Below are 57,551 nucleotides of genomic sequence, written 5' to 3' on the forward strand. Positions count from 1 at the left end.
CCGGGGCTGCCATGGCCGGCGGCCGCGGCGCTGCTCGTGGTGGTCCAGCTGGCGGCGGGGCCGTTCCAGTCGGCGCGGCAGGCTGTGCTGCCGGACATCCTCGGGCCGGACCGGCTGCCCGTCGGCCAGGCCGCGCTGTCCTCGACGTACCAGGCGGCGCTCGTGATCGGCTTCGGCGCCGGGGCTGCGGTGGTCGCGTGGCTCGGGGTCGCGGGTGCGCTGTGGGTCGACGCGGTGACGTTCGCCGTGTCGGCGCTCGCGCTGCGCTGGGGGCTGCGGCCGCACCCGGTAGACGTCGTCGCCGAGCGGAAACCCCAGTGGGCGACGCTCGTCGCGGGCTGCCGCCTCGTCGCGCGGGACCGGCGGCTGCGGTCACTGCTGGCGATCGCGTGCTGCTGCGGGTTCTACGTGGTGCCCGAGGGCCTGGCCGTCCCGATCGCCGCGCAGCTCGGCGGCACGGGGGTGCTGCCGTGGCTGCTGATCGCCAACCCGATCGGCACGCTCGTCGGCGCCGTGCTGCTTAGCCGGCTGCCGCGCGTGCGCCAGGCACGGCTGCTGGGCCCGCTCGCGGTCGCGACCAGCCTCGTGCTGCTGCCCACGGGATGGACGCCCGGCGTAGCGGTCACCGTGGTGCTCTGGACCATCTCGGGCGCGCTGTCGGCGCACGACCTGATCACACAGGTCCAGTACAGCCTCGCCGCCCCGCCCGAGCAGCGCGGCCAGGTGATCGGCGTCGCGATCGCCGCACTGCGCGCTTCGCAGGGCTTGGCCATCGCGGCCGCCGGGGCGCTGGCCCAGGTGCTCGCGCCCACCACCGTGGTCGCCGTCGCGGCCGCCACCGGCGCGACGGTCGCCGCCCTCGCCGCCACGGCCTGGACCCGAGCGGCCTGGCCTCGCCGAAGCCCCCTCGACGAGGCCACACCACCGGCGGCGCCCTGACCGCCACGCCGCGGCTGGTGACCGGCGGGGCCCTGTCGCGGGCAGTCAGCTGATCCAGTTGTTGTCACGCATGCCTTTCACCCCCTCGAAGGGCTTTTCGCCGGGTTCGGTCAGCAAGTCCAGTTGTTGTCACGCACGGGGTCGCTCCTCTCGGGTCGTCGGGGCCAGACGGGCGGGGTGCGGGCTCAGCGAGTCCAGTTGTTGTCACACACCGGCTCACTCCTCTCAGGTCACGTGGCGAGTTGGTCGGGTTCAGCAGGTCCAGTTGTTGTCGCGCATCCGTTCGCTCCTCTCGGGTCACCTGACTGGTTGGCCGGGTTCACCAGTTGTTGTCACGTATCCGTTCACTCCTCTCGGGTCACGTAGGTAGCCGGTCGGGTCGAGCTCAGCGGGTCCAGTTGTTGTCGCGCATCCGTTCGCTCCTCTCGGGTCACGTAGGTGGCCGGTCGGGTCGAGCTCAGCGGGTCCAGTTGTTGTCACGCATGCGCTTGCACCTCCGGATTCATCGGGCCACAGGGGCGGGGTCGGGCTCAGCGAGGCCAGGTGTTGTCACACACCGGCTCACCTCTCCCAGGTCGTGGTGGTCTGCCGGTCAAGTCAGCGGGTCCAGTTGTTGTCGCGCACCGGTTCGCGCTCCTCTCGGTTCGGCAAGTCGTTGACGGCGCGGGTTCAGCGGGACCAGTTGTTGTCGCGCACAGCCGGGCCTCTCTCGCGCCGTGGGGCGTCTCGGTCGCTTTCACTCACCAGTTGTTGTCCTGCATGGCGGAAAACTCCTCTCAGTCACTGGGATTGGAACCACTGCGAGCTCCAGGGCCGGCTCACCAGTTGTTGTCGCGCATGCGCTCGCTCCTCTCGGCTCGTCGCGGTGTCCGGGTCGACCGGGTCAGCGGGTCCAGTTGTTGTCGCGCACGTCAGCCACCTCCTCTCGGGCCGGACCGGGGCCGGGCCGGTAAGAATGCACGGTCACGCCAGGGATTGCCGACCGTCCTCGGTCACCAGTTGTTGTCCTGCATCGCAGAAACCTCCTCTCACTTCCCGAAACCGCCGAAACCGCCGAAACCGCTGGAGATCGCGAACCCCTGCCGCATCCAACGACCGGGCTCACCAGTTGTTGTTTCGCACAGCGGAAGCTCCTCCCGAGAGCAGGGAAAACCCTCGACCTCAGGTCGAGCCGAAGGGTCCAGACCAATCCGGACCGATCACGCGACCTACCGCAAGAAACCCACCACCAGCCGTCGCAGACGGTCGCGGCCGGCGCGGCGACCGGGGGTTATGCAGCACTCGCACGTCACTGACCGTGGTTGCCGCACGTCAGTGGTGGTTACGCGGAGACCGCGGATTCCCAGGTCCACTGAGGAATCACGGCGGGCCACCGCTACACCCAGTGGTCACCTCCCCTCTGCACCGTCGGACGCTGGGCTGTCCGGGCGAAATTTCCCGGCCGACTCCCAGACTCCGGACGACGGGCGGCACGCGGCGCGCCTCGTCGTTTACGGTAGAAGCCAACCGGGTGAGGTGAAGAGTGCGCGGACGAGCAAACCGGTCTGCCGGATGGTTCACGGGCTGGCGCCTTTGGCGGTTGCCCCCCTACGTCCGCACGTATGTGGTCCTCGTCAACTTCGTGGCGATCGCCGCGTCGCTGAGCACCGCGTGGCTGGTGCCGGTGCACCAGGCGGACCTGATCCGCTTCGGCGTGCTGGCCGTGTGCGCGGCCGCGGCCATCGAGGCCACGCGGCACATCGAGCGCCAGCGCGAGTACAACCGCGCGCCGACCGTCGCGTACGTCGACACGAAGGCCGTGTGGAGCATCGCGGCCGTCGTGGCGCTGCCGGCGGTGCTGGCCACGGCGATGGTGGTGTTCACCTACGCCGTCGCGTGGTGGCGGGTCTGGCCGCGGGAACGGCCGGTGCTCCCCCACCGCTGGATCTTCTCCGCCGCGACCGTCCTGTGCGGCACGCAGGCCGCGGTCACCGTGCTCGCGCTGGGCATGCACCACTACCCCGGTGTGCCCGCCCCCGGCTTCCTGCCGGGCCTGACCGACCTCGTCGTGATCATCTTCGCGGCCGCCCTGCGCTGGGCCATCAACACGGCGCTGGTCATGGTCGCCATCGCGCTGTCGAGCCCACCGCGGTCGCTGTCGGACCTGTTCTCCGGCTTCGGCGACCAGCTGCTGGAAGCCGGCGCGATCGGCCTCGGGCTGGTCACCGCCGCCCTGCTGCTGCTGGCGAACCCGCTGGTGCTGGTCGGCGTCGTCGTGGCGCTCGTGGCCCTGCACCGCGGCCTGCTGCTCGCCCAGTTCCAGCGCGACGCCCGCACGGATGTGACCACGGGGCTGGCCACCAAACGCTGGTGGCGCACGCTGGCCGAGCAGTACCTCGAACGCGCCCGCACCGGCAACGGCACCGTCGGCGTGCTCCTGCTCGACCTCGACCACTTCAAAGCCATCAACGACACCTACGGCCACCCCACGGGCGACCTGGTGCTGCGTGAGATCGCGATCGCCCTGCGCAGCGAGGTGCGGGAGCAGGACATCTGCGGCCGCTGGGGCGGCGAGGAGTTCGCGATCATCCTCCCGAACGTGCCGACCATGGAGCACCTGAGCCACCTCGCCGACCGCATCCGCCGGCGCATCCCGCAGGTCGTCGTCGCCCTGCCCGAGCGCGACACCGTGATCAGCGACCTGACGGTGTCCATCGGCTGCGCGATGTACCCGGCCGAGCACCTGACCGGCGTTGACGACGTGCTGGTCGCCACCGACACCGCCCTGTACCGGGCGAAGCAGGCGGGCCGCAACCGAGTGGAGCCCGCCACACACTGACAGCCGTTCCGGACAAGCCCGCCTTCCGTCCCGACGCGCCTTCCCCCTCGTGCCACGATGGACGGTGAGGGCCCCGCCGAGGCCCGCGAGGAGGTCCGAGTGCCCGACTGGGATGGCCGTGGGCTGCCGCCGGTCGCGCGGGCGCGCGTCGACCGGGCCGGTTCCTCCGGCCTGCGCACCTCGCTGCTGAGCGTGCCCGCGGCGGTCGGCTCGGAAGTCGCCGGATTCACCCCCGTGGGGGAGGTCATGGGGTGCGTCGTCGAGCGGCTCGGCTGGGTTTCCGGCTTCGGCGTCACCCCCAACCAGCAGGCCGTGATCTACGCCGACGCGCTCCGCCAGGGCTACCGCGTCGCGCTCGACCGCCTGCGGCTCGAGGCGGAGGCGATCGGCGCCGACGGCGTCCTGGGCATCAGCACGTCCGTGACCAGGCTCGACGAGAGCATGCAGGAGTTCGTCGCCCTCGGCACCGCCGTGCGCGCGGAGACGCGGCAACGGCCGGGGCGCGTGTTCACCACGGAGCTGCCCGGCCAGGACGTCGGCAAGCTGATGCAGGCCGGCTGGGTGCCCGCGGGCGTCGCGATCGGCATTTCGGCCCACACGACGTTCGACTACAACATGCAGTACCAGACCACGATGTGGGCCGGAAACGTCGAGGTCGACGCCCACACCCGGCTGGTCACCCAGGTGCGGGCCGACGCGCGGGCCCAGTTCCACAAGTCTGTGCAGGCCATCGGTGCCGACGGCGCGATCGTGTCGCGGATGGCGCTCGACACCTGGCAGCTCGGCGAGGTGGCCGTGGCGGGGGTGTCGAGCGTGTTCGGCACGGCCATCGCGCGCTTCCACCGGGGGCGCGCCGCACCCACGTCCGCGCTCACCATCCTGCCGCTGAACCGGATGAAGGAGGCCCAGTGACCACCACGGACCCCGCCGCGCAGCACATCCCCGAGGATGCGATGCGCCGGCTCGCCGAGATGCGGCCGGGACAGACGACGAGCCTGTTCACCTCGGACCTCAGCGTGAACGAGTTTCTGCTCGTGCGCGAAGCCGGGTTCCGCCCGCTGGGGCTGGTGCTCGGGTCGAGCATCTACCACGTCGGTTTCCAAATGGGCCGTTGGAGCAAGAACCAGGAGATGGACCGGCTCTCGGCCGCGATGTACCACGCGCGCGAGCTCGCGATGACGCGCATGGAGGCCGAGGCGGACCTGCTCGGCGCCGACGGGATCGTCGCCGTACGGCTGGAGATCGAGTTCAAGGAGTTCGGCAGCGACCTGGCGGAGTTCATCGCCGTCGGCACCGCCGTGAAGGCCGACGAACCCGGCGAGTGGCGCAACAACACCGGCAAACCGTTCACGTCCGACCTGTCCGGCCAGGACTTCTGGACGCTCGTGCAGGCCGGGTACGCGCCGCTGGGCATGGTGATGGGCACGTGCGTCTACCACATCGCGCACCAGCGGTTTCGCCAGGCGATGAGCAACATCGGCCAGAACGTGGAGATCCCGCAGTACACCGAGGCGCTCTACGACGCGCGGGAGCTGGCGATGTCGCGCATGCAGGCCGAAGCCGAGCAGTTGCACGCCGAGGGCATCGTCGGGGTGCAGCTGCTGTCACTGCCGCACCGCTGGGGCGGGCACACGACGGAGTTCTTCGCGATCGGCACCGCCGTGAAGCCACTGCGCCCCGACCACCGCATCACCAAGCCGCAGCTCGTGCTGCCGCTCACCGACTGATGGCCGGGTCAGAGCTGGGCCCGGCCGGCGAGTTCCACCTGCTGGTGGCCGCGCTGCGCGCCGACCGCGCCGACGTCGAGTCCTACTCCCGCGTGCTGTCGGAGACGCTGGGTGACGCGCTGCCGCCGGGCATGGTCGAAATCGACCGGCGGCGCAGCTTCGCCGACCGCGTCGCCGGCCGGACGGGTCAGCCGATCGAGGTGCGCGTGTCGACGCCGCACCAGCTGCTGGTGCTCACGGCCGCCCGCTCCGGCGGCGTGACGGCCGAGATCCGCCAGGTCGTCCGCGGCGTTGTCATCAGCCGCCGGGAAGCCGGCGTCGAGGAGTGGGTCACCGTGCTCGCCGAGGAGCTGCAAGCTCTGGCCTCGCGCGACGCGAAGGCTCGCGAAGCTCTTTCGCGGCTGCTGGGTGGTTGAACCGCGCGTCCTTGACCTGCCCGGTTTGCCCGGTTAGAACTCGGGAATGGACTGGACACTCGAGGTCGTCATCGTTCCCGTGTCCGATGTGGACCGCGCCAAGGCGTTCTACGCCGACGGCTGCGGCTTCCACGTCGACCACGACACCGTCGTCGGACCCGGCAACCGCGTCGTGCAGCTCACCCCACCCGGCTCCGGTTGCTCGATCGTCATCGGCGAAGGCGTGGTGCCGCCCATGCCGCCCGGCTCGTTGAAGGGCTTGCAGCTCGTCGTCGCCGATCTGCCGCAGGCGCGCGAAACGCTCGTGGCCGCCGGGATCGACGTCAGCGAGATCCAGCTCCTCGGGCCCGACCCCGGCACGGGCCGGCCCGAGGACCTGGACAACATCGGCTTCATCCACTTCACCGACCCCGACGGCAACGCGTGGGCGGTGCAGCAGATCTCCGCCCGGGGAAAGGCCTAATCGACCAGTGCGCCGCAGCTGATGTTGGCCGTGGCGGCGGTCATGGTGCGGGCGCGGTCGGACGCGACGAACGCCGCGACGGCGCCCACGTCGGCCAAGGTGGCGGTGCGGCCCAGCATCGTGGATTTCGCCAGTTCGGCGCTGAGTTGTTCAGCGGCGGGGAAGTCGGACGGCAGGGTTTCGGGGACACCGCCCGTCCGCAGCGTCACGGTGCGGACGCCGTAGCGGCCCAGCTCCGCGGCGAGCTGACGGCGCATGGCCTCCAGCGCGTGGAATGCCACCTGCAGGCCGCCGACGGAGTGCTCGCGCACCGGATCGCCGTCGCCGCCGAACACGAGGATCACGCCGGAACCCTGGCGCTTCATGTGGCGGCCGGCGGCGCGCGCGGTGAGGAACGTGGTGCGCACTGCCGTGACGACGGGCTGTTCGTAATCGGCCAAGGACATCTCCAGCAGCGGGGTGCCCTGAACGTCGCCGTGGGAGATGACGTTCACCGAGACGTCGAGGCTGCCGCCCGCGGCGACCACGGCGTCGGCGTGCGCGTCGACGGCCTGCTCGTCGAGCGCGTCCAGCTCGGCGACCTCGGCACGGCCACCCGCCGCCCGGATGTCGTCGGCGACCTTCTCCAGCCTGGCGCGGGTGCGGCCGGCGAGGAAGACGCGCGCGCCCTCCTCCGCGAACGCGCGCGCGATGGCGCCGCCGATCGCTCCGCCACCGCCGTAGACGACTGCGTTCTTGCCTTCGAGCAGCATGGGCTCTCCGTTCGTCGGGTCTTTGCCTTCGCCCGTGCGTCGAACGTGGGAGCCGCCGATCGACAGCCGGCTCAGGCGAATGTGCCGGCGGGCAGGATCGCGTGGCCGTGGCGCTCTTTGGCCTGCAGGTAGCGCACGGTGTGCTCACCGGGGTGGTCGACGACCAGCTCCTCGCGCTTCACGACGATGCCCTCGGCCTCCAGCGCGGCGACCTTGGCCGGGTTGTTCGTCAGCAGCCGCACCCTTTCCAGCTGCAGCACGGACAACAGGCGTGCGGCGTGCTCGTACGTCCGCGAATCGGCTGCCACGTTCAGGTGCGCGTAGCTCTCGTAGGTGTCGAGCCCGAGCAGCTGGCTGACCTCGTACCCGCGTGCCTTGACGCCCAGCCCCGCACCCCGGCCCTCCTGGTCGAGGTAGATCAGCACGCCGGCCCCCTCCTCGCGGATGAGCTCCAGCGACTTGTGCAGCTGCTCGCGGCAGTCGCAGTCGTTCGACGCGAAGATCTCGCCGTACAGGCACCGGGAGTGCACGCGCACGAGGCAGTCGTCCGAGACGTCACCGAACACGGCGGCGGCGGGCGGGTTCGGCCCGGGGACGTCATCGAGCACGTAGACGGTGAACGCACCGTCCGTACCGTGCAGCTCGTGCGTCCGCACGCCTTCAGAGGTCACGACGCTTACTCCAGGCTCTGTCGCTCCCGAACCCGGTCGACCTCGAAGATGGCGGGCGCCGAGTCGGTGAACTCTTCGATCGAAGGATTGGTGGTCATTGCGGCAACGGCGTAATCCAGCGCATTTTCAGTGAAGTCGCGACCTACGTCCAAGAGTTTGCGTATCAGCGCTGCCGAAAATCGTTCACGCGAAGCCGGGGTGTCGTTGAGCGGAACGTCGGGGGCTTCGATGTCCCGGCTCAAGGTGACTGTGCGGAGCCTACACCGGAAGTCTTCGACGACACAGACCGCGTGCACGCCGAGGTTCAACAGCTGCTGAGCGACCGCGTCGACGTCCGAGGGACCGTCCGGATCGGACAGCAGCCGCCGCAGCTCCCACTCGCGCCCGACGACGTAGTCGACGCCGCCGAGGTAGCGGTAGACGCCCTGCGGGGCCGAGATCGGGGGCGAAGGTTGCAGCAGTACCAACGGTTTGTGGCGCTGAGCGCCCGCGGTCGCCAGTGACCACTTCACGACCTCGACGGCGGGCTCGAAGGTCACCAGCAGCGCGTCGGCGCCGGCGAGCGCGTCGCGGATCGGGCGGCTGTGGAGATCCGCTATGGACAGTCCGACCTGCGTGTCGTTCATCCAGCCCACGTAGCTGGCATCACCACTCTGGGTGACGAGCACGGCCGTGGTGGGGGTCTTCGCGCCGGGCGTCTCCTGCACGAGATCGGTCGGCAGGCCCTCTTCGTCGAGATAGGAAACGATCGCGCGCGCGAGGTCGTCGCCGCCGACGGCCGCGATCAGCCGCGAATCGAGTTCCTGCCGGTGCAACGCCACGGCGAGGTTGAGGCCCTTGCCGCCGGGGTGGCGGCGGAACGAGGTCGCCTGCGTCGACCGGCCGGGACCGGGCACGGAGTCGACGACCCACACGTGGTCCATCACCGCGCCGCCCACGACGACGACGGACTTCGCGCCCTCGGGCCGGGGCCGGCTCAGCCGCGCGGGCGCGGCCTGCGGCGCGCCCGCGCACAGTTCGGCCAGCCGTGCGAGCGTTTGCGCCTCCTGCGAACCGCGGAGGCTGCGCACGGACATCACCGGCGGCGCGGGCACGGCGTCGAGCAGCGCGTGGAGGCGCACCCAGTTGCGGGACAGGGCGGACCGGCGCTCGCCGAGATCGTCGGCGTAGAGGCCCGCCAGCTCCGGCGCGTCGCCCGCGTGTTCGCCCAGCACGCCGAGTGCGAGCACGGCGTCGGCGACGATCCGGTCCGTGGGCGGCAGGCGGCGCACGGCGTCGGCGACCACGCGCACGATCGCCTCTTCCACGGGGGTGCCGCCGGAGACGACGGCCTGCACGGCCGGGAGCGCGACCAGCCTGCTGACGTCGACCTCGGTCGAGCCGAGGCGTTCGACTGTGAGGCCGCTCCGCTTGCGCAACCCGAGGAAGGCACCGAGGATCCCGTCGACCGTCGCCATCACGTCAGCGTATCCCCTCGGACGGCAATTGCCTCCCCCGCCTCTGGCATTTGCATTCGGGCCGCGAAAGTCACCCTGATGCCGCATCGCTCACCGCGCGGAGCGGCATTTACCCGTCGAGCACCCGCACGAAACTGGACCATTCGGGGCCCGCCCTCTCCTCGTCCGGCGGCCGTCGGTGACCCTGCGTCACAACGCGCCGGAAAATCAGTCCAACCCCAACTGGCGAACCTCTTCTGGCAATTGACGCTTAGCTCGGGCAAGTGTCATCCTGGCGCTGCTCATCGACGTTCGGGAGGTCGTCATGAAGCCCAGGTCCGATCCGCCGGCACAACCGGCCCGGCTGGTCCAAGTCCCCGCCTTTCCCATCATGCGGCGTTTCTCCCCGAGAAGCACGCGAGCACGCCGGAGAGGTTACCTCCGGACGGCAATTGCCGTCGGAGGTCTGTCACTTCTCCTTGCCGGGTGCGCGATCCCCGCCCGCAGCTTCACCCCGACCGGTGGCGACCGCGTGGTCGTGGTCGTCAGCGGCACGGCGAACGAGCCCAAGCCGTTCGCCACCGCCGCCACCCTCAAGATCCTCCGCGATGCCGCGAACAGCACCGACGTGTCGGCGCAGGGCTCAGGGAAGAGCAGCGTCGCGCTCGTGTCGGCGGCGGACGGTGGCGACGTGCCGTCGGTGGTCCTCACGCCGCGGCGCGCGGACGGGGCCCTCGAGCACGGCCTGAACCGGCCGGCGCTGATCGACAAGAACGTGCAGCTGGCCGCCGACGTCATCGGCGCGACGGCCGCGCACCGCGCCGGGCTCGACCTGCTCGGCGGCATCGACCAGGCCGTGCGCGGGATCGACCCGGGCACGCTGGTCGTCGACAGCAGCGGGCTGTCCACGGCCGGTGCGTTCGACCTGCGCCAGGTTGGCTGGACCGCCGACCCGGCGGCGATCGCGAAGCAGCTGAAGACGGCGGGGCAGCTGCCGCACCTGGGCGGCTGGCACGTGCTGTTCACCGGGCTCGGCGCCGTGGCGGGCGCGCAGCCGCCGCTGCCGACGCCCGCGCGCGACAAGCTGGGCGCGTACTGGCGGGCCATCTGCCAGGCGGCGGGCGCGGCTTCGTGCGACGTCGACCAGTCGCGGGTGCCGGCGCGCCGGCCCGAGGCGACGATCGCGACACCCGCGGTGCCGGTGCCGGGCGTGCAGTCGGTGGTCGGCCCGAGCGGGCGGATCAGCACCACCGTCGCCGACAGCGCGCTCGGATTCGCCGGCGATTCCGCGGACCTGTCCCCGGCGGCCCGTGACCTGCTGCGGTCATTGGCCGAAGGCATCAGCGCACGGCTGGCCGACCGGCCCGACGCGCCGGTGACGGTCCGCGGCTACGCGGCCGACCCGCCGGGCTCCACCGCGGCGGGCCGTCAGGAGCTCGCCACGCTGCGGGCCCAGGCCGTGGCGGGGGCGCTCAAGGCGTCCGGTGTCACCAACCCCCTCGACGCCGCCGGGATCGGCACCCAGCCCGGCGCGACGGCCGTCGTCGGCGGCCGGTTCGACGAACAGACGGCGACCCGGATGCGCCGGGTCGAGATCACGTACTGAGGAGGCAAGGCTCATGACCAGCACCGATCAAACGCGCAACCTGCCCACGCCGCGGCCTCCCGCGGAACGGCGCATCGGCAGCACCACCGCCGCGCAGGACCGGCTCCTGGCCCGGATCCACGAACTGGGGTACCACACCGCGCGAGTCCTCGACGAGCACGTGGTCGGGCCGCACGGGCAGAACCTCACCGTGGCCGAGGCCCAGGCCAAGGCCGACCTGATCGACGACCTCATCGAGCTGGAGCAGGTGCGCGGCAGCCTGCGCCACCGCCGCGTCAACCGGCTGACGAGGGTGCTGACCCTGCTCGCGGTGACGATCGTCGACCTGCCGATCATGTTGTGGCTGGCCAGCTCCGTGTTCAACGTGGACTGGAGTGATCCGTGGGGCCTGCCGCTCGCGATCAGCGTGGTGATCTCTATCCTCGCCACGGGCGGCGCGGCGACCGCGCTGCACCACCTCGGGCACAACATGCGCCAGCACAAGAACCACCGCCGCCAGCTGATCTGGCGGGACCTGTCGACGGGCGCGAAGCTGAGCCTGGTCACGGTGGGGCTGCTGGTCGCGCTCATGGGTGTGGTGATGTTCGTCCGCGTGTACACCGAGGGTGTCCTCAGTGGACTGTCGGACCTGGCCGTGCTGCTGGCGGTGCTCGTGGCACTCGTCATGGTGGTCTCGGCGACGCTCGTCTTCTGGACGGCCTTCCGCGACGGTTCCCTGGAGCAGGACGACCTGCGCCACTACAGCGAAACCGTCCGGCCGTACCTGCAGGCGAAGCGCCGCTACGAAGACGAGGCCCACGAGCTGCGCTGCCAGTACGACTTGCTGCGCGGCCGAAACGCCCCGACCCCGGCCGACTGAGGACGGCGGTGTCCGCCACCCCGGCGGACACCGCACGGCCCGCGGACTCGAGAACCGAGCCGCGGGTTTTTCCACGTCCGGCGGAGTTTCAGGGACGCGTGACGCCCATCGGGTTGGGGATCGGCAGGCCGCCCGCGTCGACGACCGCGCGGCTGAGCGGTTCGGCGAGGGCGAGCACTCGTTCGACGGCGTCCGGGCCGAGGGCGTCGAGCTGCTCGGCGGCCAAGTGGTCGGTCTGTTCCTCCACTTCGCGGCGGACTTCGGCCCCACTGGGAGTCAGGCTGCCGTCGGGGGTGATGAGACCACGCGAGCGCAGGCTTTCGGAAGCGGCGGCCCATTCGTCGTCGGTCCAGCCGCGGGCCCGCTGCACGACTTCGCGGGTCGTGGCACCGGCCGCGATGTGGGTGAGCGCGGCGTCCAGTCCGGTGAGGCCGGCGGAAACGGCGGCGAGCACGTGGCCGTCGCCGCGGTGTTCACGCAGCGTGCAGGTCGCGAGCCACAGGCGGGCGAGCGGGCGCTCCGGCGGTGCCACGGTGGCCCAGGCCGCCGCGAGCGGGCGGCCGTCGAAATGGCAGCCGGTGGCCGCGCGTTCCAGCAACTCCACCAGCTCGAGGACGCCCTCGTCGCTCTGCCCGGGCGAGGGCAGCACCCGGGTCAGTGCGGCCTCCACGGCGGCGATCCGCGTCCGCAGCACGGCTTCGGGACCGGCGAACGCCCACGCGTCCGGCAGGGCCCGCGCGACCATCGGCGGCGCGAAACCGTAGAACATCGCGGTGACCGGGCCCGGGCCGATCGGGCCCAGCGGCGCCGCGCGGCCCGCGAAGTAACCCATCCACCAGCCGCGCAGGCCCACGGCCTTGGCGGCCTCCGCCGGCTCGGGCGCGAAGTAGACCACGGCGTGCAGCGGCTCCAGCGCCGCCCAGAACCGCCTGGCCAGGCTCGGGTTCGGCTCCATGACCCCAGCATGGCGCAGGCTCCTCCACTCGGCGAGTGGAGGAGCCTGCGGCGAAGCGGACGATCAGGCGAGCTCGAGCCCGTAGGACTGAAGCTCGAGAGTCAGCGGGTAGAAGTAGCTGGTCCGGGTGTCACCACCGGAGAGGGTGCCGAGGCCCTTCGAGCCGTCGTAGGCCGGGCCGCCCGAGTCGCCGTGGTCGGTGTGAGCGGTGGTGCCGAACTCGTGGTTGAGCACCCCCACGTCGAAGTTCACGGATTCGTCGACCGAGGTGACCTCGCCGCTGCCGCCACCGGTGGTCTGGCCCTGCTTCTGCATCTGCTCGCCGACGGTCGGCGTGCCGGCGCTGGTGATCTGCTGGCCGGTGTTGATCGCACCCTCACCGGAGCCGTTCGGCCGGGTCAGCAGACCGGAGTCCGCGCCGGGGCAGTCGCTCTCGACGATCTGGGCGCCGGAGACGTCGCCGCCCGACCACGTGCCGCCCTCGTTGGTGCAGTGGCCGGCGGTGAGCATCATCGGCTCGCCGCCCTTGGTCACGTTGAAGCCCAGCGAGCAGATGACCTGGTCGTTGGTGATCGAGTCGCCGTCGGCGATGTAGGTCGACAGCTTGCCGGCGCGGTGCTCGACGCGCGCCGCGTCGCCCAGCTTCGCGGCGGCCGCGGTGACCTTGTCGGCGGTGGCCTTCGATGCGGCGTCGTAGATCTTCACGACGACCTGGTTGTTCTTGGTGTCGATCCCCCACGCGGTCTGGGGCACGTTCTTCACCGCGTCCATGGTGTTCTTGGCGCCGGTCAGCGCGGCGAAGCTGTGCTTGACCAGCTTGGTGGCGTACCCGGCGGCCTCGGCCTTCTGCTGCGCGGCCGCGTCGGTGACGTTGACGACGGCCTTGCCGCGGTCGAGGTAGATGCCGCCGTTCGACAGGCCGAGGCTGTCGGCCACCTGCGTGGCCTGGGTGATCGCCTGCGCCTGCATCTGGGCGAAAGCCAGCGGGCTGGCCGAAGCGGCGTTGATGCAGAGGCCGGCGGTGAGCGCTGCCGCGGAGAACACGGTGAAGCCCGCGGTGAACGTTTTCCGGGAAGTCATCGAACTTTCCTCCAGGGGTGCTGGACGGATCCTGCGCGAGCGGCTCGCGCAAAGCCGGTGGGACTTCCTCACTTTTGTTGCCGGGCAACCAACGCACTACCGACTAAGGTTGGTTAATAACCAAGTCGAATCGGCAAACGGTCAGCACGCCGCCGTCAGCAGACGCCCGTTACGCCGAATGGAGGCACCCGTGCCCCGGTCGTCGGGATGACTTACCCGCCCGCCACCGCGAGGCAATCGCGGAACCGGCTTCCGGTTAAGGTCCGCGGGTGCCCGGCACCGAACTGACCACCGTGTTCACCGTGGCGGCACCGCCGGCGGACGTCGCCGCGCACCTCGCGGAGCCCGAGAACTACGTCGGGTTGTCCCCGCTCGTCGTCCAGGTGCGCGACATCGTGCGCGAAGCGGGGCTCACGCGGTACACCGCCGTGGAGCGGTTCCGCTTCCTCGGGTTCCTGCGCCACGACAACCCGATCGCCGTGACGATCCGCACCACCGGCTCGTCGGCGGTGCACGGCGAGGTCGTCTCCCCCGGCGGCGTGCGCATGGGCTACCGGTTCGACCTCGAGCCCGACGGCGCGGGCACGCGGGTCACCGACACGCTGCGGCTGCACACGCCGCCGGGCCTGTTGCGCTTCGCGGCGTCACGGGCCCGCGCGGTGCAACTCGCCCGCGCGGGCGTGCTCGCCGACCGGCTCGGCTGAGTCCGCAAAGGACTCCCCGGGGTGGAGCATCACTGCGCGGCGGAAGTGCCCTCCGGCCAGCGCACGTGGTCCTCGTACCCGGTGTGCTTGCGCAAGTACGCCGCGATGAACGGGCACACCGGCACGATCTCGCCACCACGCGCCACGACGTCGTCGAGCGCGTGCTGCGCCAGCGTCGTGCCGAGCCCGCGGCCGCCGAACGCCTTGTCGATCTCGGTGTGCGTGAACACCGTCTGGTCGCCGCGCAGCAGGTACTGCGTGAAGCCGGCCAGCTGCCCGTCCGCGTAGACCTCGTAGCGGTGCTTCTCGTCGTTGCGGACCACGCGGGTCTCGTCGCTCATTCGTCTCTCCTCGAAGTCGGGGCATGCGGGTCAACGCCGCCAACACTGCCGTACTTCCCGGCGCACGGCTCACGTCGGTTCACGGATGTCGGCTTGATCTTCACCGAAGACTGACGGTCCGGCGCCCGGAATCGACCCTGGGGTGACCCGGGCTGGGCCGCCCGGGCGACCCGCCGGCGCGTTCGAGTGGAAGGGCGTGGCGAGCCTTTCGGGCTCGCCGCGGTCTTTGGTTGCCTCACGGGGTCGGTGACCACGACTGGGAAGGCCAGGACCGCGCTGTGCAGCCGTTCGCTCTGCCCGAGTTCTACATGCCCTACCCGGCCCGCCTGAACCCGCACCTGGAGGGCGCGCGAGACCACAGCAAGGCGTGGGCGCACACCATGGACATGATCGACGTCCCCCAGCACGGCACGGTGATCTGGGACGAACACGACTTCGACTCCCACGACTACGCGCTCCTGTGCGCCTACACCCACCCGGACGCCGGCGCGCCGGAGCTCGACCTCATCACCGACTGGTACGTCTGGGTCTTCTACTTCGACGACCACTTCCTCGAGCTGTTCAAGCGCACCGGCGACATCGACAGCGCCCGAGGCTACCTCGACCGGCTCGCGCTGTTCATGCCCGTGACCGGCGAGATCACCGAAGAGCCGGAGAACCCCGTGGAACGCGGGCTCGAAGACCTCTGGAACCGCACCGTGCCGCACCGCTCCGAGGGCTGGCGGCGCCGCTTCGTCGAGAGCACCCGCAACCTGCTCGACGAGTCGCTGTGGGAGCTCGCGAACATCAACGAGGGCCGCGTCGCCAACCCCATCGAGTACATCGAGATGCGCCGCAAGGTCGGTGGGGCACCGTGGTCGGCGAACCTCATCGAGCACTCCGTGCACGCGGAGGTGCCGGACGCCATCGCCTCGTCGCGCCCGATGGAAGTGCTGCGCGACTGCTTCGCCGACGCCGTGCACCTGCGCAACGACCTGTTCTCCTACCAGCGCGAAGTCGAGGACGAGGGCGAGCTGTCCAACGGGGTGCTCGTGTTCGAGAAGTTCCTCGGCTGCACCACGCAGGAAGCGGCCGACGCCGTCAACGACCTGCTCACCTCGCGCCTGCACCAGTTCGAGCACACGGCGCTCACCGAGGTGCCGGCGCTGTTCGACCAGCACGGCGTCGACCCGGCAGGCCGCGCCGAGACGTTCGCGTATGTGAAGGGCTTGCAGGACTGGCAGTCCGGTGGCCACGAGTGGCACCTGCGGTCGAGCCGGTACATGAACGAAGGCGCGTTGAGCCGGCGCGGCGGACCGGAGCTGCTCGGCGCCCCGACGGGACTGGGGACGTCGGCGGCGCGGATCTTCTCGTCGCTGGTGTCGACGGCGCCGCAGCGGTTGCGCAGCTTCTCGCACCGGCCCCACGAGGTGGTCGGGCCGATCGAGCGGCCCGAGATCTACCTGCCGTTCGAGGTGCGGCTGAGTCCCCACCTCGCCGGTGCCCGCGAGCGGGTCGTCGGCTGGTGCCAGGCCATGGGCATCCTCGACGGCGTCGTGTGGGACGAGCGCAAGCTGCACGCCATCGACCTGCCGCTGTGCTCCGCCGGCATCCACCCGGACGCTTCGGCCGACGAGCTCGACCTCACCAGCGCGTGGCTGGCCTGGGGCACCTACGGCGACGACTACTACCCCGTGGTCTTCGGCGCGACGCGCAACCTGGCGGCCGCCAAGCTCACCACGGAGCGCTTCAAGCTGTTCCTGCCGCTGGACGGCGAGCCGATGCCGCCGCCGGAGAGCCCGCTGGAGGCCGGCCTGGCCGATCTCTGGTCGCGCACCGCCGGGCCGATGGGCCGGGAAGCGCGGGCGGCGTTCCGCAAGGCCGTGGTGGACATGTGCGAGAGCTGGCTGTGGGAGCTGGCGAACCAGGCGGAGAACCGGATCCCCGACCCCATCGACTACGTCGAGATGCGCCGGAAGACATTCGGTTCGGACCTGACGATGAGCCTCTCCCGGCTCTCCCACGGCCGGCAGGTGGCGCCGGAGCTCTACCGGACGCGCACGATCCAGGCGATCGAGCACTCGGCCATGGATTACGCGTGCCTGCTCAACGACGTCTACTCCTACCGCAAGGAGATCCAGTACGAGGGCGAGCTGCACAACGCCGTGCTCGTGGTGCGCAATTTCCTCGACGTGGACGAGCAGACCGCGCACGAGATCGTCAACGACCTCATGACCGCGCGGATGAAGGAGTTCGAGCACGCCGTCGACGTCGGCCTGCCCGGGCTCTTCGAGGACTACTCGCTGGAGCAGGACGCGCGGGCCGCGCTCACGGCGTACGCGGACGAGCTGAAGGACTGGCTGGCCGGGATCGGCAACTGGCACGAGAACTGCGCCCGCTACACCGAGGAGGAGATCCGGCGGCCCGGCGCGCCGGAGCCGGCACGGCCGTTGGACTTCGGCCCGACGGGGATCGGGACGGAGGCGCTGCGGATCTCCTCGATCCTGCCCGCCGCGCGGTAGCGCGCGAGTCCGGGAACGTTGTGCCACCACCCTGCCCAGGCCGGGGCTCGACGGGGTGCATCCGGCCACGCTTACGGGCGTTTCGGACGACAGCGGGTGATACTCGGTGACGTGAAAGGCTTGAACCTGCACTTCCTCGGCCACGCGACGACGCGGGTGGAACTCGGCGGCCGGGTGGTGCTGACCGACCCGGTGCTGACCAGGCGGGTGGGCCCGCTGACGCGGGTGGCGCCGGTGCCGGACCCGGCGGCGTGGCGGGGAGCCGACGTCGTCCTGGTGTCCCACCTGCACGGGGATCACCTGCACCTGCCGTCGCTGCGGCTGCTGGGTGACGCCGAGCTGGTGGTACCGAAGGGCTCGGCGAGCTGGCTGCGGAAACGCGGGTTCACCAACCTCACCGAAATCGCGCCGGGTGAGACGATCGTCGACGGCGACCTGCACGTCACCGCGACCGAAGCCGTCCACTCCGGGCACCGCTGGGGACCGCGGCTCACGCACGGGCCGCAGAGCCCGGCGCTCGGCCACCTGCTCGAGGCGGGCGACGCGCGGGTGTACTCCGCTGGCGACACCGATCTGTTCGACGGCATGATCGATCTCGGGCCGGTCGACGTCGCCCTGCTGCCGGTCTGGGGCTGGGGACCGAACCTGGGGCCCGGGCACCTCACACCGGAACGCGCCGCCGACGCCGCCGGGCTCCTGAAGGCCGCGGCCGTGGTGCCGGTGCACTGGGGGACGCTCGCCGTCCCGGGCCTCCACTTGACCTCCCGGATGCGCAAGCTGCTGGTCGAACCACCGGAGATCTTCGCCGGGCGGGTCCGCGCGCTGGGCCTGGCGACGGACGTGCTGCTGACCCGGCCGGGCGCGGCGGTCACGCTGCCCGCGGCCGAGGAACGGGCGTGAACTGGGCGGACCCGTCGGCGATCGGCTACCCGGCGCTGTTCGGCGGGGTCCTGCTGGGCTCGGTCATCCCGATCGTGCCGACAGGAGCGCTGGTGGGCGCGGCCGCGGCGGTCGCCACCACGACGGACCACCTCTCGCTCCCGGTCGTCATCCTGCTGGCGGTCGCCGGCGCGTACCTCGGCGACGTGCTGACGTTCGCCGTGCCGCGGATGGGCAGTGAAGCTCTGTTGAGGTGGGTCGAGCGGCGTCAGCAAGCCGAGCGACTCGCGAAGGGCCGGGAGCAGTTCGCGCGGCGCGGGTGGCAGCTCGTGGTGATCGGGCGGCTTGTGCCGGCCGGGCGCATCCCCGTGCTGCTCGCGGCAGGCACGCTGGGGTACCCGTGGCGCAAGCTGCTGCCGGCCGGGCTCATGGCCTGCGTGTTGTGGGCCGTTGCCTATTCTCTGCTCGGCATCCTCAGCGGCGGGATCTTCGACTCACCGCTGATCGCCACGCTGCTCGCCACCGCGCTGGTGCTGCTGGTCACCGTGCTGATGACGGTGATCGCCAAACTGCGCACGCGGGCCGCGGAACGAACGGGAGGACATCAGTGACGACACCCGCCCCGGGGAAGGGCCGCCTGCTGGGCGGCGGCCGGGTCATCGCCCGCGTGATCCTCGTCTGGGCCGCCGTGACGGGCGTGCTTCGCCTGCTCGACCTGTGGCTCGACGGGTTCTCGATGGCCTCGTGGTGGCAGCCGACGGTGTGCGCGCTGATCCTCGGCCTGCTCACGTCCGTAGTGTGGCCGCTGGTCGTGCGCGTCGCCTGGCCGATCGCGTACTTCACGCTCGGCGTCGGCACGTATCTGTTCCTCGGCGCGGCGACGCTGGCGATCCTGCAGGCCGTGCCCGGCGTCGAACTGCACAGCTTCAGCGCGGCGGTGGTGATCACCGTGGTGATGTCCGCCGTGGGCGCGGTGATCTCGAGCGCGCTCGCCGTGGACGAGGACGAGATCTTCTTCCGCCGCGCGGCCCGCCGGCGGCGCAAGCACGCGCCCGGCACCGACCTCGCCGCAGAACCGCCCGGGGTGATCTTCCTGCAGATCGACGGGCTGGGTTACGACACCGTGCGCCGCGCCGTGCGCGACGGGGACATGCCGACGTTCGCCGCCTGGCTGAACGAGGGCACGCACTCGCTCACGCGCTGGCACACCGACTGGAGCTCGCAGACCGGCGCGAGCGTGTGCGGGATCCTGCACGGGTCGAACCACGACATCCTCGGCTTTCGCTGGTACGAGAAAGACCGCGACCACGTGATGGCGTGCGCGCACCCGAGCGACGCGGCCGAGATCGAACGCCGCCACAGCAACGGGCGCGGCCTGCTCGCCGGCGACGGCGCGAGCCACGGCAACCTGTTCTCCGGCGACGCCGAGCACGTGAGCCTCACGATGAGCTCCATCCCGGTCCTCGTGCCGCGCAAGGTCCGCGGTCCGCGCCACGACCGCGTCGGCGCCGGGTACCGCGCGTACTTCGCGAACCCCGTGAACGTGCTGCGGACGTTCGGCGTCGCACTCGTCGACGTGCTCCGCGAGATCTCGGCTTCAGTGCGGCAGCGCCGCGCCGGCGTCGTGCCGCGGGTCCCGCGCGGCGGCATCTACCCGCTCGCGCGCCCCGGAACCACGGTGATCGCGCGCGATGTCGTCGTCTCGGCGATCATCGGCGACATGCTCGCGGGCCGGCCCGTGGTCTACGCCGATTTCCTCGGCTACGACGAGGTCGCCCACCACTCCGGCATCGAGCGCTTCGACACTCTCGAGGTGCTGCGCTCGATCGACCAGCAGTTCGCGCGGCTGCTGCGCGCGAGCCGGCTGGCGCCGCGGCGCTACCACGTCGTCGGGCTGTCCGACCACGGCCAGACGCAGGGCCAGGCGTTCGTCGACCGCTTCGGCGAGACGATGGAAGCGCTGGTCGGGCGGCTGTGCGGCGGTTCGCCCGGCGCGGAACACGGCAAGCGCCGGCAGGCCGAAAGCTGGCAGGTCAACGCCGCGCTCGCCGAGGCGACCACGACCGATGGCCTGATCGCGCGCCGGCTGCGCGCCCGCGTCGAGGACGCCGAGTGCGCCGGCAACCGGCCGCGCACCACCAGCGGGTCACCCGGCGAAGTCACGCGCGTGGCGCCCGGCGTGGTCTGCGTGGTGTCCGGGCACCTGGCGATGGTGTCCTTCACCGAGCACGAAGGGCGCGTGAACCTCGAGACGATCGAAAGCGAGTACCCGGACCTGCTGCCGACGCTCGTCGACCACGACGGTGTGGGCTTCATGCTCGTGCACAGCTCCGAGTTCGGGCCCGTGGTGCTCGGCCGCGACGGGCTGAAGCGGCTCGCGACCGGCGTCGTGATCGGCGCGGACCCGCTGACGGAATACGGCCCGTACGCCGACGAGCTGATCAAGCGCGTCGACGCGTTCCCGCACTGCGCGGACATCATGATCAACAGCCGGTACGACCCGGAGTCGGACCAGTCGTCGCCGTTCGAGCGCCACGTCGGGTCCCACGGCGCGCTCGGCGGGCCGCAGCAGCGGGGTTTCATCCTGTACCCGCGTGAGCTGCCGGCGCCGGGTGAGCCCGTGGGTGCGGAAGCCGTGCACCACGTGTTCCGCGACTGGCTGACGTTCCTCGGGCACCCGGAACCCCGTGCCGTGCAAGAGGAAACTCCTGCGCTGGCAGACGTGCCGGAAGCTGCGGAAGCCTCGGAGGTGGCCTCGTGAACCCGGTGGTCTACGGCGCGAGCTGGTGCCCGGACGTGAAGCGCAGCCGTGCGCTGCTCGACTCCGCCGGCGTCGAGTACGACTACGTGGACGTCGAGGCCGACCCCGAAGCGGAGCAGCTGGTGCGTTCGCTGCAGGACGGCGCGCGGCGCATCCCGACCATCGTGTTCGCCGACGGCTCGCACCTCGTGGAGCCCAGCGACGAAGAACTTTCGGCCCGGCTGTGACTCCGCTGGAGCAGCTGCCGCTGGGCACGCGCGTCGTCGTCCGCTACCGGATCGAGGGCGGCTTCACCGACGCGCTGGGCCCGCTGCGCGATCGCGACGCCACCACGTGCACGGTGGAGACCAAGCGCGGGCTCGTGGTGGTGCCGCTCGACGCCGTCGTGGCGGCTAAGCCGGTACCACCGCCGCCGGCGCGCCGCGCGCCGAAATCGAGTGGCTCGCCGCCCGCGGACCTGTGACGATCGGGGCGTGGCACGCTCCTTCGACGACCTGGTGACCGAAGCCGCGACGGTGTCCGTGGCGGGCTGGGACTTCTCGTGGCTCGACGGCCGCGCGACGGAACAACGTCCGTCGTGGGGCTACCAGCACCTGATCGGCGAACGGCTCGCCCGTGCCGAGTCCGCTGTGGACATTCAGACCGGCGGCGGTGAGGTGCTCGCGGGCGTGCCCGTGCTGCCGCCGCTGACCGTCGCGACCGAATCGTGGCCGCCGAACCTGGCCAAGGCGAGCACGCTGCTGCACCCGCGCGGCGCGACCGTGGTGGCCGACACCGACGAACCGCCGCTGCCGTTCCGGACGGGGTCGTTCGAGCTGATCGTGAGCCGCCACCCCGGCAAGGCGTGGTGGGCGGAGATCGCGCGGGTGCTGCGGCCCGGTGGCACGTACTTGTCACAGCAGGTCGGCCCGGCGAGCGTGTTCGAACTGGTGGAGCACTTCCTGGGTCCGCAGCCCGCCGAGGTACGTGAGAGCCGGCACCCCGATCACGCGCGGGCCGACGCCGAACGCGCCGGGCTGGAGGTCGTGGACCTGCGGTTCGAGAAGCTGCACACGGAGTTCTTCGATGTCGGGGCCGTGATCTACTTCCTGCGCAAGGTGATCTGGCTGGTCCCCGGCTTCACAGTCGAGGCGTACCTGCCGCAGCTGCGGGCGCTGCACGAGCAGTTGCGGCGCGGCCCCTTCGCCGCCACGACCACGCGGTTCCTGATCGAGGCGCGCAAACCCTGACTCAGCCCTCGCGCGCGATCGCGCTTTCGATGCCGTCCAGCAGCAGTTCGAGCCCGGCTTCGAGGCTGAGCCGCGCTTCACGTTCGAGGTAGGGCTCGGCACCGTCCGGGTCGGACGGCTGGGTCTGGTCCTCGCCGAGCCGGCCGACGAGCGGGTAGCGCTCGCTCAGATCGGGTACCAGCTCGCCCAGCACGGCCGCTCGCGAGTGCCACCAGTCCTCTTCGGACCGGCCGGTTTCCCGTGTCGCCTGGCGCGATTCGGCCGCGATCTGCACCGAGCCCCGCACCGTGTTGAGCAGTGCGCCGACGAGCCGGCGCACCCGCGCGGCCGGCAGGCCCGTGGCGAACAGGACGCGCAGCACCAGCTGCTGCAGGCGGAACTCGCCCGGGCCGAGCACCGGGCGCGCGTAGGACACCTGCAGCAGCCACGGATGGCGCAGGTGGAATTCCCACAGCTCCCGGCCGAGCTCGACGACGGCCGGGCGCCAGCCGGCGGTCAGGTCGTGGTCCTCGCGCAGTTCGGTGAGCGCGTGGTCGTACATGAGGTCGACGAGTTCGGTCTTGCCGGGCACGTAGGTGTAGAGGGCCATCGCCGTCCGTCCCAGCCGCTCCCCCACGGCCCGCATGGACAGCGCCCCCATGCCCTCGGCGTCGGCGATCGCGACGGCGGCGGCCACGATCTCGTCGACGCTGAGCGCCTGTTTCGGTCCCGGCGCCGGCTTCTGCAGCCGCTGCGGCGTGACGTCCTTGCGCCACAACAGCTCCAGCGACCGTCGCGCGTCACCCTGCCCGGCGAACACGACCACGGGAAACCCCTTCGAACGACGACTCCTTACAGGATAAAGGAGCCACCGTCCGGGGTCAGAAGCCCAGCGCGGTGACCGTGAGGACGTACTTGCCCCGCAGCAGCTCGCCGCGCATCTCCGGCGAGATGGCGTGCGAGGTGGCCGTGTAGGTGCCCGGCGAAGCGGACTGCACGGCGTACACGAAGTTGCTGACGCTCGGGTCGACCACGAGGCTGACGGTGGGCGTGAGTGTCGGCGCGAAGCGGTTGACCGCGCGCACGTAGGTGAAGATCGAGTGCACCACGGCGCCGGCCGCGGCCGAGTCCGCGGAGCAGCCCGTGGCGGGCGGGGCAGGGAGGCCGGCGGTGGCGTCGTCGAACGCCGTGGCCACCGGGTTGGCCGTCGCGTCGGGGTTCGTGCCCATGCCGGCGACGATGGCCTCGACGCGGGTGTCCAGCGCCTGCGCGACCTGGCCGACGGCGGCGCAGCGCAGCGGCGACGGCGGGATCGGGGCGAGGGACGCCGTGGCGGGCACCGCGGCCGCCACGAGCAGGACCGGCGCGGCCAGCGCCACGGTCACGGAACGGCGGAGGGACACGGGTTTTCCCTTCCCCGGCTTACCAGGACGAGTCACCCTAGCCAGCGCCGGGCCGGCCACGACATTCCCCGGTCGGGCGTCACACCACTGTGTGCCGCCCAACCTGTTGTGGTCCACAGTGGATTCAATCCGCCAGTTCGATCGCCAGCGCCGGGCAGATCTGCGCCGCCTCGCGCGCCTGCGCGTGCACCTCCTCCGGCGGGTTGTCGTCCAGCAGCACGACGATGCCGTCGTCCTCACGCTGGTCGAACACGTCCGGAGCCGCGAGCACGCACTGCCCGGCGCCGACGCACCGGTCCTGGTCGATGACCACCTTCACCGTCTGCCGTCCTGTCGTTCACCAGGTCACGGGGAGCGAGTGGACCCCGTAGACCAGCATGTCGTTCTTGAAGTCGAGCTCTTCCAGGCCAACCGCGAGCTTCAGCGTGGGGATCCGCCGGTAGAGCGTGCTGCAGACCGCCTGCAGCTCGACCCGCGCGAGCGGCTGGCCGAGGCACTGGTGCACGCCGTAGCCGAACGCCACGTGGTGGCGGGCCTTGCGGGTGACGTCGAGCTTGTCCGGGTCGGGGAACGCTTCGGCGTCGCGGTTGGCGACGTCGGACGCGGCGATCAGGCCCTCGCCCTTGCGGATGTGCTGCCCGGCGACTTCCAGGTCCTCCAGTGCGACGCGCCGGCGTCCCGTGTGGACGATCGTGAGGTAGCGCAGCAGCTCCTCCACGGCGTTGGCGATCAACGCCGGGTCGCCGTCGCGCACGAGGTCGAGCTGGTCCGGGTGCTCCAGCAGCGCGACGGTGCCGAGCGCGATCATGTTCGCCGTGGTCTCGTGGCCGGCCACCAGCAGCAGCTGCCCCATCGACGCGACCTCGTCGGCCGTCATGGTCCCCTGCGCGACCTGCCCGGTGGCCAGGCGGCTGAGCACGTCGTCACCCGGGTCGGTCAGCTTCTTCTCGACCAGCCCGCGCAGGTAGGCCAGCAGCTCCTCGACGGCGGCGAGCGATTGCTGCGGCGTGGCCTCCTTGGAGACGAGAACCCTGCTGATGCGGTGGAAGAACGCGCGGTCGGCGTAGGGCACCCCGAGCAGCTCGCAGATCACCAGCGACGGCAACGGCAGGGCGAAGGCGTCCACGAGGTTCGCGGGCTTGGGCCCGGCCAGCATCTCGTCGATCAGTTCGTCGACGATGTGCTGGATGCGCGGGCGCAGGCGTTCGACCTTCTTGACCATGAAGTCGGCCGTCAGCAGGCGCCGCTGGGTGGCGTGCTCGGGGTCGTCCATGCCGATGAACGACGTGGCGCGCTTGCGGCGCGCGGCGATGCCGGGCGACTGGGGCGGGTAGCCGGGCCGCGAGGTGTCCGCGCTGACGCGGGGATCGCGCAGCAGGGCGCGGACGTCTTCGTAACGCGTGAACAGCCAGGGGTCGCTGCCGTCCCAGATCTTCACCCGGGACACGGGTTCCTCGGTCAGCCGCCGCTCGAGCTCCGGCGGCGGGTCGAACGGGCAGCGCCCCCGCGCCATCGGGTACTCGGGCTCGACGACGTCCGGCGCGACCTCCGAGGACAGAGCCTCCGACATCGGCTTCCTCCTACACAGAGTCACCAAACGAGTGTTCGGACACTTATCGAACACATGTTAGGAAATCTGGTGGAGAGTTGCCCGACTTCCCCGCACGAGATCACCGGGACGGCCGAGACCAGGCGGGTGGAAACCGGAGAAAACGCCCGCCGGTCAGGCGAAAACGAGAGAAACGAGCTCGTCGACGAACGGCACGACGGTGGCCGCACCGCCTCGTTCGGGCGAGTTGTGGAACAGCGCGACGCGGCCGTGGGCGCCGACGAACGCGATCACCCCGGCGCGTTCGGCGGGCACGCGGAGTGCGATCCCGGCGGCGGCGCAGCGCGCAAACCCTTCGCGCAGCAACTCGATGAGGTCGGGCAGCGGGCCCTGCGGGTACGCCTCGGGTGTGGGCCGGGTGGAGCCGTTGGCCATCATCAGCCGGTAGTGGCCCGGGTTCTCCATCGCGAACTGGCAGTAGGCGTGGATGAGCGCGCGCACGCGGCCGACGGCGTCTTCGGGGTCCTCGCTCGCTTCGGCGGCTTCCATCGCGGCGCGCAGGCGGGCGAACTCGTAGTCGAGCAACCCTTTCACGAGCGCGGCGCGGTCGGTGAAGTGCTGGTAGATGCTCGCGGGCGCGATGCCGACCGCGCGGGCGACGCCGCGGATCGTGAGGCCGTCTTCACCACCGAGCTCGGACAGCAGCCGGCTGGCCGCGTCGAGGATCTCCCCGCGCAGCCGATCGCCTTCACCCCACCTGTTTCGCGTACGCCCGGTGTTGACCTGGACCTCTTCCGGCACGTGCCCATTCTTACCGCTTGACCTGCCCGAGCGTCGGGCGACCCGCCACGTTTCGTCGTCGACCCGTCATCTGTGGTTCACCCCGGCAGGTGGGACAGATCGATATTTTTTACCCGGTGGACGAGCAGGAGTGGCTGGACGACTTCCAGCGGCGTGTGGCCGACATGCGCGCGAAAAGCATGGTGCTGCAAGAAAAACTCAGCGAGGCCGAGGGCAAGGCCCGTTCGTCGGACGGGCTGGTGTCGGTGACCGTCACCCCCAACGGCGCGCTGAAGGACCTGCACATCGACGACCGGGCGCTGCGCTCGTCCGGCGGTGCTCAGCTCACCGCCGCGATCATGGAGACCTACGGCAAGGCGCAGCGGCAGGTGTCGCGCGAAGTCGCCGACGCGCTGGAGCCGCTCGCGGGCGGCACGGAGATGATGAGCGTGGTCCGGTCCTTCCTGCCGGAGGCCGAAGACGAGCCGGAGGAGCAGGACGCGCCGCGGCAGCCGGGAGAGCCGGAGGACGACGAGCGTCCGCAGCCTGGGCGCCCGGTTCCGCCGACCGGTGCGGTTCCGCCTGCCCCGCCACGGATTCCGCCTGTCGCGCCGCGCGTTCCCCCTGTCCCGCCGAGGGTTCCGCCCGTGCCGCCGGTTCCGCCTCGGATGCCGCCCGCGCCGCAGTCCGGCCCGCCCGCCGCTCCGCCGCAGCCGCCGGGACGGCCGTCGGGCCCGCACCGGCGACGGGTGGACGGCGACGACGACGAGATGCAGCCCTGGTGACGACCCGGGCGAGGGAGATCGACTGATGGACGGCTACACCGTCGACCCGAACATCCTGCAGACCTACGCGACCGATCTGGACGACCGCGGCGGCAAGGTGACCGACGCGGCCAACCGCGTGCAGCAGCTGAACGGCGGCGACATCAACGCGTTCGGCGTCGCCGTGGGCCAGGTGCTCGGGATTCCGACGCGCATCGCGCTCGGCGTGCTGCACGACCAGGTGAAGGGCGCCGCCAAGGCGTACACCGACCAGGCGAGCAACGTGCGCACCGCGGCGGACAAGTACCGCAGCACCGACACCTCGCAGTCCGACGCCCTCAAGGGATTGGGGCAACCGCTGTGACGACGTCGTTCGACCCCAACGCCAAGCCCGACTTCGGCGCCGGCGTGGTGATCACCGACTCCAACAAGTTCTCCGGCGCGGGTTTCCTGGACTCGTACACCTTCCTGATCAAGAGCTGCGAGGACATCAAGACCGCCGACGACTCCGACAAGGCGGCGCTCGGCGTCTCGATCGGGCTCGGGGTGGTCGCTTCCGCCGTCGACACGGTGAAGTTCGCGCTCAACCCGCTGGGCAGCCTGATCTCCGCCGGGCTCGGCTGGCTGATCGAGCACGTGAGCTTCCTGCGCGAGCCGCTCGACATGCTGATGGGCGACCCGGACCAGATCCAGCTGCTGAGCCAGGAGGTCCACACGGTCGCCGAGAGCATCCGGCAGATCGCGGAAGACCAGAAGTCCTCTTTGAACGGTGACATCAGCCACTGGGAAGGCTCGGCGGGCGAGACCTTCAAGCAGCGCATGCAGGAGCTCGCGGCCGATCTGGAGAGCAAGGCCCACGGCACCGACATCGTCGGCTACCTGATCCAGACGAACATGGCCATCATCGCCGCCGTGCGGGGCCTGTTCCGCGACCTCATCACCACCGTCCTCGGCGACATGATCTCCACGATGCTGATCGCGCTCGCCGCCGCCATCCCGACGTTCGGCGCGTCGATCGTCGCGGGCGTCAGCTGGTGCGTCGCCCAGGCGACGCTCACCGCGACGTCACTGGGCGCGAAACTCGCCGCGGTCATCGCGCAGGCCACGCGCTCCGCCGGCCGCATCGGCGACGTCGTGAAGGCCCTCAAGACCCGCCCGGGGGTCGGCGGCGCCGCCGGCAGCGGCAGCAGCGCGGGCAGCAGCGCCGCCCACGCGGGCGACGACATCCCGATGACGAACGTCGGAAACTCCGGCCACGGCGGCACGGGCGGCGGCTCCGGTGGCGGCACGGGCGGCGGTTCCGGTGGTGGCACCAGCGGCACCCACGCGGGCGACGACGCCGCCACTCCGCCCCCCACCACCGGCGGCTCCGGCAGCGGCTCAGGCTCAGGCTCTGGCACCGGCGGCACCCACACCGGCGACGATGTCCCTCCGCCGCTCCCGCCTAAGGATGACGCCCCCACCAATACCGGCGGCGGCTCAGGCTCCGGCACGGGCTCAGGCTCTGGCACCGGCGGCACCCACACCGGCGACGATGTCCCTCCGCCGCTCCCGCCTAAGGATGATGCCCCCACCAACACCGGCGGCGGCTCAGGCTCCGGCTCCAGCGCGGGCACCCACGCCGGCGACGAGGCCGCCACTCCGCCCCCAGCCAGCCACACCGGCGACGACGCTCCCACCAACACCGGCTCCGGCTCCCACGCGGGCGACGACGCGGCGACTCCTCCCCCGGCCAGCCACACCGGGGACGACGTTCCTCCGCCAGTCCCGCCCAAGGACGACGCCACCACCAACACCGGCAGCGGCTCTGGCGCTGGCTCTGGCGTGGGTACCGGCGGCACCCACGCGGCCGATGACGTCGCCACTCCGCCTCCCGCCAACACCGCCAACAACGGCAGCTCCGGCAGCTCGGGTTCCGGGTCTGGCAGCACCCACCCCGGCGACGACGTCCCCCCACCGGTCCCACCCAAAGACGACGCCCCCACCAACACCGGCGGCGGCTCGAGTTCCGGTTCTGGCGCAGGAACCCACGCCGGCGACGACACCGCCACCCCGCCCCCAGCCACCCACGCCGGCAACGACGCTCCCCCACCAGTCCCACCCAAACACGACGCCCCCACCAACACCAGCAGCAGCGCAGGCACCCACGCCGGCGACGACACCGCCACCCCGCCCCCAGCCGGCCACACCGGCAACGACGTCCCCCCACCAGTCCCACCCAAAGACGACGCCCCCACCAACACCGGCAGCGGCTCGAGTTCCGGTTCTGGCGCAGGAACCCACGCCGGCGACGACACCGCCACCCCGCCCCCAGCCACCCACACCGGCAACGACGCTCCCCCACCAGTCCCACCCAAAGACGACGCCCCCACCAACACCGGCAGCGGCTCGAGTTCCGGTTCTGGCGCAGGCACCCACGCCGGCGACGACACCGCCACCCCGCCCCCAGCCACCCACACCGGCAACGACGTCCCCCCACCAGTCCCACCCAAACACGACGCGCCTTCCTCTCAGCACGGCGACGACACGTCCTCCGCCGCCGGCAACCACGGCGACCACGGCACCCCGCCGGGCACCCACCACGGTGACGACGCATCGTCCGGCGGCGGCAACCACGGCCACGACGACACGCCGCCCGGGAGCCACCACGGGGACGACGCACCCTCCACCAGCGGCAGCCACCACAGCGACGACGCCGCACCAACGGCCAACCAGCCGCCCCCGAACAAGACGCCGTGGACGAAGGCGCACGAGGATTGGCTGAAGCAGCACCAGCCGGAGGCGTTCGCGAAGTACAAGTACCTCGAGAACCAGCTGAAGGCGAACTACCCGCAGTCCTTCTCGATCCTGAAGCAGTGGATCGCGGACTCCGACAGCGCCAAGGAGATGTGGGCGTGGCCGGTGAAGGGCGGGCAGGAGATCGCCAAGCAGATGCTCGACATCCAGAAAACAGCCGAGACCGGCTGGGCCAACGCCCAGCAAAACCAACCAGCCGACGGCGGCCACTGATCCACCACCGCTGACCGCCCGTCGGCCGGGGCACAGCCACCCCCGGCCCGACGGGCCAGCCGCCTGCCGCCGGCAACTGGCCGGATGCAGACATTCCCCGGCGAACCGATCTACGCACCGGCTCGCCGGGAAACCGGCCAACTCCATGCCTGGCAAGAAACCGACCACGACCTCTGCGCGCCGGCGCGCAAGCCAAGAGTGGAACCAGGCCCAGAACCACCGCCGCCCGCGGGCGAAGAAGCACCGCGACGGCCGGACCGCTCTCGCCGCGGACGGCCCCGGCCCGGCACCGCACCACAGGCCGCGACTGCCTACAACACAAGCCTCACCCACTCTCGACGTGAACCCGCCCGCGCCCACCGGCCGACCAAGAAACGCCGCGACAGCCATGACTCCAGCGAGAACCAACCGGAACCACGGCCACCCACAACGCCGTCCGGTCGGCCCAGACTGGCGGTAACTCCTCGCGACACAAGCCACGTACGAAGCCGTCGCCCACCGGACGACGTGGAAACACCAGCCGCCCACGATTCCGGTGAGCACCAACCCGGACCGGAGCCAGCATCACGCGCAGCGCCCGCCGACGGGCCGAAGAAAGACCGCACCCGCCCGCGAACCGGCTCCCTGCTGGTGCACCCAAAACACCGCAGCCCCCCGCAACTCCGGCGAGCACCGAACGGGGCCAGAGCGAGCCTCACCTGCACCGGCAGCTAACCAGCCACAAAGGACCGAAACTGCCTGCAACGCAAGTCACGCGCGGCCTTCGTCTGAGCCCGCCGCCCGGTCGAGAACACCGCAACCGCTCGCAGTACAAGCAACTCCCGGACCTGGGTCGAACACGCCCACGCCCACGCCCACCGGCGGACCAAAAACCACCGCGGGGAACCCGCAAGTCGAGCCAACCGGAACCAGGGCGCCCAGAACACCAGCGTCCACCGAAAAGGACCGCAACCGCCTGCAACGCAAGCCGCCCCGGCCCGGGCCGCGCGCACCGGCCGGCCTGGAAGCACGGCTGCCGGCCGCAAACTCAAAACAGGGCACGAGCCCCGCCCGGACCAGCACCGTCAGGCCCGCCAGGCGGCAACGGCAGCTGGGGCTCCCGAGGCGCAAGCGAAGTGTGAATCAGGTCAGCACCGCCTCCACCCGACCCGGATAGGCCCACGGTTCACAGACCGACCGCGCGCCGCAAGCCCATCCCAGCCAGACAGCCGACCGACCACGAACTGCAGACCCAGCCCAGCCAGACACCCCGCCGACCACGAACCGCAAATCCAGCCCGACCGGCCACAGGCGAGAAAGCTCAGGAAACCAGCTGCGGGTACAGCACCGTCAGATCGCCCGAAAGTCCGGCCCGCACGTAGCGGCTGAAGTCGTCGGCGACGATTTCGAAGGCGCCCTTCTCGATGCCGTCCAGGGCGACGGCGGCGATGTCGGCCGGGTTGGACTTGGGGTCCGCGATGTCGGCGGCCATGTCCGTGTCCATGTAGCCGACGTGCAGGGCGGTGACCTGGGTGCCCTGGTCGTACAGCGCCAGGCGCAGGCCGTTGGTCAGCTGCAGGGCCGCGGCCTTGCCGGCGGAGTACGCGTTCACGTGCGGCGCCGTCACCCACGACAGCGCCGACAGCACGTTCAGCACGGCCCCGCCGCCGTTCGAGGCCAGTACCGGGGCGAACGCGCGCGCCGTGGCGAGGGGGCCGAAGTAGTGGGTCTCCATCTCGAGCCGGACGTCGTCGAGGGAGCCGTCGAGGAACGAGGCGCCCGTGGAGACACCGGCGTTGTTCACGAGCAGCGTCACGTCCGGCGCCTGCGCGGCGGCGGCGAGCACGGACGCCGGGTCCGTGACGTCCAGCGCGAGCGGCACCACACCCGGCAAGTCGACCGTCTCCGGCCGGCGCGCGGCGGCGTAGACCTTCGCCGCGCCGCGCTCCAGCAGGGCGGCCGCCAGTTCGCGGCCGAAACCGCGGTTCGCACCGGTCACCAGCGCCACCGAACCCTTGATCTCCATCGCTTGCACCCTTCTGACTTTCTATCTGCAAGTTAACCATCGCAGACGCTACGGCGTAAACTTGCTACAGGCAAGTCAGCAAGGAGGAACAGTGGGCCGACGCGCAAGCTGGACGGGCACGTCCTGCCCCATCGCCCGGGGGGCCGATGTCCTCGGCGAACCGTGGACGCTCGTGATCCTCCGCGACGCCCACCTGGGCACCACCCGCTTCGACGAGTTCCGCAGCCACCTCGGCATCGCGGACAACGTGCTGGCCGCACGCCTGGCCCGCATGGTCGAAACCGGCCTGCTCACCCGCGTGCCCTACCGCGACGGCGGCGGCCGCACGCGCGAGGAATACCGCCTCACCGAAGCCGGCGCCGACACGCTGCCCGTGATCCACGCGCTCGGCCGGTGGGGCGACGCCCACACGAACTCCCCCACAGCCGCGGAGCCGATGCAACTGATCCACACCACCTGCGGCCAGCTCACGCGTCCCGGCGAGCGGTGCGACCACTGCGGCGCCGACCTCACCCGCGCGGACCTCAACCGGCTCGAACTGGGCACCCACCAGGAAGTTCCACTGGCGGCGCCCGTCGACTGAAAGTCAACCCGCGGAAGGTGTTGGTAAATAACCACTTTCCGGACAGTACGAAAGTCGGGTCACAAGCGGGGCCTGATTGCCTAGATTCGCTGCAGCGCGCGCAAATCAGGCAAACTCCCCAAACCCGAGGAGCTTTCCGATGTCGAGGAAGTTCTTGCTGTCCGGTGCCGTCGCGCTCGCCGTCGCGGCCGCCCCGCTCGTCGCCGGCACGGCCACCGCAGCCACCGCCGCCGACCAGGCCGCCGCGGTCACCACGGTGTACTACAGCACTTCAGGGGCGCCGACGTTCCGCTCGGCGATCAACGCCGGCGCGGCCAACTGGAACGCCGCCGCGAAGAACGTCAAACTGGTCGAACGCTCCTCCGGCGCTTCCCTGCGCTACGTCGAGGGCAACGACCCGCGCGGCTCCTACGCCCAGTCCGACGGTCACGGCACGGGCACCGTCTTCATCGACTACACCCGCCAGTACGACAACACGCGGATCACCGCCCACGAGACCGGCCACGTGCTCGGCCTGCCCGACCACTACTCCGGCCGTGCTCCGAGCTGATGTCCGGGGGCGGTCCCGGCCCCTCGTGCACCAACGCCAGGCCCAACGCGCAAAAACGCTCCCGAGTGGACTCCTTGTGGGCCGACGGGTTCCGCACCCTCGGCGCCGGTGGAGCGCAGCAGCGCATTTACGAAACCACGATGACCCGCTGAGCCGACGGGGCTTCCCGGCGAATCCCGGGGAGCCCCGTTCACATCCGCGACAGCAACCGGTCGCGCGCCACTTCCAGGTGCGCGGCCATCGCCTTGCGCGAAGCCGCGGCGCGGCCGGCCATGAGCGCTTCGACGATTTCCCGGTGCTCCGAGATCGTCTGCTCACCGAAGGGCTGGCTGTAGTTGAGCCGGAAGAAGTGCAGGTGGCAGTGGGTGCGCGCGAACGCCTGCGCCACCGCCGCGTTGCCCGCGATGTGCAGCACCAGCTCGTGCAGCCGGGCGTCGTGCGCGGTGAGGGCTTTGTAGTCGCGGTACGCGTCGCGGGCCGGCGCCGCCGGGCACGTGGCCAGTTCGGCCTCCAGCGCCGCGACGTGCGCGTCGGACATCGCCTTCGCGGCCAGCGCGGCGCTCGGCGGCTCCAGCAACAGCCGTAGCGCGTACACGTCGTCGACTTCGCCCCGCGACAGCAGCTCGGTCACGCGGTAACCCCGCAACGGCAGGCGGCTCACCAGTTCCTCGGATTCCAGGCGCGCCAGCGCTTCCCGCACCGGCGTGCCCGACACCCTCAGCTCGCGCGCGATCTCGTCGATGTTCACGCGCGCGCCGGGCGCGATGCCGTCGTTCATGATCAGTGCGCGCAGCTGCTCGTACACGCCATCGGCGAGCACCTGCCGGGCCGGCATCGCCTGGAACCCAGGTGTCACGAGCGATCCACAGTGGACAGATCCAGCAGCAGCGCCTGCCCCGGGTCCAGCACCGGCATCGGCACGCCCGCCACGCCCAGCACCGCACCCGGTAGCTCCACCGGCCCCGCGAGCGCCCGCGTAAACCATTCCGGCGCGGCCACCTCGCGCAACGATGGCAGCCCGGCCTCGGCGCGCACCCGCACGCGATAGGTCCGCGCCGGGTCCAGCCCCGGCAACCGCACGCGCCCAGGCTGACCCGCCGCACCCGTCGTCAGCCGGGCCCAGCAGAACACCGCGCGATCGTCCGACACCACGCCGTGCAAGTACGCGTCGTCGTCGGGCAGATCGGCGCGGACGACCCGGCCGTGGTGCAGCAGCGGCCGCAGTTCCTTGTACAACCCGGCCCACGCCGTGAACGCTGCCAGCTCCGCCGGCGAGTTGCGCGTGAGGTCCGCTTCGATGCCGGCGTGCCCGAACAATGCCGTGACCAGCCGGAACGACAGGTCCGTCTTCCGCGCGGTCGTGTGGCTGCGCTCGGCCCCGACGTGCGAGCCGATCACCTCCGGCGGGATCAGCTGCCCGGTCCAGCGCTGGATCGCCTGCCGTTCCACCGGGTCGAGGCAGTCCGACGCCCACACGCGGTCGGTCCGGGCCAGGATCCCGAGGTCGACGCGCCCGCCGCCGCTCGCGCAGCTCTCGATCTCCAGCCGCGGGTGGCGTTCACGCAGTTCGTCGAGCAACCGGTACAGCGCAAGCGTTTGCGCCCGCGTCCCCGCCCGGCCCGTCACGCGGTCGACGGCCTCGTGCAGTTCGCGGTTGTGGTCCCACTTCAAGTAGTCGACGCCGTACTCACCCACCAGCGCGTCGAGCGATTCCAGCAAGTACGCATACGCTTCGGGCCGGGCGAGGTTCAGCGCGTACTGGTTGCGGGACGACGCTCCCAGCTCCTCCGGACCCAGCACCCACGACGGGTGCTCCCGAGCCAGGTCGGAGTCCAGGTTCACCATCTCCGGCTCGACCCACAGGCCGAATTCCATCCCCAGCGCGTGCACGCGCTCCACCATGGGTGTCAGCCCGCGCGGCCAGACCTCCCGGTCGACGGTCCAGTCGCCGAGGCCCGCGGTGTCGTCGCGGCGGCCGCGGAACCAGCCGTCGTCGAGCACGACCCGCTCCACCCCGACCTTCGCACCCAGCTCCGTGAGCTCCAGCAGCCGGTCGAGGTCGTGCTCGAAGTACACGGCCTCCCACGTGTTCAACGTCAACGGCCGCGGCTCGCCGGTGTGCGCCGCCCGCTCGCGGTGGTAGGCGTGGAAGCGCGCGGCGAGCCCGTCGAGCCCCGCGTCCGACCACGCGAAGCACACCACCGGCGCCACGTACGACTCACCCGCCGCCAGCCGGACCTCCCCCGGCCGCAGCAGTTCCCCGCCGCCGAGCACGCTCGCGTGCACCCCGGCGCCTTCGGGCAGCCGCTCGGCGAACCACTTCTGGTCACCGCTCCACGCCACGTGCATCGCCCACACCTCACCGGCGGCGAAGGAGAACCCGGGCTCGCCGACCGTCAGCAGGTACGGCGAGTCCGCGCCCGGTTTGCCGCGCCGGACCTCACGCACGTGGCCGCCGTACGCGAGCGGAATGCGCTGCGGGCTGCGTTCGCGGCACCACTTACCCGTGAAGTCCAGCACTTCCGTCGCCCGCCGCGGGAGTGGCAGCGCGGCCACGACCCCGGCGAGGTCGTACCGGCCGTCGCCCTCCCGCCGCGTGACGGTCGTCGCGACCTCCAGCACTCCCGACGGCGTCAGCCGGTAGGTCAGCTCCACGTCCAGCCCGGACGCCACGTCGGTGAGCTCCAGCGTCACCGTGTTCACGTCGTGGCGAAAACCGCTCAACACTGGCCGCGGCACCGCACCCCGGCCGGCGACGTGGCCCGACACCGCCGGGGTGCCGGACCACGTGTCCGCTTCGGCGGGCCACACGGAGAACGCGCGGGGCACGTCGGGCGCGTTGTTGAGCACCGCGGCCCCGGCGGTCAGCCGCAGGGCCTCGGCGTCCGCTTCGGACAGTTCGCCGAGATCGGCGCCCCAGTGCAGCACCCGTGGCACCGGGTGGGCGAGTTCCACGGCGAAACTCGTCCCGCCGGCGCGCAGGCCGACCACCGAAGGGCTGGGCATGTCGTCACTCCTGACTCCCGGCGCGCCCTAGCTCTTGGCGAGCAGGGCAACGCTCTGCTTCTGCATCTCGGGGAACACGTCGTCACCCCGGTTGTGCGCGTAGAACGACTCCAGCAGCGGCTCTTCCGTGGCCTGCACGGCGGCGCCGTTGGCGTAGACCTCGGCCGGGTAGAGCGTGCCGTTCTTCAGCATCGTGGTGAACACCGACAGGTCCACGCCCTGTGTCTTCATGGCCGCGGTGGCCGCGTCCATCGAAGCCGGGATCGACGGGAAGAAGGTGCCGGTCTTCGACGCGGCCGTCTGGCACTCCTGCGAACCCATGTACGAGACCCACTTCCAGGTCAGGTCGGCGTTCTTGGTGCCGGCCCAGATCGTGTTGCCATTGGAGTTCGACGTCAGCGCCCGGGTCTTGCCGTCCGGCCCCGCGGGCGGCGCGGCGATCCCGATCTTGACCCCCGGCAGCTTCGCGAAGCTCGGGGCGGACCAGGAACCCGAGAGCTCCATCGCGACCTTGCCCGAGCCGACGAGATCCGCGTCACTGACAGTGGATTGGCCACCGCCGGTGGTGAAGGTGCCGATCTTCGGCGCCAGGCCGCGGTCGGTGAGCGTGCGGATGTAGTTCGCGGTCTTGATGAACCGCGGGTCGTCGTAGTTGAACTTCGTCGGCCACTCCGGCTTGTCGCCCAGGCGCCAACCGAGCGCCGAGGAGAACGCGCTGAAGGTCACCTGGCCGATGAAGTCCTTCGCGGCGAGCTGGCCCATGCCGTAGGTCGCGACGTTGTTCTTGTCGAAGCCCGGCTGGTCACCGCGCACGCCTTTCTTGTCGACGGTCAGGTGCGCGACCATCTTGTCGAACGTGCCGCCGTCGTCGGGGTTCCAGCTCAGGTTCTGCACGTCGGCGGCGGTGTAACCGGCCTTCGTGAGCGCGTCGGTGTTGTAATACAACCCGGCCGCGGCCCAGTCGAGCGGCAGGCCGTACTGCTTGCCGTCGGTGTACTTCCACGAATCGACGCCCACGGAGAACTTCTTGAGGTCGAAGTTGTCCTTCTTGAGATAGTCGTCCAGCGGCAGCAACTGGTGCTGGCTCGCGTACGCCTGCAGGAACTGCACGCTGTCCTGGAACGCGTCGGGCGCGGTGCCCGCGACGAATCCGGCGGTGAGCTTCGTGAAGTAGTCGGCCACGGTGTACTGCGAGATCTTCACCGTGACACCGGGATTGGCCTTCTGGAAGTTGTCGGCGCACACCTGGTAGGCGGCGGCCTGGTGGTCGTCCCAGGTCCACCAGTTGACGGTGTTGCCGCCGGCGTTCGACGAGCCGCCGCCGCATGCGGCCAGCACGGCTCCGAGGGCCGCCACCAGGCCGGCGGCGGCGAGAGTGCGGATCTTCATGGGTATTTCCTCGCTTCCGCGCCACGAAGGCGCTCGTCCACTCCACTGTGGATAAGAAATCTCTTCAGCTGCCCGGTTTCAGCAGCGGCTCGAACGCGGCGAGCGCGTTCTCGAGGTCCTGTCCCCCGCCCGCTTCGTGGCCGTTGTACTCCCACACGTCAAGGTTCTTCGGCCCCCGATAAGCGTTGTAGGCACCGAAAACCGTCGATGGCGGCACGACGTCGTCCATCAGGCCGACGGAGAAGTGGGCCGGGGCGAGCGCCCGGCTCGCGAAGCCGATTCCGTCGAAGTAGGACAGCACCTCGAACGTCCGCGCGACCTCGTGCCGTTGTGCGGCGAGGTAGCCGGCGAGTTCGGTGTAGGGCGCTTTCCCCGCGATCAGCGAGGCGCGCCGGAAGTCGCACAGGAACGGGGCTTGCGCGTACAGGGCCGCGACGTCGGGCACGAGCGCCGCTGCGGCCAGCGCGATGCCACCGCCCTGGCTGTTGCCCGCCACCGCCACCCGGTCGGGGTCGACAACGTCGAGCACCCGCACGGCTGCCACGGCCCGCGCCGCGTCGGTGAACACGCGGCGGTAGAAGTACGTCTCCCGGCTTTCGATCCCCCGCGTCAGGAACCCGGGGAACGCCGGCCCGCTGCCGACGGGGTCGCCGGTCGTGCCGCCCGCGTGCGCACCGCCCTGACCCCGCACGTCCACCTGCAGCTGCGCATACCCGGCGGAAGGCCAGAGCAGCTCCTCGACCGCACTGCCGCGGCCACTGCCGTAGCCGTGGAACTGCACGACCGCGGCCAGCGGGCGCGGCTGTCCCTTCGGCACGCGCAGCCACGCGTGGATCGGGTGCCCGCCGAAACCGGCGTAGGTCACCTCGAACACGTCGAGCGTCCGCAACGGCGTCTCGACCGGTGTCACCGTCACGGCGAGGTCGTGCTCGTCCGCATCGGCGAGGGTTTCAAGCCAGAAACCGTCGAAGTCCTCGGGCGCCTGGTACGCGCTCGTGTAGGTGCGCAGCTGCGCGAGCGGCAGGTCGGTCAGCATCCGCGATCACCGTCCACCTGGGACACTTCGCCGACGGCCAGCCGAAGCTTCGCATTGCCACCGGGCCACCGCACCACGACTTCGTCACCCGGATCGCCGGACACTCGCGTCACGGCCGCCGAGACGAACTTCCCCGCGCGCCACTCGACGTCGACCGACAGTCCGCCGCGAGCGCGCAGGCCCCGAGCCGAGCCGTCGGGCCAGGCCGCCGGGAGCGCGGGCAGCAGGTCGAGCGCCCCGGTGTGGCTCTGCACCACGAGTTCCGCGAGCCCCGCCGGGAAGCCGTAGTTGCCGTCGAGCTGGCACGGCGGGTGCGTGCTGAACAGGTTGGGCAGCAGGCCGCCCCATTCCGAGCCGTCGACGGGTGCGTCGCGGTGGCGGTCACCGGTGAACGGCCGCGCCGCCTCCAGCAGCAGCGAACGCGCCGTGTCACCGTCGCCGAGCCGGGCGCGCAAGGCGATCTTCCACGCCCACGACCAGCCCATTGCCCCCGGTCCGCGGCGGTCCAGCAGCGCGGTCGCCGCGTCGCCGAGTTCGGTGCCCGCCGTGATCTCGCCCAGCGGGTACACGGATACGAGTTGCGACAGGTGCCGGTGCTTCGGATCGTGCTCGGGGTGGTCCTCCGCCCATTCGGCCAGCCAGCCGCCGGCCGTCACGCGCGGCGGCCGCAGGCGCGGCAGCGCGGCCGTGATCTCGGCGGTCACCGGGTGGTCGAGGCCCAGCGCGTCCGCGGCCGCCAGGGTGCGGCTGAAGACCGCGCGGATCAGCGCCATGTCCATCGAGACGGACCAGGTCAGCGATTCGGGTTCGCCCGCTTCGGAGAGGAACAGGTTCTCCGGCGACGTCGACGGGATCGTGTCGAGGAACCCGTCCGGGCCCGCGGTGAGCCAGTCGAGGCAGAATTCGGCGCAGCCGCGCAGCAGCGGCCAGGCCGTGTCACGCAGGAACTCGCGATCGCGCGTGAAGTCGTAGTGGTCCCAGGCGTGCTGGACGAGCCACGCCCCGCCCATCTGCCACAGCGCCCACGACGGGTTGCCGTGCCCCATGCCGACGGGCAACGCCCAGCCCCACGGATCGGTGTTGTGGTGCGTGACCCAGCCGCGGGCGCCGTACAGCTCACGCGCTACGTCGGCTCCGGTCGCCGAGAGCTTGCCCAGCAGGTCGAACAGCGGACGGTGGCACTCGCCCAGGCCGGTGGTCTCGGCGGCCCAGTAGTTCATCTCGGTGTTGATGTTCACCGTGTAATTCGACGACCACGCCGGGCGCAGCTCTTCGTTCCAGATGCCCTGCAGGTTGGCCGGCGGTGCGCCGGGCCGGCTCGAGGCGGCGAGCAAGTACCGGCCGTAGGCGAACAGCACCGTCGTGATGAGCTGTTCGTCCTTTCCGGACAGGACGTCGGCGGCGACGTCGTACGTGCCGGTGCGCTCGTGACCGATCTGCAGGCTCGCCGCCGACAGCAGTGGCCGCAGGTCGGCCTCGTGCGCGCGCAGCAACCCGTCGGCGCCGGTGATCAACGCGGCGGTGGCGGTTCCAGCCGCCTGGGCCTGATGGCGTTCACGCGAACGCGGCGCCGAGCCGGTCCAGACGTCGGCCGCGTTGGTGGAGCTGGCAACGGCGATCAGCAGGCACGTGGCGCCGACGACGTCGAGCCGTCCGTCCACCACGGACGCCGAGCCGTCGGTGTCGATCCGCAGGGACAGCGCGCCGAACGGGTCGTAGCCGGGCAGGGCACGCTCGGCGTACCGCAACGGTTCGGCGACTTCCGATTCGTGCTTCGGCGCGCCGTCCACGGGCAGTTCGATGCCGAGCGTGATCCCGGTGCGGTCGGCGAGCCGCGCGACCTCGCGCAGCGGCGTGGTCAGCGCCAGGCCGAGATCCACCGGTGTGGATGCCGTCAGCAACACCACGACAGCGCCCGCAGGCCGGCTCGCCCAGACCGCACGGTCCACAGTAGACCCACCGATCGTGAGCCGTTCCGTGACCACCCCGTTGGCGAGGTTGAGCGTCCGGCCGTGGCTCGCCCCGTCGGGCAGCGTGAGCCACAGCTCGCCCCACGGCAGGAACTCCTGGCTGTAGGGGCCTTCGAACGACATCAGCAGCGCTTCGGCTCGCCGGTAGTCCCGTGCCCGCACGGCTTCGCGCACCTCGGCGAGCCGCCGCGGACCGGCGCCGGCGGCGACCACGTCGGCCAGCGCGGCCCCCGGGCCCGCGGGCGTACCAGACCACACCGTGGCGTCGTTGAGCTGCACGCGGCTGCGCCCGGCACCGCCGAACACCATCGCGCCGAGCCGGCCGTTGCCGACGGGGCACGCCTCGGTCCACTCGGCTACGGGCGCCGGCCAGAACAGGCAGAGGTCTTCGCTGGTCACTTTCATCTCACTTCAGCCCGGTGAACCCGATGGAGTTCACGATCCGCTTGCCGAACACCACGAACACGAGCAGCATCGGCAGCGCGGCGACGAGCGTCGCGGCCATCAGGCCCGACCAGTCGAGCGCTTCCTGCGGCGACGACTGCTTGAACACCGCCAGCGCGAGCGTCAGCGGACTCGTCGACTGGTCCGTGGACACGAGCAGCGGCCAGAAGTAGTCGTTCCAGGTGTTGATGAACGTCAGCAGTGCGAGCGTCGCGATCGGCGCCGAGCACATCGGCAGCACGATCCGGAAGCACACGCGCAGCGGCCCGGCACCGTCGATGATCGCGGCCTCCTCGATCTCCGTCGAGAGCCCGAGCATGAACTGGCGCAGGAAGAAGATGTTGAACGCCGAGAAGAACGCGTTGGGCAGCACGAGCCCCGCGAACGAGTTCAGCAGCCCCAGGTCCTTCACCAGCACGAAGTTCGGCAGCAGCGTGAGCACCTGCGGCACCATCAGCGCCGTGAGCAGGATCGAAAACACCGCGTTGCGGCCGCGCCACTGCAGCCGCGCGAACGCGTAGGCGGCGATCGAGGAGAAGAACACGGTGCACACGGTGAGCAGGGCCGCGTAGACGATCGAGTTGCGCAGCGCCATCGTCAGCCCGAGCGACGCGCCGGAACCGCCCTGCGCCACGGCTTCCGCCGGCGACGCGAGCCCCAGCGCGCGCTTGAACGCACCGAACGTGAAGTCCACGGGGAAGAACGACGACGGGTCGGTGGAGAGCGCGTAGTTGTTGGACAGCGCGGTGCGCAGCATCCAGTAGAACGGGAAGATCGTGACCAGCAGGATGAGCACGACGTAGGCCCACGCGATGATGCGCCCCGGCGAGACGTGCTTGCGCGCGCGGGCGGGCGCCGGTCGAGTCAGCGTAACCATGTCCCCTGCCCTAGTTCGTGTCGGATTCGTTGGCCCGCGCGAGGCGCAGCTGGGTGAACGTGATGGCGATCAGCAGCACGAACAGCGCCAGGGACATCGTGGCCGCGTACCCGAAGTCGAACTGTTTGAAGGCCTTGTTGTAGATGTACATCTGCAGCACGTTCGACGCGTTGGCCGGGCCGCCCTGCGTGGTCACGGCGACGATGTCGAAGATCTGGAACGCGCTGATCACCGTGAGGATCACGACCATCACCAGGATCGGGCGCAGCAGCGGGAGCGTGAGGCGGCGGATCATCTGGATCTCGCTCGCGCCGTCGATGCGGCCGGCCTCGTAGACCGTGGGCGGGATCGTCTGCAGGCCCGCGAAGATGAGCACCGAGTTGTAGCCCATGGACTTCCACACGTTGATCGCCGCGAGCGTCGGCACGGCCCAGCCGCCGGAGCCGAGGAACAGCACGGGGTGGCCGAAGACCTTGGTGATGAGCACGTTGAGGATGCCCAGGCTCGGGTCGAGCATCAGCGACCAGGTGAGCGCCGTGACCACGCCGGAGATGAGGAAAGGCAGGATCATCAGGCCGCGCACGGTCGTCGACGCGGCGAGCCGGTGCAGCACCACGGCCGTGATGAGCGACACGAGCATGCCCAGTGCCACCGACAGCACCACGAAGTAGACCGTGACGAGCAGCGACTGCCAGAACACGCCGTCGCCGATCAGCTCGGCGAAATTGCCCAGCCCGATCCACTTCGGATCGGTGAGCACGTGGAACTCGGTGAAACTGAGGTAGATGCCGCGCAACGTCGGGTAGGCGAAGAACACGCCGAACCCGGCGATCGCGGGCAGCACGAGCAGCCACGCGATCTTCGCGTCGTGGCGGTGGGCGGCACCGCCGGGCCGGGTCGGGCGAGGTCTGTCCACCCGGGACGCCGTGGTGGCGCCTCGCGGGCGAAGGCTGTTTTCGGGCGTGGTCACCACCACGGCGTCGTCCTGGGTTCCGCTAGACGGTGAGCTGGTCGATGTCGAAAACGCTGTCGCTCGGGTTGCCGAAGACGACCTGGTTGTTGCCGGCCATCAGGTAGATCGGCACCGTGATCGTCTGCGCGGTGTTCCAGTCGTTGTCGTTCGTGCCCGGCACGGGCAGGCGGAACGAGCTGCCGTTGACCGTGACCACGGCCGAGCGGCTGGTGTCACCGTCGACGTAGCCGAGCTTCACCAGGTAGGTGCCCTCGGAGACGACCTTGATGTTGTTCATCGTGAGCAGGCCGGATCCACCGACGTACCCGACCTTCTTGCCACCGGAGCAGGCGCAGTCGTACACGGTCGCGCCGCCGCCGGGGCTGCCGTTCTCCGCCTCGTACACGACCGGGCCCGAGGCCGCGGGTGTCACGTAGGACACCGGCGTGCTGGCGGCGGAGCGGCGGCCGGTCCGGTCGTAGCCGACCACTGTGAACTCGTACGACGTCGAGGGCTTGAGCCCGCTGACGGTCGTGCTGGTGCCGGTGGCCGAAGCGACCTTGCGGCCGCCGGCGAACACGTCGTAGCCGCTCACCGGGGCGAGTTTGCTCGCCGAGGCGTCCCAGGCCAGCGAAACGCTGGTGGGCGTCGACGCGGTGCCGTGGACGACGGCCGGAGCCGAGACCTGCACGGGGTTCACCGGGGTGAGGCGCAGCAGCTTCGACCCGTGCACGGGCAGGGTCGCAGTGAAGGAACCGTTGGTGAGGCCCAGTTCCTGGTGCCTCCACAGGTCGCGGGCCTTCGCCGCGCCGGTGAGGCCGAAGTCGCCGAAGTTCGCGGTGACGGACGCCGGGGCCGAGCCGAGGTTGAACAGCGCGACGGTGTAGCTGCCGTCGGCGTTGCGGGCGTACCAAACCTGCTGGTCACTCTTCTGGCTCACCGGCTTGGCCGGGTTGCCGGCCTGGTCGACGGCGATGACCTCGTCGTTGGTGAGCAGCTTGGTGCCGTAGTCGTCGAGCTGCGTGAGGTCGTCACCCAGGTAGAGCGGCGCGGCCTCGATGGCCCACAGCGTCATGTAGCTCTGGCGCTCGGCCTCGGTGATCCCGTCCATCTTGCCGCTGCCGACGTCGAGGGAGTCGAGGTTGTTCCAGTGGCCCGGACCGGCGTCGGGGATGTACTGGACCACGTCGTTCCAGCGGCCCTTCACCGAGTTGGTCCACGTGACGAGGGTGTCGCAGTAGCACTCGACGTCGGTGTCCACGCGCCAGCCGTTGGAGTTGTTCCGCCACACGTCCATCTGCGTGTGTGAGAGCGACCACGAGAGCACGAACTGGATCGGGCGCCCGGTCTTCTTCAGGGCCGCCGACCAGGCCTTCACGTCGGCGGTGTTGTCGTGCGCGTCGCCGCCGCGGAAGGAGCCCGGGCCGACGCCGTCGAGCTTCAGGAAGTCGACACCCCAACTCGCGAGCACGTCGGCCTCGGACTGGATGTAGGCCTGGGCGCAGGGCGTGGCGAAGTTGATCTGGTACGACTGGTTGTCCCAGCCGGACGTCTGGCGCAGGTCGGGGTAGACGATGTCGCGCGTGTGGCAGTCGGTGGTGCCGTAGATCGGCGAGTTGCCGTCGTTGTAGGCCTTGAGGTCCAAGCCGACGGCGAGGTAGGAGCCGAGCTTGAGGCCCTTCTTGTGCACGTAGTCCGCGACGTAGGCCATGCCGTCGGGGAACTTCTTCGCGTCCACGACCGGGCGGGCGTACTGGTCGAAGGAACCGAGCCAGCCGGCGTCGATGTTCACGTACTCGTAGCCGTGCTGCTTGAACTTGGCTGCCAGGATGTCGGCCTGCTGCAGCACGTGGGCTTCGGTGAGCCAGCTCGCGCCGCCGGTGGGGTTCACCCCGGGGTAGTTCGTGGACTCGAGGCTCCAGCTGCTCCAGCCCAAGTACGGCTTCTGGGCGAGCTGGGTCGTGTTCTGTGCGGTGGGGTTCTGGGGGGCGGCGTTCTCCGCCGGGGTGGGAGCCGCCGGGGCGGCGGTGGCCGGGATCTGGATCGCCGAAAGCGTCAGCACCGAGGCGGCGATCCCGGTGAGGACGGCGAACTTCCGCCTCCCGGCTCTGCCCGATGTTGGCCTGACAACCATGACCGCTCCTTCGAGGTCGGACCTTGGCACCGGACGGCCCGCGCGCCGCCCGGCGTTCCTGCTGACGTCAGCCCGGTCGCGCCGGTGCCTCAGTCGCTCTTGGCGTCGGATTCCCCCCGCAGACATCGGAGGTCCTGACGTGAAATGACGCTCGTTGACGGGCTCGGCTCACCAGCGGGTCCGAGGTCACGGAGGTGACGGCTACCCGTTACCCGAGGCGGGATCACGAGCTTTCGGTCTGCTGCCACCACAGACACCTCTTCCGAACCGCAGATCCTATAGGATATGTGAACCGAGATTCTCACCTCGCGTTTCGACAGTGTCAACGAGGTCGCGAACAAAGATCTGACGAATCCGCGCTGGAGTCCAGTGGCCGCGAACACGGGCAGAATTAATTTCGCGACTGAGCGTGAGACGCGCTGGTGAGCGCATCCGCCCCGGACGGCTTCGTAGTCTCGATCGTTATCTGACTTCCTGTCGGTGGGCGGCGCTAGCGTCGGGGTGTGCTGAGGACACTGGCCGTCGAGAACTACCGCTCGCTGCGCGACCTCGTGCTGCCGCTTTCGCAGCTGACCGTGGTGACCGGCGCGAACGGCAGCGGCAAGTCGAGCCTGTACCGCGCGTTGCGGCTGCTGGCCGGCGCCGCGCGCAACGGCGCCGTCGCCGCGCTGGCGCGTGAGGGTGGGCTGCCGTCCACGCTGTGGGCAGGCCCGGAGGCGATCGGGCGCGCGGTGCGGTCCGGGCGGTCGCCGGTGCAGGGCACGGTCCGGAAGCAGGCCGTCGGGCTGCGGCTGGGGTTCGCGGGCGACGACTTCGGTTACGCGCTGGACCTCGGGCTGCCGATCCCGTCGCCGTCGCTGTTCTCGCTCGACCCCGAGGTCAAGCGCGAGTGCGTGTGGAGCGGCCCGGCGTTGACGCCGCGGGGCTTGCTGGCCGACCGGGCCGGGCCCACCGTGCGCACGCGCGACGCGAACGGCGCCTGGTCCGACGACCCCCACTCGATCGGGTTGACCGACAGCGTGCTGAGCGAGTTCGCCGACCCGCGCACCACACCGGAGCTGCTGCTCGTGCGCGAGCGGATCCGTTCGTGGCGCTTCTACGACCAGTTCCGCACGGACGCGAGCGCGCCGGCCCGCGAATCGCGCATCGGCACCCGCACCCCCGTCCTCGACCACGACGGCGGGGACCTCGCCGCGGCCCTGTGCACGATCCAGGAATCCGGCGACGCGACCGCACTGGCCTCGGCCGTGGACGACGCGTTCCCACGCGCCACCGTCGAGGTGACCGCGACGGACGGGCGCTTCGAGCTGCGCTTCCACCAGCACGGCTTGCTGCGTCCGCTGGCCGCCGCTGAACTGTCCGACGGGACGCTGCGCTACCTCCTGTGGGTCGCCGCGCTGCTCTCGCCCCGGCCACCGGAGCTGCTCGTGCTGAACGAACCCGAGACCAGCCTGCACCCCGACCTGCTGCCGGCGCTGGCCGCGCTGATCACGGCGGCGGCGCGCAAGACGCAGCTCGTGGTGGTCTCGCATTCGCAGGTTCTCGTGCGGGCCCTGGAAGGCACGGGTGCCACGTTGCTGGAGCTGGAGAAGGACTTCGGCGCGACCGTCCTTTCCGGACAGGGCCGGCTCGACCGGCCCTCGTGGCACTGGCCGAAACGCTGACCGAGCCGGGGCGGGCCGCATCGCCCGGGAACAGCGGTCCCTTCCGGGCCAGAAACCGAACGCCGGTTGCCCGCGGAGGACCTGGCCTGTGGCGACCCCGCACACGACTGTCCTCTCCGGACCCGCCGCCGAAAACCAGTTGCCCACGGGGAGGTTCGTGGTGACGATTCCGGCATGACCACCACCTCGCTGCTCGCCCCGCCGACCGTCCCGTTCCCGGGCGGCCGGAAGCAGCAGCGCGTGCCGCGGAGGCGCGACCGGTCGAAGCCGTGACGGCGCCGCTGGTCGCAGGCGCGCTGGCCGGGTACGGGATCGCCGTGCCGGTGGGTGCGGTCGGGGCCGTGCTGGTCGGGCTGGCGGCCCGGACGTCGCTGCGGGTGGCCGCGGCGGCGGCACTCGGGGTGGCGACCGCGGACGGCGTCTACGCCGTGGCCGCCGTCGCCGGAGGAGCCGCGTTGACGCCGGTGGTGGCGCCCGTGCTGGTGCCGTTGCGGTGGGCGTCCGTCGTGGTGCTCACTGCGTTGGCCGCCTACACGGCGGCGACCGCCATCAGGCGCTACCGAGCCGGCGACCGCGCCCACACCCCCGCGCCCGCGCCGGTCGGCGCGGCCCGCGCGTACGTCAGCTTCCTCGGCCTCACCGTGCTCAACCCCGCGACTGTCCTCTACTTCGCCGCGCTCGTCGTGGGCGGGACGGCCGCCGGCTCGGGCGCCGTGTTCGCGCTCGCGGCTTTCGCGGCGTCGGCGAGCTGGCAACTGCTCCTGGCCGCCGGCGGCCTGCTGCTGGGCCGCGTGCTCGACGGTCGCCGCGGCCGGCTGGGGACGGCACTGGTGTCGAGCGCCGTGACGATCGGCTTGGCCGCCCGGCTCTTGTTCCCGGGCTGAGCGATTCGCAAGCCCCCGCGCCCCCGGTAGAGACGATCATCCGGAGGTTCGAGCGCCGGGCCGTGGTTTTCGCAGTCGTGCTCCCCGGCGCGCCGCCGTCGCGCAAACCGCGGTGGCACCGGCTCCCGCCGCCACCAAAGTACACAGTGGACGGAAGATGGCCCGACGGCGGCTACACCACGCCGACCGGCGAAGCACTGGCGCTCGACCTGCGCCACGAGAAGGCCCTGGGCTTCAAGTTCACCTGTGGCCTACCGTCGGGCTCATGACCGAAGAAGAGCGGTACGCACTCGGCCTCGAGACGATGAACGCCGTCAACGACGGCAGCGCCCAGAAGGTGCTCGACGGACTCGCGGACGTCGCGCCCGAGCTCGCACAGCAGATCGTCTCGTGGGGCTTCGGGGAGATCTACTCCCGGCCGGCGCTGGGGCCGCGGGACCGGCAGCTGCTGACGATCGGCATGCTCACCGCGCTGGGTGGGTGCGAACCGCAGCTCGAGCTGCACATCGGGACGGCGCTGAACGTCGGCCTCACGCCGGAGGAGATCGTCTAGGCGCTCCTGCAGGCGGCCGGCTACTGCGGTTTCCCCAAGGCGCTCAACGCGACCGCCGTCGCGAAAAAGGTGTTTGCGGAGCGGGGACTGCTGCCGGTGGCGAACGGCTGACGCACGCCTCACCTCCAGCGGATGACGTCCGTCCCGGCCGGGCCCGGGCAGCATGGCGGGTCCCCGCCGGAGCGTCGCTGGAGGCGAGCGCATGACCGACACCGCCGCACTGCAGGACCTGCCCTTCGCCGACACCGCCGACCTCGAAAACGGCCGACGGCCGCGTCGTCTGGGACGCCGGCGCTTGGGCTCCCGTCCTCGCTCAGCCGCGGCCCGGCACCGTGCACCCGAGCCTGTGGCGCCAGGCCCAGCTCGTCGCGCTGCACGGTCTGTACAAGGTCACCGAAGGCATCTACCAGGTGCGCGGACTGGACCTGTCCAACCTGACGCTGGTCGAAGGCCGCGACGGCGTCGTCGTCATCGACCCCCTGATCTCGGCCGAAACGGCGGCCGCCGCGCTGCGCCTGTACCGCGAGCACCGCGGCGAGCGGCCGGTGACGGCCGTGATCTACACCCACAGCCACGTCGACCACTTCGGCGGCGTGCGCGGCGTGGTCGACGGCGCCGACGTCGAGTCCGGTTGCGTGCCCGTGCTCGCGCCGCAGGGATTCCTCCACCACGCCGTGGTCGAGAACGTCTACGCGGGCACCGCGATGGGCCGGCGCGCGGCCTACATGTACGGCGCTGCCCTACCGGTCGGACCGGCCGGGCAGCTGGGCGCCGGACTCGGGATGAGCACGTCGACCGGCACGGTCACGCTCATCCCGCCGACGCTCGATGTCACCCACACCGGCCAGGAGGAGCGCCTCGACGGCGTCCGGATGGTCTTCCAGCTGACGCCGGGCACGGAGGCGCCGGCGGAGATGAACTCCTTCTTCCCCGACCACGGCGCCCTCTGCATGGCCGAGAACGCGACCCACACGCTGCACAACCTGCTGACGCTGCGCGGCGCCCTGGTCCGCGATCCACACGGCTGGGCGCGCTACCTCACCGAGGCGATCGAGCTGTTCGCCGACGCGACGAGCGTCGAGTTCGCCTCCCACCACTGGCCCACGTGGGGCCGTGCCGAAGTCACCGCCCTGCTTTCCGAGCAGCGTGACGTCTACGCCTACCAGCACGACCAGACCCTGCGGCTGCTGAACAAGGGTTACGTCGGTGCCGAGATCGCGGAGGTGCTCGAACTGCCGCCGGCGCTCGCCCGCGCCTGGCACGCGCGCGGCTACTACGGCTCGCTGAGCCACAACGTCAAAGCCGTCTACCAGCGCTACCTCGGCTGGTTCGACGGCAACCCGGCGCACCTGTGGCCGCACCCGCCCGAGCAGGCGGCCCGCCGTTACGTCGACGCGATCGGCGGCCCCGAAGCCGTCCTCACGGTCGCGCGCCGGGCGCTGGCCGACGGCGACCTCCGCTGGGTCGCCGAACTCGCCGGGCACCTCGTGTTCGCGGAGCCCGCCAACGCCGAAGCCCGCGAGCTGCAGGCGAGGGCGTTCGAACAGCTCGGCTTCGGCGCGGAAAACGCGACGTGGCGCAACTTCTACCTCACCGGCGCCGCCGAACTGCGCGGACACGACGTCGGCACCCCGACCTCCCCGGCGTCGCCGGACCTGGTCGCGCAGCTGACCGTCCCGCAGCTCTTCGACAGCCTGGCGATCCAGGTCGACGGCCCGCGCGCGGCCGACGAACGGATCGTGCTCGACTGGACCGTCGGCGCCGACCCCACCGGGCAGTACTGGTCCCGGCTGAGCAACGGCGTGCTCACGCACGGGCCTGGTCCGTCCCGTGAACCAGCCGAGGCCCACGTTCGCCTCCGCAAGGCGGCGCTGGTGGCCCTCGTCGCCGGTGGTGTCGCGCCGGCCGAGCTGGCGAAGTCCGGTCAGCTGGCCGTCGACGGTCCCGCCGCCGTGCTCACCCGGCTGCTGGCGGCGCTCGACCCGCCCGATCCGGACTTCGCGATCGTCACCCCGTGATCAGCACTCGGTGATCAGCACGCCGTGCTCAGCGCCGCCGCGCGACGAGCCCGGCCAGCAGGTTCGTGAGGACCTCGGTGAGGTTCTCGGCGAAGAAGTCCGCCGCCGGGGCCGCGCCCATCTCCGCGCGCACCACCTCGACGGCGTCCGTCGGGGTGGCGAAGGGCCACAGCCCGGCGACGAGCACGAACACGGCGCCCGAGAAGTGCGCCGCCCCGCCCGGCGAGAGCTCCGGCACGCACTCACGCACCAGCTTGGCCAGCCGGTCGGTGTTCACGACCGCGCGCTGCTTGAACCTCCGCGCCGACTCGACGGAGATGTTGCGCTCCAGCACGGCGCCCATCGAGCTGATCAGCTCGCACAGCACCCGGTCGCCCTGCAGCGTGCGGGCGATCGTCGCGGCGACGCGTTCCTCACGCGCGAAACCGGATCCGCCCTGCGCCGGCACCAGCGCGTCCGCGACGACGGACAGCCAATCCCGCCACACCTCGTCGAGCACTTCGAGGAAGATCGCCTCCCGGCTGTCGAAGTAGCGCAGCACGTTGGACTTCGCGAGTCCGACGCGGTCGCTCAGCTCGCGGAGGCTGATCGCGGCGACCGGTCGTTCGCGCAGCATCGCCGTGGCCGTCGCGAGGATCGTGGCACGCCGGGCCTCGACCTGTTCCGGGCGCCGGGCGCGCTGGAAACCGGTGCTCACGAACCCCGAGGTTAGCAGCCCAGCAGTCTCTTAACCGGGCGGTGAGGACAACCGTTGAACCAGGCTCGGCGGCCGTGATCACCCGCGATCCCGCCGCCAAGCGGCAGCGGCTCCTCGAGGCCGCGTTCGCCGAGTTCGCCGCCCACGGCATCGCGGGCGCGCGGGTGGACCGCATCGCCAAGCGTGCGAAGTGCAGCGCGGGGTTGGGGTACACGTACTTCGGCGGCAAGGACGACCTGTTCGACGCCGTCTTCGAAGTGGCGACGGGCACGAGCACGCCCCTGACCGCGAACGACCTGCCCGGTTACGCCGGCAAGCTCTTCGACGCGCAGGAAGCCAACCCGGACACGCAGCGGCTGCTCACCTGGTACCGCCTCGACCGCGGCGGCTCGGTCACCACCACGAGCGGGGCGAAGGTCGACACGCTCCGCGAAGCCCAGCGCGCGAGCGAGCTCAGCGACCGTTTCGACCCCGAACAGCTGCGCGCGCTCGTCCACACGCTGGCGTCGATGTGCTCGGCGCCCACGCAGGAAACACCGGACCTGCCCCGCGAACGCCGCCGTGACCGAAGCCGTGCGCCGGCTCGTGGACTAGCCCGAAAACCGTGAAAAACTCGTGGGCGCCGGTTCCCGAACGCCCACGAGCCATGGGTAGAAACGGGTCAGGAGATGACCAGGCTGGCGATCTTGCCATCGCGCAGATCGATGGTCATCGTGCCCGTGCCGTTGAAGCGGTTGCTCTTCACCCCGAGCGTCAGCACGTAGTTGCCGGCACCCTTGCCCGGCTTGATGCCCTCGACGGTGAAGTTCGCCCCGACACCGATGTTGTCGGTCTTGTTCCAGCTCGCGACGCCTTCGTGGCCGTGGAACTTGCGCCCCCAGTCCTCGAGGAAGGCATCTTCGGTGAACGCGTCGACGAAGCTGTCGGTGTCGGCCTTGTTGGTGGCGTCGACGAACTGCCGGATGGCGGTCGGCAGCTGCGGGGAGTCCGAAGTGGTCATACCCGGATTCTCCCCCGCGGGTGCCGCCTGCGCCTCCCCCTTGCGCGAATGGACCCGGCGGTAGCTCCAGATCAGCAACGCGAACAGGATCACCGCGGACAGCTCCAGGCTCGACCCGGTGCTCCACCCGTTGAACGGCACCCAGTCGACCGTGCCCCACACCACGCCGGCGGCCGCCAGCAGCAGCCCGGCGACCACCGAGCCCGCGATCCGCAGCGGCGAGGCCACGCTGTCCTCCGCGGCCTTCATCGCCCGCACGCGCACCGGATCGACGAACTGCTGCAGGCCAGGGAACTGCGAGGCCAGCACCAGGAGACCCGCGAGCACCAGCAGCAACCCTGGCCCCGGCAGCACCAGCAGCGCGATCCCGACCAGGAACAGCACGCCGCCCACCACGGCCGCGACCGCCTGCTTCACCGGTTTGCCGACTTCCACGCGGTCCTCCTGTCCGTTTCCGCCAGTCTGCCTGGCTCGCGGACCGCGCGCCCGGAGAAACTCCGGGGTACCCCTGTCCGGTGTGGACTCCCGGGATCACGCGCCGAGGTGGCCACCCAGCTTGTCGAGCCAGTCACCCGTGCCGCGCTCGCGCCACTCCGGCTCCTCGTGGCCGTCGAGGAACGTGCCCTGCTCGGTGAGCACGAGCCGCGTCCCCGAGCCGTCCGGGACCAGCTCGACGGTGGTGACCGAGACCGTCGCGAGCCCAGCACCGCCGCTGAGTGTCGAGGCATACACGATGCGCTCGCCGTCGACGATGTCGTGGTAGTCGGACGTGAACGTGAAGTCACCAGCGCGGTTGGTCTCGCGGCCGCCGACGCGGAAGTCCAGCGAGTGGTCACCGGCGCCGAACCAGCCGGCCTTCACGGCCGGGTCGGCCCAGGCTGCGAACACCTTCGCGGGCGAGACGGGGTAGTGGCGTTCGAGCGTGAACGTGGCGTGCTTGACGTCGGTCATGACGTGCTCCCTTCGTGGTTTTCGGCGGCCAGCAGGTCACCGAGGCGGTCGAGCCGGCGTTCCCAGCCCGTGCGCTGCTTCCCCAGCCACTGCTCGGCCAGGCGCAGCCCCGCGGGCTCCAGCCGGTACGTGCGGACGCGACCGGCCTTCTCCGAAGCCACCAGCCCGCACGACTCGAGCACCTTGAGGTGCTGCATCACGGCGGGCAGCGACATCGCGTGCGGCTGCGCCAGTTCCTTCACCGCGGCCGGTCCCCGGACCAGCCGCGCCACGAGCTCACGCCGGGTGGCGTCGGCCAGGGCCTGGAACACCCGGTCGAGCTGATGGTCAACCATGTGCTTGACCATGCGCCGGCTCGACCCAATAGTCAAGTAGATGCTTAACTGAATTTGCCGGGCCGGTTGTCTGTCCGGGGCCCGCCCGGTGGTCGTCTTGGCGAAACCACCTCGACCGCGCGGCGAGCGCGCGGTAGGAAACCACCAGAGGGAAGGGACCAGCCGATGCGCTACCTGATGCTGATCTGCGGGACGAGCCACGACGAGTCGAAGCCGGCCGGCGAACCCATCGACTCGGCCACCGAGGCGTGGGTGAAGGAGATGGACGGCCGCGGCGTGCGCCTGATGGGCCAGCGGCTGCGGCCGGCGAGCTCGGCGACGACCGTGCGTGTGCAGGACGGCGAGGTACTGCTGACCGACGGGCCGTTCGCGGAGACCAAAGAGCAGATCCTCGGCTTCGACCTGCTGGAGTGCGCGGACCTCGACGAGGCCCTCGAAGTCGCGGCGAAGCACCCCGCGGCGCAGTGGGGTCCGGTCGAGGTGCGCCCGCTGTGGCCGTTCGGCGGGGAGGAGAACTGAGCTCGAACGCGGCTGAAGCCACCGAGGCCGCGGTCACGGCCGCCTTCCGCGAGGAGGGCGGCCGGGTGGTGGCCACGCTCATCCGGCTCACCGGCGACTGGGACCTCGCCGAGGAGTGCGCCCAGGAAGCTCTCGCGCGGGCGCTGGAACGCTGGCCCCGCGACGGCGTGCCCGCCCGGCCGGCCGCGTGGCTCACCACGACCGCGCGCAACCACGCGCTGACGCGGCTCAAGCGCAGCGCCACGGAGTCCGCGAAACTGCGCGAGCTCGCCGCACTGGCGCCCGTCGAGGAACCCGAAGCCGACCCCAGCGGAGTAGCGGACGACCGGCTGCGGCTCATGTTCACGTGCTGCCACCCGGCGTTGCCGCTCGAAGGCCGCGTCGCGCTGACCCTGCGCACGCTCGCCGGCCTGACGACGGCGGAGATCGCGCGGGCGTTCCTCGTCAGCGAGTCCACGATGTCGCAACGGCTCGTGCGCACGAAGCGCAAGATCCGCGAAGCCGGCATCCCCTACCGCGTGCCGCCCGCGCACCTGCTGCCCGAACGCACGGCGGCCGTCCTGGGCGTGTTGTACCTGCTGTTCAACGAGGGTTACGCGGCGACCGCCGGCGACTCCGCAGCGCGCCACGACCTGTGCGCGGAAGCGATCCGGCTCACGCGGACCCTGCTGCAGCTGAGGCCGGCGGACCCGGAGATCGAGGGCCTGCTGGCGCTGCTGCTGCTCCAGCACTCCCGCCGCGACGCGCGCCTCGACGCCGCCGGCGACCTCGTGCCGCTCGACGAACAGGACCGCACCCGCTGGGACCGCGAGGCCATCGGAGAAGGGCTCGCGCTCGTCGACACCGCGCTGCACCGCGGCTCCCCTGGTCCGTACCAGCTGCAGGCCGCGATCGCCGCGCTCCACGCCGCCGCGGCTTCGGCCGCCGACACCGACTGGACGCAAATCGCGGCCCTGTACGGAGAACTGGCCAAACGCGTGCCGTCCGCGGTCGTGCAGCTCAACCGCGCGGTGGCCGTCGCGATGGCCGACGGACCGGAAGCCGGCCTCGCCCTCGTCGACACCATTGCGGGTGATCTCGGCGGCTACCACCTGCTGCCCGCGACCCGCGCGGACCTGTTGCGGCGCCTCGGCCGGCTCGGCGAAGCCGCCGACGCGTACCGCGCGGCCCTCGCGTTGGCCGGCAACGAAGCCGACCGCCGGTTCCTCAAGCGGCGCTTGACCGAAACCAGTCCGGAGACAGCCCCGAAAGGTTCGACTCCGTTTGATGGGTGACACGCCGCGTTCAGATGCGTGGGAACACTGCCGTCCTCGGTTTGGCTTCGCGCGATCTGCGTGATCGCCACGGTGGTGCCCCGCGCCCCCGCTCGCGCGGTGTGCCAGGCGTTCGTGAGCGCGCTCGGCCCCCGCCGAACGCTTCCACCCGGCCCAGCAGCGGTCCGGCCTGCCGGGGGTCCGCACTCTGCGACTCGCATCGGCCTGATCAGTGGGTCCGACTGCAACGCGCCCGCGTCGCCGGACCAGCCGATCACCACCGTGCCCGGCACCGGCGACAAGGAAGTCAAACGACACAAGGCCCACCGGAGGAGGTTGCCGGCCTGACACCATCGCCCGGTGATCGGCTGAACACGCGTGCTCAATCCAGACGGGCGCGGCCTGCGCCTGAGGGCCGGCGCATCCGAAACCCGGCTTGCGGCCCTCGAACTGGCACTGGGCACCACGGTGCCGTCCCAACTTCGCGATCTGCTGGCGTTCAGCGGCGGCTCAGAAGACCTCGGCGGGCAGTGGGAGCGGCCTCGCCGGGAGAGCGTGTGGCCACCGAAAACACGCAAGCCTGGCGCTCGACCTCGCTGCCTCGCACTCTGCTCGCCGTCGGCGACGACGGCGCTGGAACCTGCTTCTGCGTTCACACCCAACTCGACGACCCACCGGGTGGTCCGCTGGTCCTGGATCGGCCAGGACAGCGAGGCCACCTACACCGACCTGCCCACCTTCTGGCACACCTGCCCACACACCCGGGCCGAACCCGCCGGCGTTCGAACATCGCGGTCTGCCCAGGGAAGTGTCACCCGCCAGCTGACCACGATCCGGCGCCCATCGTCCAACTCAAGACAAGTGCGGGGGCGTCGTTCGGAAGAAGCACGATCTGGCACCCGTCACCTGAAACCAGCCGGAAACAGCCCCGGAAACGCAGTGAAGGGCGCCTCGCGCGGAGGCACCCTTCAGCGGTTCAGCCGGCTCAGTTCAGTCCTTCGGCGGCCAGCAGCTGCTCGAACGGCAGCGACGTGAGCTCGTCGGTGACCGTCTTCTCCGGCGTGGCCTTCACCAGCGTCGCGAGCTCGCCGGCCGCGCGCTCGACGCGGCGCTGCAACGCGCCTGTCGCGCTGACGCTGCCCCAGTCCGACGAAGCGGCGTACACGCCCGTCGCGACGGGGTTGGCGCGGAGGTAGGCGAACAGCGGGCGCAGCGCGAAGTCGAGCACCAGCGAGTGCCGCTCCGTGCCGCCGGTCGCGGCGAGCAGCACGGGCTTGCCCTCCAGCGCGTCCTTGTCGAGCACGTCGAAGAAGGACTTGAACAGCCCGCTGTAGGACGCGGTGAACACCGGGGTGACGGCGATCAGGCCGTCGGCGTGCGTCACCGTGTCGATGACTTCCTTCAGGCTCGGGCTGGGGAAACCGGTGAGCAGGTTGTTGGTGACGTCCACGGCGGTGTCGCGCAGCTCGATCACCTCGACGACCGTGTCGGGGCCCAGCGCGGCGCGGGTCGCGTCCGCCAGCCGGTCGGCCAGCAGCCGGGTGGACGACGGCTGGCTCAACCCGGCGGTGACCACGGCGATGGTGCGTGCGGTCATTTCGTCCTTCTTCCGAACGTTTCCTGGTGGGTCAGACGAGAGTTTCGGTGTGCTCAGGGGCCTCGGCGGTCTCGGGAGTCTCAGCAGCCTTGGCCGCCTCCGCCTCCTGCGCCGCCTTCAGCGACTCGTGGGTCGGCGCGTCGGGCACATGCTTCGGGCGCATCGACTCGAGTTCCTTGCGCAGCACCGGCACGACCTGCTCGCCCAGGAGGTCGAGCTGCTCCAGCACGGTCTTCAGCGGCAGGCCGGCGTGGTCCATGAGGAACAGCTGGCGCTGGTAGTCGCCGAAGCTCTCGCGGAAGGTCAGCGTCTTGTCGATGACTTCCTGCGGGCTCCCGACCGTGAGCGGGGTCTGGTCGGTGAAGTCCTCCATCGTGGGGCCGTGCCCGTACACCGGCGCGTTGTCGAAGTACGGCCGGAACTCGTTCCACGCGTCCTGCGACTTCGGCCGGATGAAGGCCTGCCCGCCGAGCCCGACGATGGCCTGGTCGGCCTTGCCGTGCCCGTAGTGCTCGTAGCGCTGGCGGTAGAAGCCGATCAGCTGCTGGTAGTGCTCCTTCGGCCAGAAGATGTTGTTGGCGAAGAAGCCGTCGCCGAAGTAGGCGGCCAGCTCGGCGATCTCCGGGCTGCGGATCGAGCCGTGCCACACGAAGGGCGGCACGCCGTCGAGCGGGCGCGGGGTCGAGGTGAAGCCCTGCAGCGGGGTGCGGAACTTGCCTTCCCAGTCCACGACCTCCTCGCGCCAGAGCCGGCGCAGCAGCGTGTAGTGCTCGAGGGTGAGCGGGATGCCCTGGCGGATGTCCTGCCCGAACCACGGGTACACGGGGCCGGTGTTGCCGCGGCCCAGCATCAGGTCCACGCGACCGTCGGCGAGGTGCTGCAGCATCGCGAAGTCCTCGGCGATCTTCACCGGGTCGTTCGTGGTGATCAGCGTCGTCGACGTCGAGAGCACGATCTTCTTCGTCTGCGCGGCGACGTAACCGAGCATCGTCGTCGGCGAAGAGGGCACGAAGGGCGGGTTGTGGTGCTCACCGGTCGCGAACACGTCCAGGCCGACCTCTTCGGCCTTGAGCGCGATCCGGACCATCGCCTTGATGCGCTCGTGCTCCGACGGCGTGGTGCCGTTGGTGGGGTCGGTCGTTACGTCGCCCACCGTGAAGATTCCGAACTGCATGACCGCTCCTCAGCCGGGTCGTTCGTGGTGCTGCCTTACTTGCCTGCACAACCACTTGCGTGGAAGATGTATTCCTCGGTGACGATACCGGTGACCTGGGCCACCCTCCCGCCTGCACCCCTGAACCACGGGAGACTCGCCACACCGGGGCCGGAGCACGCGGAAGCTGTCGGGGTGTCCGGATATCCTGCAGTACGGTGTCGGCTCGGGGCAGCCCGAACCCCCGCGAACGCCCAGGTGACTGGGCACGCGGGCACCAGCCTGAAACACCGCCGTGCAGCGAGCCAAGATCCGGGAGAGCGACCTCGTGACTGCTGAGACTCTGTACGGGGCCGACGA

The 57,551-nt window shown here is 70.9% G+C and carries 54 protein-coding genes and 2 pseudogenes (2 of these 56 only partly in view); 30 read left to right on the forward strand and 26 right to left on the reverse strand.

Annotated elements, in window-relative coordinates:
- The 6 genes from I6J71_RS37420 to I6J71_RS37445 form a co-directional block, all read left to right on the forward strand.
- On the forward strand, positions 1–939 hold the 3' portion of the coding sequence (locus I6J71_RS37420; RefSeq protein ID WP_204091175.1) for an MFS transporter. 294 nt of this gene lie to the left of the window's left edge; 939 of the gene's 1,233 nt are visible here — the last part of the coding sequence; its start codon lies off the left edge, out of view; its stop codon occupies positions 937–939.
- A 1,579-nt stretch (positions 940–2,518) separates the two neighbouring features.
- The gene (locus I6J71_RS37425; protein ID WP_239154137.1) at positions 2,519–3,757 is read left to right on the forward strand and encodes a diguanylate cyclase; all 1,239 of its coding nucleotides are present in this window, start codon (positions 2,519–2,521) and stop codon (positions 3,755–3,757) included.
- A gap of 99 nt (positions 3,758–3,856) precedes the next feature.
- On the forward strand, positions 3,857–4,669 hold the full coding sequence (locus I6J71_RS37430) for a heavy metal-binding domain-containing protein (protein ID WP_239154138.1): 813 nt from the start codon (positions 3,857–3,859) through the stop codon (positions 4,667–4,669).
- Positions 4,666–5,484, forward strand: coding sequence for a heavy metal-binding domain-containing protein (locus I6J71_RS37435; protein ID WP_239154139.1), 819 nt, complete (start codon positions 4,666–4,668; stop codon positions 5,482–5,484). The genes I6J71_RS37430 and I6J71_RS37435 overlap by 4 nt, the downstream gene beginning before the upstream one ends.
- The gene (locus tag I6J71_RS37440) at positions 5,484–5,900 is read left to right on the forward strand and encodes a hypothetical protein (protein WP_239154140.1); all 417 of its coding nucleotides are present in this window, start codon (positions 5,484–5,486) and stop codon (positions 5,898–5,900) included. The genes I6J71_RS37435 and I6J71_RS37440 overlap by 1 nt, the downstream gene beginning before the upstream one ends.
- 46 nt (positions 5,901–5,946) lie before the next feature.
- Positions 5,947–6,363: a VOC family protein gene (locus I6J71_RS37445; protein ID WP_204091178.1), complete on the forward strand. Its 417-nt coding sequence runs from the start codon at positions 5,947–5,949 to the stop codon at positions 6,361–6,363.
- Here I6J71_RS37445 and I6J71_RS37450 read toward each other — a convergent pair.
- The 3 genes from I6J71_RS37450 to I6J71_RS37460 all read right to left on the reverse strand — a co-directional run bounded on the left by I6J71_RS37450 (position 6,360) and on the right by I6J71_RS37460 (position 9,243).
- A complete protein-coding gene (locus tag I6J71_RS37450; protein WP_204091179.1) occupies positions 6,360–7,115 on the reverse strand; it encodes an SDR family NAD(P)-dependent oxidoreductase in 756 nt (251 codons plus the stop codon). The genes I6J71_RS37445 and I6J71_RS37450 overlap by 4 nt on opposite strands.
- Positions 7,116–7,186: 71 nt before the next feature.
- Positions 7,187–7,786: a GTP cyclohydrolase II gene (locus I6J71_RS37455; RefSeq protein ID WP_204091180.1), complete on the reverse strand. Its 600-nt coding sequence runs from the start codon at positions 7,784–7,786 to the stop codon at positions 7,187–7,189.
- Positions 7,787–7,791: 5 nt separating this feature from the next.
- The gene (locus tag I6J71_RS37460) at positions 7,792–9,243 is read right to left on the reverse strand and encodes a carbohydrate kinase family protein (protein WP_204091181.1); all 1,452 of its coding nucleotides are present in this window, start codon (positions 9,241–9,243) and stop codon (positions 7,792–7,794) included.
- Positions 9,244–9,754: 511 nt separating this feature from the next.
- Here I6J71_RS37460 and I6J71_RS37465 point away from each other — a divergent pair.
- Both I6J71_RS37465 and I6J71_RS37470 read left to right on the forward strand, forming a co-directional pair.
- Positions 9,755–10,828 (forward strand): OmpA family protein, encoded by a 1,074-nt coding sequence (locus I6J71_RS37465; protein ID WP_239154141.1) that lies wholly within the window; start codon positions 9,755–9,757, stop codon positions 10,826–10,828.
- A 13-nt stretch (positions 10,829–10,841) separates the two neighbouring features.
- On the forward strand, positions 10,842–11,687 hold the full coding sequence (locus tag I6J71_RS37470) for a hypothetical protein (protein ID WP_204091182.1): 846 nt from the start codon (positions 10,842–10,844) through the stop codon (positions 11,685–11,687).
- An 88-nt stretch (positions 11,688–11,775) separates the two neighbouring features.
- Here I6J71_RS37470 and I6J71_RS37475 read toward each other — a convergent pair whose 3' ends face one another.
- Together I6J71_RS37475 and I6J71_RS37480 are read right to left on the reverse strand one after the other, a co-directional pair.
- On the reverse strand, positions 11,776–12,642 hold the full coding sequence (locus I6J71_RS37475; protein ID WP_204091183.1) for a hypothetical protein: 867 nt from the start codon (positions 12,640–12,642) through the stop codon (positions 11,776–11,778).
- A gap of 63 nt (positions 12,643–12,705) precedes the next feature.
- Entirely contained in the window at positions 12,706–13,722 is a 1,017-nt protein-coding gene (locus I6J71_RS37480) for a S1 family peptidase (RefSeq protein ID WP_204091184.1), read from the reverse strand.
- 269 nt (positions 13,723–13,991) lie between these two features.
- Here I6J71_RS37480 and I6J71_RS37485 point away from each other — a divergent pair, with 269 nt between their 5' ends.
- Positions 13,992–14,426, forward strand: coding sequence for an SRPBCC family protein (locus I6J71_RS37485; protein ID WP_204091185.1), 435 nt, complete (start codon positions 13,992–13,994; stop codon positions 14,424–14,426).
- Between the two features lie 29 nt (positions 14,427–14,455).
- On the opposite strand, the gene I6J71_RS37490 is transcribed toward I6J71_RS37485, so the two are convergent.
- The gene (locus I6J71_RS37490) at positions 14,456–14,767 is read right to left on the reverse strand and encodes a GNAT family N-acetyltransferase (RefSeq protein WP_204091186.1); all 312 of its coding nucleotides are present in this window, start codon (positions 14,765–14,767) and stop codon (positions 14,456–14,458) included.
- 278 nt (positions 14,768–15,045) lie between these two features.
- On the opposite strand from I6J71_RS37490, the gene I6J71_RS37495 reads away from it, so the two are divergent.
- From I6J71_RS37495 to I6J71_RS37525, 7 genes are all read left to right on the forward strand, one after another.
- Complete coding sequence (locus I6J71_RS37495; RefSeq protein WP_204091187.1) at positions 15,046–17,268, forward strand: germacradienol/geosmin synthase; 2,223 nt, start codon at positions 15,046–15,048, stop codon at positions 17,266–17,268.
- Positions 17,269–17,379: 111 nt separating this feature from the next.
- Positions 17,380–18,168: an MBL fold metallo-hydrolase gene (locus I6J71_RS37500; RefSeq protein ID WP_204091188.1), complete on the forward strand. Its 789-nt coding sequence runs from the start codon at positions 17,380–17,382 to the stop codon at positions 18,166–18,168.
- A complete protein-coding gene (locus I6J71_RS37505; RefSeq protein WP_204091189.1) occupies positions 18,165–18,758 on the forward strand; it encodes a DedA family protein in 594 nt (197 codons plus the stop codon). The genes I6J71_RS37500 and I6J71_RS37505 overlap by 4 nt, the downstream gene beginning before the upstream one ends.
- Positions 18,755–20,908 (forward strand): phage holin family protein, encoded by a 2,154-nt coding sequence (locus I6J71_RS37510; protein WP_204091190.1) that lies wholly within the window; start codon positions 18,755–18,757, stop codon positions 20,906–20,908. Before I6J71_RS37505 ends, I6J71_RS37510 begins: the two co-directional genes overlap by 4 nt.
- Complete coding sequence (locus I6J71_RS37515) at positions 20,905–21,135, forward strand: glutaredoxin domain-containing protein (protein WP_204091191.1); 231 nt, start codon at positions 20,905–20,907, stop codon at positions 21,133–21,135. The genes I6J71_RS37510 and I6J71_RS37515 overlap by 4 nt, the downstream gene beginning before the upstream one ends.
- Positions 21,132–21,371, forward strand: coding sequence for a ferrous iron transport protein A (locus I6J71_RS37520; protein WP_204091192.1), 240 nt, complete (start codon positions 21,132–21,134; stop codon positions 21,369–21,371). The genes I6J71_RS37515 and I6J71_RS37520 overlap by 4 nt, the downstream gene beginning before the upstream one ends.
- A gap of 10 nt (positions 21,372–21,381) precedes the next feature.
- Positions 21,382–22,137 carry a methyltransferase domain-containing protein gene (locus I6J71_RS37525; RefSeq protein ID WP_204091193.1) on the forward strand — a complete coding sequence of 252 codons (756 nt, stop codon included), beginning with the start codon at positions 21,382–21,384 and terminating at the stop codon, positions 22,135–22,137.
- Position 22,138: 1 nt separating this feature from the next.
- On the opposite strand, the gene I6J71_RS37530 is transcribed toward I6J71_RS37525, so the two are convergent.
- From I6J71_RS37530 to I6J71_RS37550, 5 genes are all read right to left on the reverse strand, one after another.
- Positions 22,139–22,942, reverse strand: a complete 804-nt coding sequence (locus tag I6J71_RS37530; RefSeq protein ID WP_204091194.1) for a TetR/AcrR family transcriptional regulator C-terminal domain-containing protein — start codon at positions 22,940–22,942, stop codon at positions 22,139–22,141.
- Positions 22,943–22,997: 55 nt separating this feature from the next.
- On the reverse strand, positions 22,998–23,519 hold the full coding sequence (locus tag I6J71_RS37535) for a hypothetical protein (protein WP_204091195.1): 522 nt from the start codon (positions 23,517–23,519) through the stop codon (positions 22,998–23,000).
- 124 nt (positions 23,520–23,643) lie between these two features.
- Positions 23,644–23,838: a ferredoxin gene (locus I6J71_RS37540; RefSeq protein ID WP_204091196.1), complete on the reverse strand. Its 195-nt coding sequence runs from the start codon at positions 23,836–23,838 to the stop codon at positions 23,644–23,646.
- 18 nt (positions 23,839–23,856) lie between these two features.
- Positions 23,857–25,089 (reverse strand): cytochrome P450, encoded by a 1,233-nt coding sequence (locus I6J71_RS37545; RefSeq protein ID WP_204091197.1) that lies wholly within the window; start codon positions 25,087–25,089, stop codon positions 23,857–23,859.
- A 153-nt stretch (positions 25,090–25,242) separates the two neighbouring features.
- Positions 25,243–25,869, reverse strand: coding sequence for a TetR/AcrR family transcriptional regulator (locus I6J71_RS37550; protein WP_239154142.1), 627 nt, complete (start codon positions 25,867–25,869; stop codon positions 25,243–25,245).
- 116 nt (positions 25,870–25,985) lie between these two features.
- On the opposite strand from I6J71_RS37550, the gene I6J71_RS37555 reads away from it, so the two are divergent.
- From I6J71_RS37555 to I6J71_RS37565, 3 genes are read left to right on the forward strand one after another with little or no spacing between them, the layout of a single operon-like run.
- A complete protein-coding gene (locus I6J71_RS37555; RefSeq protein WP_239154143.1) occupies positions 25,986–26,633 on the forward strand; it encodes a YbaB/EbfC family nucleoid-associated protein in 648 nt (215 codons plus the stop codon).
- 25 nt (positions 26,634–26,658) lie between these two features.
- Entirely contained in the window at positions 26,659–26,976 is a 318-nt protein-coding gene (locus tag I6J71_RS37560) for a type VII secretion target (protein ID WP_204091198.1), read from the forward strand.
- Positions 26,973–29,621, forward strand: a complete 2,649-nt coding sequence (locus tag I6J71_RS37565) for a WXG100 family type VII secretion target (protein ID WP_204091199.1) — start codon at positions 26,973–26,975, stop codon at positions 29,619–29,621. The genes I6J71_RS37560 and I6J71_RS37565 overlap by 4 nt, the downstream gene beginning before the upstream one ends.
- Before the next feature lie 1,300 nt (positions 29,622–30,921).
- Here the strand turns inward: I6J71_RS37565 and I6J71_RS37570 are convergent.
- Positions 30,922–31,626, reverse strand: a complete 705-nt coding sequence (locus I6J71_RS37570) for an SDR family oxidoreductase (RefSeq protein WP_204091200.1) — start codon at positions 31,624–31,626, stop codon at positions 30,922–30,924.
- Positions 31,627–31,717: 91 nt separating this feature from the next.
- On the opposite strand from I6J71_RS37570, the gene I6J71_RS37575 reads away from it, so the two are divergent.
- Both I6J71_RS37575 and I6J71_RS37580 read left to right on the forward strand, forming a co-directional pair.
- Positions 31,718–32,209 carry a helix-turn-helix domain-containing protein gene (locus I6J71_RS37575; RefSeq protein WP_204091201.1) on the forward strand — a complete coding sequence of 164 codons (492 nt, stop codon included), beginning with the start codon at positions 31,718–31,720 and terminating at the stop codon, positions 32,207–32,209.
- Positions 32,210–32,348: 139 nt separating this feature from the next.
- Positions 32,349–32,911 (forward strand): annotated as a pseudogene (locus I6J71_RS37580) (snapalysin family zinc-dependent metalloprotease).
- Positions 32,912–32,949: 38 nt separating this feature from the next.
- On the opposite strand, the gene I6J71_RS37585 reads toward I6J71_RS37580, so the two are convergent.
- The 8 genes from I6J71_RS37585 to I6J71_RS37620 all read right to left on the reverse strand — a co-directional run bounded on the left by I6J71_RS37585 (position 32,950) and on the right by I6J71_RS37620 (position 44,567).
- Entirely contained in the window at positions 32,950–33,615 is a 666-nt protein-coding gene (locus tag I6J71_RS37585; RefSeq protein ID WP_204091202.1) for a GntR family transcriptional regulator, read from the reverse strand.
- Positions 33,612–35,765, reverse strand: a complete 2,154-nt coding sequence (locus I6J71_RS37590; RefSeq protein ID WP_204091203.1) for an alpha-galactosidase — start codon at positions 35,763–35,765, stop codon at positions 33,612–33,614. Before I6J71_RS37590 ends, I6J71_RS37585 begins: the two co-directional genes overlap by 4 nt.
- A gap of 27 nt (positions 35,766–35,792) precedes the next feature.
- The gene (locus I6J71_RS37595) at positions 35,793–37,154 is read right to left on the reverse strand and encodes a sugar ABC transporter substrate-binding protein (RefSeq protein ID WP_204091204.1); all 1,362 of its coding nucleotides are present in this window, start codon (positions 37,152–37,154) and stop codon (positions 35,793–35,795) included.
- Between the two features lie 64 nt (positions 37,155–37,218).
- Positions 37,219–38,190 carry an alpha/beta fold hydrolase gene (locus I6J71_RS37600; RefSeq protein WP_204091205.1) on the reverse strand — a complete coding sequence of 324 codons (972 nt, stop codon included), beginning with the start codon at positions 38,188–38,190 and terminating at the stop codon, positions 37,219–37,221.
- Entirely contained in the window at positions 38,184–40,559 is a 2,376-nt protein-coding gene (locus I6J71_RS37605) for a glycoside hydrolase N-terminal domain-containing protein (RefSeq protein WP_204091206.1), read from the reverse strand. Before I6J71_RS37605 ends, I6J71_RS37600 begins: the two co-directional genes overlap by 7 nt.
- Before the next feature lie 7 nt (positions 40,560–40,566).
- Complete coding sequence (locus I6J71_RS37610) at positions 40,567–41,481, reverse strand: carbohydrate ABC transporter permease (RefSeq protein ID WP_204091207.1); 915 nt, start codon at positions 41,479–41,481, stop codon at positions 40,567–40,569.
- Positions 41,482–41,491: 10 nt separating this feature from the next.
- On the reverse strand, positions 41,492–42,397 hold the full coding sequence (locus I6J71_RS37615) for a carbohydrate ABC transporter permease (protein WP_204091208.1): 906 nt from the start codon (positions 42,395–42,397) through the stop codon (positions 41,492–41,494).
- 79 nt (positions 42,398–42,476) lie between these two features.
- Positions 42,477–44,567, reverse strand: a complete 2,091-nt coding sequence (locus tag I6J71_RS37620) for a fibronectin type III domain-containing protein (RefSeq protein ID WP_204091209.1) — start codon at positions 44,565–44,567, stop codon at positions 42,477–42,479.
- 503 nt (positions 44,568–45,070) lie between these two features.
- Here I6J71_RS37620 and I6J71_RS37625 point away from each other — a divergent pair.
- From I6J71_RS37625 to I6J71_RS37640, 5 genes are all read left to right on the forward strand, one after another.
- The gene (locus tag I6J71_RS37625; protein WP_204091210.1) at positions 45,071–46,231 is read left to right on the forward strand and encodes an AAA family ATPase; all 1,161 of its coding nucleotides are present in this window, start codon (positions 45,071–45,073) and stop codon (positions 46,229–46,231) included.
- Positions 46,232–46,500: 269 nt separating this feature from the next.
- The gene (locus I6J71_RS37630; protein WP_204091211.1) at positions 46,501–47,115 is read left to right on the forward strand and encodes a LysE family transporter; all 615 of its coding nucleotides are present in this window, start codon (positions 46,501–46,503) and stop codon (positions 47,113–47,115) included.
- A 146-nt stretch (positions 47,116–47,261) separates the two neighbouring features.
- A complete protein-coding gene (locus tag I6J71_RS50030) occupies positions 47,262–47,384 on the forward strand; it encodes a hypothetical protein (RefSeq protein ID WP_255570529.1) in 123 nt (40 codons plus the stop codon).
- Positions 47,381–47,668, forward strand: a complete 288-nt coding sequence (locus I6J71_RS37635) for a carboxymuconolactone decarboxylase family protein (RefSeq protein ID WP_239154144.1) — start codon at positions 47,381–47,383, stop codon at positions 47,666–47,668. Before I6J71_RS50030 ends, I6J71_RS37635 begins: the two co-directional genes overlap by 4 nt.
- A gap of 332 nt (positions 47,669–48,000) precedes the next feature.
- Positions 48,001–49,686 carry an alkyl/aryl-sulfatase gene (locus I6J71_RS37640; RefSeq protein ID WP_204091212.1) on the forward strand — a complete coding sequence of 562 codons (1,686 nt, stop codon included), beginning with the start codon at positions 48,001–48,003 and terminating at the stop codon, positions 49,684–49,686.
- 28 nt (positions 49,687–49,714) lie between these two features.
- On the opposite strand, the gene I6J71_RS37645 is transcribed toward I6J71_RS37640, so the two are convergent.
- Positions 49,715–50,383, reverse strand: coding sequence for a TetR/AcrR family transcriptional regulator (locus I6J71_RS37645; protein ID WP_204091213.1), 669 nt, complete (start codon positions 50,381–50,383; stop codon positions 49,715–49,717).
- 74 nt (positions 50,384–50,457) lie between these two features.
- Here I6J71_RS37645 and I6J71_RS37650 point away from each other — a divergent pair, with 74 nt between their 5' ends.
- Positions 50,458–50,991: a TetR/AcrR family transcriptional regulator gene (locus I6J71_RS37650; RefSeq protein ID WP_204091214.1), complete on the forward strand. Its 534-nt coding sequence runs from the start codon at positions 50,458–50,460 to the stop codon at positions 50,989–50,991.
- Between the two features lie 431 nt (positions 50,992–51,422).
- Here I6J71_RS37650 and I6J71_RS49360 read toward each other — a convergent pair.
- From I6J71_RS49360 to I6J71_RS37665, 3 genes and pseudogenes are all read right to left on the reverse strand, one after another.
- Positions 51,423–51,818 (reverse strand): annotated as a pseudogene (locus I6J71_RS49360) (PGPGW domain-containing protein); the annotation flags it as partial.
- A 96-nt stretch (positions 51,819–51,914) separates the two neighbouring features.
- Complete coding sequence (locus I6J71_RS37660) at positions 51,915–52,334, reverse strand: SRPBCC family protein (RefSeq protein ID WP_204091216.1); 420 nt, start codon at positions 52,332–52,334, stop codon at positions 51,915–51,917.
- Entirely contained in the window at positions 52,331–52,669 is a 339-nt protein-coding gene (locus I6J71_RS37665; protein ID WP_204091217.1) for a helix-turn-helix transcriptional regulator, read from the reverse strand. The genes I6J71_RS37660 and I6J71_RS37665 overlap by 4 nt, the downstream gene beginning before the upstream one ends.
- 165 nt (positions 52,670–52,834) lie before the next feature.
- Between I6J71_RS37665 and I6J71_RS37670 the strand changes: the two genes are divergently transcribed.
- On the forward strand, positions 52,835–53,188 hold the full coding sequence (locus tag I6J71_RS37670; RefSeq protein WP_204091218.1) for a YciI family protein: 354 nt from the start codon (positions 52,835–52,837) through the stop codon (positions 53,186–53,188).
- The gene (locus I6J71_RS37675; protein ID WP_239154145.1) at positions 53,161–54,462 is read left to right on the forward strand and encodes an RNA polymerase sigma factor; all 1,302 of its coding nucleotides are present in this window, start codon (positions 53,161–53,163) and stop codon (positions 54,460–54,462) included. The genes I6J71_RS37670 and I6J71_RS37675 overlap by 28 nt, the downstream gene beginning before the upstream one ends.
- 964 nt (positions 54,463–55,426) lie before the next feature.
- On the opposite strand, the gene I6J71_RS37680 is transcribed toward I6J71_RS37675, so the two are convergent.
- A complete protein-coding gene (locus I6J71_RS37680) occupies positions 55,427–56,038 on the reverse strand; it encodes an FMN reductase (protein ID WP_204091219.1) in 612 nt (203 codons plus the stop codon).
- A 31-nt stretch (positions 56,039–56,069) separates the two neighbouring features.
- Positions 56,070–57,212, reverse strand: coding sequence for an LLM class flavin-dependent oxidoreductase (locus tag I6J71_RS37685; protein ID WP_204091220.1), 1,143 nt, complete (start codon positions 57,210–57,212; stop codon positions 56,070–56,072).
- Positions 57,213–57,519: 307 nt separating this feature from the next.
- Between I6J71_RS37685 and I6J71_RS37690 the strand changes: the two genes are divergently transcribed.
- Positions 57,520–57,551 carry the 5' portion of a type IIA DNA topoisomerase subunit B gene (locus tag I6J71_RS37690; protein WP_204091221.1) on the forward strand. It continues 2,020 nt past the right edge of the window, so only the first 32 of its 2,052 coding nucleotides appear in the window; it begins with the start codon at positions 57,520–57,522; its stop codon lies off the right edge, out of view.

This window comes from Amycolatopsis sp. FDAARGOS 1241, from assembly GCF_016889705.1.
Classification (GTDB): Bacteria; Actinomycetota; Actinomycetes; order Mycobacteriales; family Pseudonocardiaceae; genus Amycolatopsis.

Bases quoted from the DNA above. Each gene is read 5' to 3' on its own strand.
- I6J71_RS37560 (WP_204091198.1), top strand. From the start codon at position 26,659: ATGGACGGCTACACCGTCGACCCGAACATCCTGCAGACCTACGCGACC.
- I6J71_RS37635 (WP_239154144.1), top strand. From the start codon at position 47,381: ATGACCGAAGAAGAGCGGTACGCACTCGGCCTCGAGACGATGAACGCC.
- I6J71_RS37475 (WP_204091183.1), bottom strand. From the start codon at position 12,642: ATGGAGCCGAACCCGAGCCTGGCCAGGCGGTTCTGGGCGGCGCTGGAG.
- I6J71_RS37620 (WP_204091209.1), bottom strand. From the start codon at position 44,567: ATGGTTGTCAGGCCAACATCGGGCAGAGCCGGGAGGCGGAAGTTCGCC.
- I6J71_RS37590 (WP_204091203.1), bottom strand. From the start codon at position 35,765: ATGCCCAGCCCTTCGGTGGTCGGCCTGCGCGCCGGCGGGACGAGTTTC.
- I6J71_RS37470 (WP_204091182.1), top strand. From the start codon at position 10,842: ATGACCAGCACCGATCAAACGCGCAACCTGCCCACGCCGCGGCCTCCC.
- I6J71_RS37440 (WP_239154140.1), top strand. From the start codon at position 5,484: ATGGCCGGGTCAGAGCTGGGCCCGGCCGGCGAGTTCCACCTGCTGGTG.
- I6J71_RS37600 (WP_204091205.1), bottom strand. From the start codon at position 38,190: ATGCTGACCGACCTGCCGCTCGCGCAGCTGCGCACCTACACGAGCGCG.
- I6J71_RS37480 (WP_204091184.1), bottom strand. From the start codon at position 13,722: ATGACTTCCCGGAAAACGTTCACCGCGGGCTTCACCGTGTTCTCCGCG.
- I6J71_RS37595 (WP_204091204.1), bottom strand. From the start codon at position 37,154: ATGAAGATCCGCACTCTCGCCGCCGCCGGCCTGGTGGCGGCCCTCGGA.
- I6J71_RS37570 (WP_204091200.1), bottom strand. From the start codon at position 31,626: ATGGAGATCAAGGGTTCGGTGGCGCTGGTGACCGGTGCGAACCGCGGT.
- I6J71_RS37680 (WP_204091219.1), bottom strand. From the start codon at position 56,038: ATGACCGCACGCACCATCGCCGTGGTCACCGCCGGGTTGAGCCAGCCG.
- I6J71_RS37490 (WP_204091186.1), bottom strand. From the start codon at position 14,767: ATGAGCGACGAGACCCGCGTGGTCCGCAACGACGAGAAGCACCGCTAC.
- I6J71_RS37445 (WP_204091178.1), top strand. From the start codon at position 5,947: ATGGACTGGACACTCGAGGTCGTCATCGTTCCCGTGTCCGATGTGGAC.
- I6J71_RS37665 (WP_204091217.1), bottom strand. From the start codon at position 52,669: ATGGTTGACCATCAGCTCGACCGGGTGTTCCAGGCCCTGGCCGACGCC.
- I6J71_RS37450 (WP_204091179.1), bottom strand. From the start codon at position 7,115: ATGCTGCTCGAAGGCAAGAACGCAGTCGTCTACGGCGGTGGCGGAGCG.
- I6J71_RS37670 (WP_204091218.1), top strand. From the start codon at position 52,835: ATGCGCTACCTGATGCTGATCTGCGGGACGAGCCACGACGAGTCGAAG.
- I6J71_RS37660 (WP_204091216.1), bottom strand. From the start codon at position 52,334: ATGACCGACGTCAAGCACGCCACGTTCACGCTCGAACGCCACTACCCC.
- I6J71_RS37460 (WP_204091181.1), bottom strand. From the start codon at position 9,243: ATGGCGACGGTCGACGGGATCCTCGGTGCCTTCCTCGGGTTGCGCAAG.
- I6J71_RS37610 (WP_204091207.1), bottom strand. From the start codon at position 41,481: ATGGTTACGCTGACTCGACCGGCGCCCGCCCGCGCGCGCAAGCACGTC.
- I6J71_RS37545 (WP_204091197.1), bottom strand. From the start codon at position 25,089: ATGTCGGAGGCTCTGTCCTCGGAGGTCGCGCCGGACGTCGTCGAGCCC.
- I6J71_RS37685 (WP_204091220.1), bottom strand. From the start codon at position 57,212: ATGCAGTTCGGAATCTTCACGGTGGGCGACGTAACGACCGACCCCACC.